This is a genomic window from Curtobacterium sp. MCLR17_055 (assembly GCF_003234305.1).
In the GTDB taxonomy this organism is placed as follows: domain Bacteria; phylum Actinomycetota; class Actinomycetes; order Actinomycetales; family Microbacteriaceae; genus Curtobacterium; species Curtobacterium flaccumfaciens.
In genome coordinates this window covers 1-54,728 of record NZ_QKSX01000016.1, presented here as the reverse complement: position 1 = coordinate 54,728, position 54,728 = coordinate 1, and the positions used below count along the sequence as shown (strand labels likewise).

At 72.2% G+C, this 54,728-nt stretch carries 57 protein-coding genes and 1 riboswitch (1 of these 58 running past the window's edge); of the genes, 28 read left to right on the top strand and 29 right to left on the bottom strand.

Features of this window, described 5'->3' with window-relative positions:
* Positions 1–454 carry the 5' portion of an HNH endonuclease family protein gene (locus DEJ09_RS14070; RefSeq protein WP_258373911.1) on the bottom strand. Its footprint begins 338 nt before the window's first position, so the window shows 454 of its 792 coding nt (coding positions 1–454); its start codon is at positions 452–454; its stop codon lies beyond the left edge, outside the window.
* Between the two features lie 289 nt (positions 455–743).
* Positions 744–4,172: a DEAD/DEAH box helicase gene (locus DEJ09_RS14065; protein ID WP_146245732.1), complete on the bottom strand. Its 3,429-nt coding sequence runs from the start codon at positions 4,170–4,172 to the stop codon at positions 744–746.
* A 436-nt stretch (positions 4,173–4,608) separates the two neighbouring features.
* On the opposite strand from DEJ09_RS14065, the gene DEJ09_RS14055 reads away from it, so the two are divergent.
* Positions 4,609–5,610, top strand: a complete 1,002-nt coding sequence (locus DEJ09_RS14055) for an AraC family transcriptional regulator (RefSeq protein ID WP_111088985.1) — start codon at positions 4,609–4,611, stop codon at positions 5,608–5,610.
* Between the two features lie 44 nt (positions 5,611–5,654).
* On the opposite strand, the gene DEJ09_RS14050 is transcribed toward DEJ09_RS14055, so the two are convergent.
* Entirely contained in the window at positions 5,655–7,067 is a 1,413-nt protein-coding gene (locus DEJ09_RS14050; protein WP_111088984.1) for an amino acid permease, read from the bottom strand.
* A 76-nt stretch (positions 7,068–7,143) separates the two neighbouring features.
* On the opposite strand from DEJ09_RS14050, the gene DEJ09_RS14045 reads away from it, so the two are divergent.
* Complete coding sequence (locus tag DEJ09_RS14045; protein WP_071247210.1) at positions 7,144–7,644, top strand: DUF427 domain-containing protein; 501 nt, start codon at positions 7,144–7,146, stop codon at positions 7,642–7,644.
* 93 nt (positions 7,645–7,737) lie between these two features.
* On the opposite strand, the gene DEJ09_RS14040 is transcribed toward DEJ09_RS14045, so the two are convergent.
* Positions 7,738–8,070 (bottom strand): hypothetical protein, encoded by a 333-nt coding sequence (locus DEJ09_RS14040; protein WP_146245731.1) that lies wholly within the window; start codon positions 8,068–8,070, stop codon positions 7,738–7,740.
* A gap of 90 nt (positions 8,071–8,160) precedes the next feature.
* Between DEJ09_RS14040 and DEJ09_RS14035 the strand changes: the two genes are divergently transcribed.
* From DEJ09_RS14035 to DEJ09_RS14025, 3 genes are all read left to right on the top strand, one after another.
* Positions 8,161–8,541 (top strand): hypothetical protein, encoded by a 381-nt coding sequence (locus DEJ09_RS14035; RefSeq protein ID WP_071404200.1) that lies wholly within the window; start codon positions 8,161–8,163, stop codon positions 8,539–8,541.
* Positions 8,541–9,023 (top strand): DUF6264 family protein, encoded by a 483-nt coding sequence (locus DEJ09_RS14030; RefSeq protein ID WP_220034945.1) that lies wholly within the window; start codon positions 8,541–8,543, stop codon positions 9,021–9,023. The genes DEJ09_RS14035 and DEJ09_RS14030 overlap by 1 nt, the downstream gene beginning before the upstream one ends.
* 96 nt (positions 9,024–9,119) lie before the next feature.
* On the top strand, positions 9,120–9,554 hold the full coding sequence (locus DEJ09_RS14025; RefSeq protein ID WP_111088983.1) for a hypothetical protein: 435 nt from the start codon (positions 9,120–9,122) through the stop codon (positions 9,552–9,554).
* 4 nt (positions 9,555–9,558) lie between these two features.
* Here the strand turns inward: DEJ09_RS14025 and DEJ09_RS14020 are convergent, their stop codons facing one another.
* The gene (locus DEJ09_RS14020) at positions 9,559–10,179 is read right to left on the bottom strand and encodes a hypothetical protein (protein ID WP_111088982.1); all 621 of its coding nucleotides are present in this window, start codon (positions 10,177–10,179) and stop codon (positions 9,559–9,561) included.
* Positions 10,180–10,437: 258 nt separating this feature from the next.
* Entirely contained in the window at positions 10,438–11,883 is a 1,446-nt protein-coding gene (locus DEJ09_RS14015; protein ID WP_111088981.1) for an APC family permease, read from the bottom strand.
* Between the two features lie 97 nt (positions 11,884–11,980).
* On the opposite strand from DEJ09_RS14015, the gene DEJ09_RS14010 reads away from it, so the two are divergent.
* Positions 11,981–12,409 carry a DUF6892 domain-containing protein gene (locus DEJ09_RS14010; RefSeq protein ID WP_111023826.1) on the top strand — a complete coding sequence of 143 codons (429 nt, stop codon included), beginning with the start codon at positions 11,981–11,983 and terminating at the stop codon, positions 12,407–12,409.
* Positions 12,410–12,457: 48 nt separating this feature from the next.
* On the opposite strand, the gene DEJ09_RS14005 is transcribed toward DEJ09_RS14010, so the two are convergent.
* Positions 12,458–13,069, bottom strand: a complete 612-nt coding sequence (locus DEJ09_RS14005; RefSeq protein WP_111088980.1) for a uracil-DNA glycosylase — start codon at positions 13,067–13,069, stop codon at positions 12,458–12,460.
* Entirely contained in the window at positions 13,066–14,268 is a 1,203-nt protein-coding gene (locus DEJ09_RS14000) for a glycosyltransferase (RefSeq protein ID WP_111088979.1), read from the bottom strand. Before DEJ09_RS14000 ends, DEJ09_RS14005 begins: the two co-directional genes overlap by 4 nt.
* Positions 14,269–14,378: 110 nt before the next feature.
* Here DEJ09_RS14000 and DEJ09_RS18220 point away from each other — a divergent pair, with 110 nt between their 5' ends.
* Together DEJ09_RS18220 and DEJ09_RS13995 are read left to right on the top strand one after the other, a co-directional pair.
* Complete coding sequence (locus tag DEJ09_RS18220) at positions 14,379–14,570, top strand: antitoxin VbhA family protein (RefSeq protein ID WP_146245006.1); 192 nt, start codon at positions 14,379–14,381, stop codon at positions 14,568–14,570.
* Positions 14,567–15,166, top strand: coding sequence for a Fic family protein (locus DEJ09_RS13995; RefSeq protein WP_181433370.1), 600 nt, complete (start codon positions 14,567–14,569; stop codon positions 15,164–15,166). The genes DEJ09_RS18220 and DEJ09_RS13995 overlap by 4 nt, the downstream gene beginning before the upstream one ends.
* Positions 15,167–15,180: 14 nt before the next feature.
* Here DEJ09_RS13995 and DEJ09_RS13990 read toward each other — a convergent pair whose 3' ends face one another.
* On the bottom strand, positions 15,181–16,005 hold the full coding sequence (locus DEJ09_RS13990; RefSeq protein WP_181433375.1) for a DUF429 domain-containing protein: 825 nt from the start codon (positions 16,003–16,005) through the stop codon (positions 15,181–15,183).
* A gap of 124 nt (positions 16,006–16,129) precedes the next feature.
* On the opposite strand from DEJ09_RS13990, the gene DEJ09_RS18215 reads away from it, so the two are divergent.
* Together DEJ09_RS18215 and ligD are read left to right on the top strand one after the other, a co-directional pair.
* Positions 16,130–16,804, top strand: a complete 675-nt coding sequence (locus tag DEJ09_RS18215) for a G5 domain-containing protein (protein WP_258373910.1) — start codon at positions 16,130–16,132, stop codon at positions 16,802–16,804.
* A 137-nt stretch (positions 16,805–16,941) separates the two neighbouring features.
* Positions 16,942–17,964 carry a non-homologous end-joining DNA ligase gene (gene ligD / locus DEJ09_RS13980; protein WP_111088977.1) on the top strand — a complete coding sequence of 341 codons (1,023 nt, stop codon included), beginning with the start codon at positions 16,942–16,944 and terminating at the stop codon, positions 17,962–17,964.
* Positions 17,965–17,981: 17 nt separating this feature from the next.
* Here ligD and DEJ09_RS18210 read toward each other — a convergent pair whose 3' ends face one another.
* From DEJ09_RS18210 to DEJ09_RS13975, 3 genes are all read right to left on the bottom strand, one after another.
* Entirely contained in the window at positions 17,982–18,125 is a 144-nt protein-coding gene (locus DEJ09_RS18210; RefSeq protein WP_155896788.1) for a hypothetical protein, read from the bottom strand.
* Positions 18,122–18,283 carry a hypothetical protein gene (locus DEJ09_RS18205; protein WP_163343780.1) on the bottom strand — a complete coding sequence of 54 codons (162 nt, stop codon included), beginning with the start codon at positions 18,281–18,283 and terminating at the stop codon, positions 18,122–18,124. Before DEJ09_RS18205 ends, DEJ09_RS18210 begins: the two co-directional genes overlap by 4 nt.
* A gap of 143 nt (positions 18,284–18,426) precedes the next feature.
* Entirely contained in the window at positions 18,427–19,470 is a 1,044-nt protein-coding gene (locus DEJ09_RS13975) for an ATP-dependent DNA ligase (RefSeq protein WP_111088976.1), read from the bottom strand.
* A gap of 157 nt (positions 19,471–19,627) precedes the next feature.
* Here DEJ09_RS13975 and DEJ09_RS13970 point away from each other — a divergent pair, with 157 nt between their 5' ends.
* Positions 19,628–20,671 (top strand): MBL fold metallo-hydrolase, encoded by a 1,044-nt coding sequence (locus DEJ09_RS13970; protein WP_181433369.1) that lies wholly within the window; start codon positions 19,628–19,630, stop codon positions 20,669–20,671.
* Between the two features lie 21 nt (positions 20,672–20,692).
* Here the strand turns inward: DEJ09_RS13970 and DEJ09_RS13965 are convergent, their stop codons facing one another.
* The 4 genes from DEJ09_RS13965 to DEJ09_RS13950 all read right to left on the bottom strand — a co-directional run bounded on the left by DEJ09_RS13965 (position 20,693) and on the right by DEJ09_RS13950 (position 26,262).
* Positions 20,693–21,325: an FMN-dependent NADH-azoreductase gene (locus DEJ09_RS13965; protein WP_111088974.1), complete on the bottom strand. Its 633-nt coding sequence runs from the start codon at positions 21,323–21,325 to the stop codon at positions 20,693–20,695.
* Positions 21,326–21,466: 141 nt separating this feature from the next.
* Positions 21,467–23,077, bottom strand: coding sequence for a putative Ig domain-containing protein (locus DEJ09_RS13960; protein ID WP_111088973.1), 1,611 nt, complete (start codon positions 23,075–23,077; stop codon positions 21,467–21,469).
* Positions 23,078–23,330: 253 nt separating this feature from the next.
* Positions 23,331–25,181, bottom strand: a complete 1,851-nt coding sequence (locus DEJ09_RS13955) for a hypothetical protein (protein ID WP_111088972.1) — start codon at positions 25,179–25,181, stop codon at positions 23,331–23,333.
* A gap of 178 nt (positions 25,182–25,359) precedes the next feature.
* A complete protein-coding gene (locus tag DEJ09_RS13950; RefSeq protein ID WP_111047392.1) occupies positions 25,360–26,262 on the bottom strand; it encodes a LysR substrate-binding domain-containing protein in 903 nt (300 codons plus the stop codon).
* Between the two features lie 105 nt (positions 26,263–26,367).
* Between DEJ09_RS13950 and DEJ09_RS13945 the strand changes: the two genes are divergently transcribed.
* Complete coding sequence (locus DEJ09_RS13945) at positions 26,368–29,844, top strand: bifunctional proline dehydrogenase/L-glutamate gamma-semialdehyde dehydrogenase (protein ID WP_111088971.1); 3,477 nt, start codon at positions 26,368–26,370, stop codon at positions 29,842–29,844.
* A gap of 150 nt (positions 29,845–29,994) precedes the next feature.
* Complete coding sequence (locus tag DEJ09_RS13940; RefSeq protein WP_071405380.1) at positions 29,995–30,435, top strand: VOC family protein; 441 nt, start codon at positions 29,995–29,997, stop codon at positions 30,433–30,435.
* Positions 30,436–30,440: 5 nt separating this feature from the next.
* Here DEJ09_RS13940 and DEJ09_RS13935 read toward each other — a convergent pair whose 3' ends face one another.
* Both DEJ09_RS13935 and DEJ09_RS13930 read right to left on the bottom strand, forming a co-directional pair.
* Positions 30,441–30,884, bottom strand: coding sequence for a thioesterase family protein (locus DEJ09_RS13935; RefSeq protein WP_111030304.1), 444 nt, complete (start codon positions 30,882–30,884; stop codon positions 30,441–30,443).
* Positions 30,881–31,489: a QsdR family transcriptional regulator gene (locus tag DEJ09_RS13930; protein ID WP_071247243.1), complete on the bottom strand. Its 609-nt coding sequence runs from the start codon at positions 31,487–31,489 to the stop codon at positions 30,881–30,883. Before DEJ09_RS13930 ends, DEJ09_RS13935 begins: the two co-directional genes overlap by 4 nt.
* Positions 31,490–31,548: 59 nt before the next feature.
* On the opposite strand from DEJ09_RS13930, the gene DEJ09_RS13925 reads away from it, so the two are divergent.
* On the top strand, positions 31,549–32,730 hold the full coding sequence (locus tag DEJ09_RS13925) for an acyl-CoA dehydrogenase family protein (protein ID WP_111055003.1): 1,182 nt from the start codon (positions 31,549–31,551) through the stop codon (positions 32,728–32,730).
* Between the two features lie 39 nt (positions 32,731–32,769).
* Here DEJ09_RS13925 and DEJ09_RS13920 read toward each other — a convergent pair whose 3' ends face one another.
* Entirely contained in the window at positions 32,770–34,848 is a 2,079-nt protein-coding gene (locus tag DEJ09_RS13920) for an alpha/beta fold hydrolase (RefSeq protein WP_111088970.1), read from the bottom strand.
* The gene (locus DEJ09_RS13915; RefSeq protein WP_111088969.1) at positions 34,845–35,741 is read right to left on the bottom strand and encodes a patatin-like phospholipase family protein; all 897 of its coding nucleotides are present in this window, start codon (positions 35,739–35,741) and stop codon (positions 34,845–34,847) included. The genes DEJ09_RS13920 and DEJ09_RS13915 overlap by 4 nt, the downstream gene beginning before the upstream one ends.
* Before the next feature lie 113 nt (positions 35,742–35,854).
* On the opposite strand from DEJ09_RS13915, the gene DEJ09_RS13910 reads away from it, so the two are divergent.
* Positions 35,855–36,664, top strand: a complete 810-nt coding sequence (locus DEJ09_RS13910; protein ID WP_071247251.1) for a GAF domain-containing protein — start codon at positions 35,855–35,857, stop codon at positions 36,662–36,664.
* Between the two features lie 41 nt (positions 36,665–36,705).
* Positions 36,706–36,891: a hypothetical protein gene (locus DEJ09_RS13905; RefSeq protein WP_027465208.1), complete on the top strand. Its 186-nt coding sequence runs from the start codon at positions 36,706–36,708 to the stop codon at positions 36,889–36,891.
* A 133-nt stretch (positions 36,892–37,024) separates the two neighbouring features.
* Here the strand turns inward: DEJ09_RS13905 and DEJ09_RS13895 are convergent, their stop codons facing one another.
* Both DEJ09_RS13895 and DEJ09_RS13890 read right to left on the bottom strand, forming a co-directional pair.
* Positions 37,025–38,056, bottom strand: coding sequence for an NADPH:quinone reductase (locus tag DEJ09_RS13895; RefSeq protein WP_111088968.1), 1,032 nt, complete (start codon positions 38,054–38,056; stop codon positions 37,025–37,027).
* 50 nt (positions 38,057–38,106) lie between these two features.
* A complete protein-coding gene (locus tag DEJ09_RS13890) occupies positions 38,107–38,469 on the bottom strand; it encodes a helix-turn-helix domain-containing protein (RefSeq protein WP_071247254.1) in 363 nt (120 codons plus the stop codon).
* A 108-nt stretch (positions 38,470–38,577) separates the two neighbouring features.
* On the opposite strand from DEJ09_RS13890, the gene DEJ09_RS13885 reads away from it, so the two are divergent.
* Positions 38,578–39,225 (top strand): NAD(P)-dependent oxidoreductase, encoded by a 648-nt coding sequence (locus tag DEJ09_RS13885; protein ID WP_111030365.1) that lies wholly within the window; start codon positions 38,578–38,580, stop codon positions 39,223–39,225.
* A 177-nt stretch (positions 39,226–39,402) separates the two neighbouring features.
* Here the strand turns inward: DEJ09_RS13885 and DEJ09_RS13880 are convergent, their stop codons facing one another.
* Positions 39,403–40,725 (bottom strand): MFS transporter, encoded by a 1,323-nt coding sequence (locus DEJ09_RS13880; RefSeq protein ID WP_111088967.1) that lies wholly within the window; start codon positions 40,723–40,725, stop codon positions 39,403–39,405.
* A gap of 136 nt (positions 40,726–40,861) precedes the next feature.
* Here DEJ09_RS13880 and DEJ09_RS13875 point away from each other — a divergent pair, with 136 nt between their 5' ends.
* Positions 40,862–41,719 carry a LysR substrate-binding domain-containing protein gene (locus DEJ09_RS13875; RefSeq protein WP_111088966.1) on the top strand — a complete coding sequence of 286 codons (858 nt, stop codon included), beginning with the start codon at positions 40,862–40,864 and terminating at the stop codon, positions 41,717–41,719.
* Between the two features lie 169 nt (positions 41,720–41,888).
* Here DEJ09_RS13875 and DEJ09_RS13870 read toward each other — a convergent pair whose 3' ends face one another.
* Both DEJ09_RS13870 and DEJ09_RS13865 read right to left on the bottom strand, forming a co-directional pair.
* Positions 41,889–43,127, bottom strand: coding sequence for a hypothetical protein (locus DEJ09_RS13870; protein ID WP_146245730.1), 1,239 nt, complete (start codon positions 43,125–43,127; stop codon positions 41,889–41,891).
* Positions 43,128–43,362: 235 nt separating this feature from the next.
* Complete coding sequence (locus DEJ09_RS13865) at positions 43,363–43,998, bottom strand: NADPH-dependent F420 reductase (protein WP_111088964.1); 636 nt, start codon at positions 43,996–43,998, stop codon at positions 43,363–43,365.
* Between the two features lie 75 nt (positions 43,999–44,073).
* Here DEJ09_RS13865 and DEJ09_RS13860 point away from each other — a divergent pair, with 75 nt between their 5' ends.
* From DEJ09_RS13860 to DEJ09_RS13845, 4 genes are all read left to right on the top strand, one after another.
* Complete coding sequence (locus DEJ09_RS13860) at positions 44,074–44,370, top strand: GNAT family N-acetyltransferase (protein ID WP_111047405.1); 297 nt, start codon at positions 44,074–44,076, stop codon at positions 44,368–44,370.
* A gap of 21 nt (positions 44,371–44,391) precedes the next feature.
* Positions 44,392–44,745, top strand: coding sequence for a VOC family protein (locus DEJ09_RS13855; protein ID WP_258373909.1), 354 nt, complete (start codon positions 44,392–44,394; stop codon positions 44,743–44,745).
* Between the two features lie 190 nt (positions 44,746–44,935).
* Positions 44,936–45,406 carry a MarR family winged helix-turn-helix transcriptional regulator gene (locus DEJ09_RS13850; protein ID WP_051596672.1) on the top strand — a complete coding sequence of 157 codons (471 nt, stop codon included), beginning with the start codon at positions 44,936–44,938 and terminating at the stop codon, positions 45,404–45,406.
* Complete coding sequence (locus DEJ09_RS13845) at positions 45,403–45,912, top strand: metallophosphoesterase (protein ID WP_111088963.1); 510 nt, start codon at positions 45,403–45,405, stop codon at positions 45,910–45,912. The genes DEJ09_RS13850 and DEJ09_RS13845 overlap by 4 nt, the downstream gene beginning before the upstream one ends.
* 103 nt (positions 45,913–46,015) lie before the next feature.
* On the opposite strand, the gene thiD is transcribed toward DEJ09_RS13845, so the two are convergent.
* The 3 genes from thiD to thiM all read right to left on the bottom strand — a co-directional run bounded on the left by thiD (position 46,016) and on the right by thiM (position 49,217).
* Positions 46,016–47,611: a bifunctional hydroxymethylpyrimidine kinase/phosphomethylpyrimidine kinase gene (thiD, locus tag DEJ09_RS13840; RefSeq protein ID WP_111088962.1), complete on the bottom strand. Its 1,596-nt coding sequence runs from the start codon at positions 47,609–47,611 to the stop codon at positions 46,016–46,018.
* Positions 47,608–48,357, bottom strand: coding sequence for a thiamine phosphate synthase (thiE, locus tag DEJ09_RS13835; RefSeq protein WP_258373908.1), 750 nt, complete (start codon positions 48,355–48,357; stop codon positions 47,608–47,610). Before thiE ends, thiD begins: the two co-directional genes overlap by 4 nt.
* A complete protein-coding gene (gene thiM, locus DEJ09_RS13830) occupies positions 48,354–49,217 on the bottom strand; it encodes a hydroxyethylthiazole kinase (protein WP_181433368.1) in 864 nt (287 codons plus the stop codon). Before thiM ends, thiE begins: the two co-directional genes overlap by 4 nt.
* Positions 49,206–49,301, bottom strand: a riboswitch (TPP riboswitch). (Overlaps the previous gene by 12 nt.)
* Positions 49,302–49,381: 80 nt before the next feature.
* Here thiM and DEJ09_RS13825 point away from each other — a divergent pair.
* The 5 genes from DEJ09_RS13825 (at position 49,382) to DEJ09_RS13805 (ending at position 53,764) form a co-directional block, all read left to right on the top strand.
* Positions 49,382–50,320 (top strand): NUDIX domain-containing protein, encoded by a 939-nt coding sequence (locus DEJ09_RS13825; protein ID WP_111088961.1) that lies wholly within the window; start codon positions 49,382–49,384, stop codon positions 50,318–50,320.
* Between the two features lie 102 nt (positions 50,321–50,422).
* Positions 50,423–51,169, top strand: a complete 747-nt coding sequence (locus DEJ09_RS13820) for a phosphotransferase enzyme family protein (protein ID WP_111095034.1) — start codon at positions 50,423–50,425, stop codon at positions 51,167–51,169.
* On the top strand, positions 51,166–52,242 hold the full coding sequence (locus DEJ09_RS13815; protein WP_111088959.1) for a winged helix DNA-binding domain-containing protein: 1,077 nt from the start codon (positions 51,166–51,168) through the stop codon (positions 52,240–52,242). The genes DEJ09_RS13820 and DEJ09_RS13815 overlap by 4 nt, the downstream gene beginning before the upstream one ends.
* A 113-nt stretch (positions 52,243–52,355) precedes the next feature.
* Positions 52,356–53,294: a DnaJ domain-containing protein gene (locus DEJ09_RS13810; protein WP_111088958.1), complete on the top strand. Its 939-nt coding sequence runs from the start codon at positions 52,356–52,358 to the stop codon at positions 53,292–53,294.
* Positions 53,295–53,380: 86 nt separating this feature from the next.
* Positions 53,381–53,764 (top strand): hypothetical protein, encoded by a 384-nt coding sequence (locus DEJ09_RS13805; RefSeq protein WP_181433367.1) that lies wholly within the window; start codon positions 53,381–53,383, stop codon positions 53,762–53,764.
* Here the strand turns inward: DEJ09_RS13805 and DEJ09_RS13800 are convergent.
* Positions 53,758–54,120: an RNA-binding S4 domain-containing protein gene (locus DEJ09_RS13800; protein ID WP_071405402.1), complete on the bottom strand. Its 363-nt coding sequence runs from the start codon at positions 54,118–54,120 to the stop codon at positions 53,758–53,760. The genes DEJ09_RS13805 and DEJ09_RS13800 overlap by 7 nt on opposite strands.
* Before the next feature lie 33 nt (positions 54,121–54,153).
* Here DEJ09_RS13800 and DEJ09_RS13795 point away from each other — a divergent pair, with 33 nt between their 5' ends.
* On the top strand, positions 54,154–54,411 hold the full coding sequence (locus tag DEJ09_RS13795) for a hypothetical protein (RefSeq protein ID WP_258373907.1): 258 nt from the start codon (positions 54,154–54,156) through the stop codon (positions 54,409–54,411).
* Positions 54,412–54,728 lie beyond the last annotated feature (317 nt).

Here is a 54,728-nt window from a genome sequence, read left to right as displayed (position 1 = left end):
ACGGCGAGACGAGGGTGCCGGTGAGCACCTTGCAGCGGCCCTCGCGGGTGATGTCGGCGAGGTCGCGGGCGAGGACGTCGTTCCGGGTGTCGCACCCGTTGTGGTCGACGTCGAGCCAGGCGCTGCCGAAGTCGCCGGTGCGGTCGTAGCCGGTGCCGGCTGCCTTGCCCTTGACGGGCAGGTCGGCGAGCTGGGTGCGTGCGCGGACCGCGTCGGCGTCGGTTCCGCGGCTGACGGTCGGACTGGAGGCGGGGCTCGCCCCCGACGACGCCTGCTGCGGTCCGATGGTGGTCGTCTCCCCGGCAGTGGGGCCGCCCGCAGCGGTCGTGCCCGCCGCGTCGGCGTCCGGTCCGAGGACACCGGTGGCGTCGAGGGCGTAGCCACCGACGGCGAGGGCCAGGACGACGAGGACGGAGGTCAGGGTGATGCGGCTGCGGCGTCGGCGGGACGTCATGCGGTGGGACTCCAGGTGGTGCGGGGCGGAACGTGGTGCGGGTCCCGCGGTGCGGTGGGACGGGTCTGGCGAGACAGGGACGATCATCTCGTGCGTGACCGACATACCGGGACGGCGCGCGCGGCACGGTGCGGGGTTGGTCGGTGCGTGCGGTCGGGGTTGTTCGGTGCGGGGTTGTGGCGTGGCACGGGGCGGGCAATCTCGCACGGGTTGGCGGATTTCGCACGGTGCGGATCTGGCGCGGCAGCGCAGCGGCGGGCGAACAGCGGGGGAGCCGGCGGGCGGCGGGTCAGGTCAGCAGGGAGCGGATGTCGTCGGCGGTGAGGTCGTCGGCGAACAGGGCGTCGTCGTCGATCATCGTGGCGAACAGCTCGGCCTTGCGGGCGGCGAGGGCGAGGACCTTCTCCTCGATGGTGTCCTCGGCGATGAACCGTTGGACGCTGACCGACCGGGTCTGCCCGATGCGGTGCGTGCGGTCGACGGCCTGGGACTCGGCGGCCGGGTTCCACCACGGGTCGAGGACGAACACGGTGTCCGCCTCGGTCAGGGTGAGCCCGAACCCGCCGGCCTTCAACGAGATGAGGAACGCCGGAGCGGTGCCCTGCCGGAAGCGCTCGATGACCTCCGGGCGCTTGCGGGTGGAGCCGTCGAGGTACTCGTAGCCGATGCCCCGGGCGTCGAGGGCGTCGGACACCATCCGCAGGAACGAGGTGAACTGGCTGAACACCAGGGCGCGACGGCCCTCTGCTGCGAGCTGTTCGAGTTCGTCGAGCAGCAGGTCGAGCTTGGCCGAGGGGATCGGGGTCGATCCCGACGTGACGTCCGAGTCCGACGACGACCCGGACGACCCGGACGACACCAGCGCCGGCGACAGCGCGAGCATCCGCAGCAGCGTCAGCGACCGGAACACGATCATCCGGTTCTTCGACAGGTCGTCGATCAGGTCGAGGACCTTCAGGCGCTCCCGGTTGAGCGTGCGCTCGTACAGCTCCCGGTGCGCGGGGTCGAGCGTGACCCGGACGACCTGTTCCTGCTTCGGGGGCAGGTCGGCCGCGACGGCTTCCTTCGTGCGGCGGAGCATGAGCGGCCGGATCCGTCGGCGCAGCCGCCCGGTGAGCTCTTGCCGGGCCTCGCCGCGGAGCTCGGGCGAGGCGAGGGGCTTCACGTAGTCGTCGCCGAACCGGGTCCAGGTGGACAGCAGCCCGGGCGCGACGATGTGGAACAGTGCCCACAGGTCGGTCAGGCCGTTCTCGAGCGGGGTGCCGGTGATCGCGAACTTCACCGGTGCCTGCAGCTCCGAGGCCACACGGTGGGTCTGGGACTGCGGGTTCTTCACGAACTGGGCCTCGTCGAGCACCAGCGCCGACCACGGCAGGTCGGTCCAGGCGCGGGCGTCGAGCCGGAGCAGCGCGTACGAGGTGACGACGACGTCCGACGCAGCGGCGGTCCGGGCGACGAGCCCCGGGTCCTTCAGCGACGTCGAGGTCACCGTCGCGACCCGCAGCGACGGCACGAACTTGGCTGCCTCGGCGGCCCAGTTGCCGACGACCGAGGTCGGTGCGACGACCAGGAACGGGGGCGCGTCGGGCTCCGCGGCACGGCGGGCGGCGACCATCGCGAGCACCTGCAGCGTCTTGCCGAGGCCCATGTCGTCGGCGAGCACCCCGCCGATGCCGTGCGTCACCAGGAACGACAGCCACGCGTACCCGGCGTGCTGGTAGGGCCGCAGGTCGGCGTGCACGGTGTCCGGCACGGGGACGTCACCCGGGGGAGTCGCCCCGAGCAGCCCCGAGGTGATCGCCTGCCATCGCTCGTCGTGCGAGGTCTCGTCGGCCAGCAGGTCGAACTCGGTCCACAGCCCGGCGTGGAGGGGCGTGACGGCGATCGGCTGGTCGGGCTCCCACTCGTCCAGGTCGCGGGCCTCGTCGATGAGCTCCTTGAGCCGGTCGAACGCGGGGTCGGCCAGCGACAGGTACGAGTTGTCGACGAGCTTGAGCCGGCGCTGCCGACCCGCCAGCGCGGTGAGCAGCGGCGTGAAGGGGATCTGCTTGCCGTTGACGCTGACGATGATGCCGAGGTCGAACCAGTCGTGCTTGTCCGACGGCATCGTCGTGACCCGGATGTGCGGCCGCCCGCTCAGACGCTCGTAGTCGAGCCGCTCACCCTGCACGACCGTGCGGACGCCGAGCGACGGCAGCTCGGGCAGGAACTCGTTCGCGAACACCGCGACGTCGGCCCCGTCGATGGTGCCGTCCTGGAACCAGTCCAGTCCGCCACCGGGTCCGGCAGGGCGGACGGGAGGCCCGGCCTGCGTCGCGCCGTCGGCCGGCGTCGTCGCCGTGGTCGGCTCCACCGCCGCGGCCGGGTCCGCGACGGGAGCGCCGTCGGTGCCCGTCGGATCGTCGGCGGCACGGAGCCCGGACAGGTCGGGGAGCGGGCCGTGCAGGGACACCGGGTCCTTCCGGCCGTCGACGTGCCAACGCCAGTGCAGGTGCACGCGGTCGTCGGTGCGCGGGGCGCGGGCCGGCTCGAAGGTCGCGGTGAGCACGAGCTCCGGCGGGGTGCGCTCCGGCAGCTCCACCGAGCCGTCGGAGCTGACCAGGCCGAGGGCACCGCGCAGCCGGGGCGACCAGTCGGCCAGGAACTCGTCGACCTCGGCGGTCGGCACGGTGATCCGGGTGCCCTCGACGAGCATGCGGCGCTGGTCCTCGGGCACCGGAGCCGGAGTCGGTGCGACGGCCACCGTGAACCCGGGGCTCTCGCGGAACACGTAGACGCCGTGGTCGCCGATCATCCGCGCTGCACCGGGCACCACGGGCCGGCCGTCGAGCACCGCACTCGAACCGATCACCACGGCGTCGTCGTGCCGGCCGACGTCGAGCAGCACCTGCGCCTGCGTGCCGAGGACCGCACCGCCCTCGCGCTTGCCGGTGACGAACGCGATGTCGAGCGCCGCCGCCTGCTGCAGGAGCGGCCAGAGCAGGGGGCTCCGGAAGTCGTCGAGGTGCAGCCAGTCGCTCTCACCCGGCAGGCCCGCGAGCTGCCCGGCACGGTGCAGGGCGGCGAGCTGCAGGAACCAGGCGTGCTGCTCGGCACCGACGCCGAGCCGGTTCTGCGAGTAGGGGAGCGTGCCCCAGGTCAGCTGCCCGCGCACCCAGTTGCCGGCGTCGCTGCGGGTCACCGGCCGGACGCCGAGCCGCACGCTGCGGGACGGCGCGGGCAGGGCGCGGCCGGCGGCACGGGCGCGCGAGGCGAGCTTGGCGGGGACCGCGTCACGCAACTCGAACTGCAGTCCCATCCGGGTGCCCTGCGGGGTGGGCGCCCGCTCGTCGTCACCGGCGAGGCGGGCGAGGTCGTGCCTCCAGTCCGAGGGCGGCGGAGCCGGCGCTTCCGGCCGGGGGCCGGCGTTCGCGGCGAGGGCGCGGGCGTTGATGGTGAGGAGCGCGGCCGCGACGTGCTTGCAGTCGCCGCCGAGCGGGCAGCTGCAGGTGCTGCGGACCGGGCGGACGAAGTCGCCGCGCGCCGGGGTGGTGTCGACGCGGAGTTCGTACGGGTCGTCGGCGGTGCCGGACACGACTGCGGTGACCGTGCCGTCGTCGTCGTGCCAGGTGGCGTCGTCGACCAGGCCGGCGCGGACGACGTCGCGTGCGCGGCCGAAGGTCTGCGGCCCGACGAAGCGGATGACGTCGACGGCGTCGATCATCGGGGCAGCAGGCACGGGACCATCGTGCCAGTCACCACCGACGATCCGGGCCGCCACCCTGTGCGACGAACATCTGACAGGACTACCGTCCGACTCGGAGCGCGACGACTGCGGTCCACGGAACTGATTGGAAACGCATGCCGGACCGACTGCGGTGGGTACGCGATTCAGCCGACCACTGGAACGGGTGGATCGACGCTGAGGTCGTGTGCGACATCACCCGGACCGACACGTACACCGTCGATTCCCCGGACCACTCGTTGACCGGCGGGCACTCGTCCTTCGAGAGCGCGGCGGCTCAGGTGCACGGCTGGGTGCGTTGGACCGGCCGTTAGGCCGCAGAGCGCAACCCGGTTGTACGTCCACCCGCTGCTCCCTAGCGTGAGAGGGCAGGCCGGGGACCACCCGGAGGTGACCACACCGCTCTGCTCCAGGAGAGAGAGGTGTTCCCATGACCGACACGACCGAGTCGCAGGCGCCCGCTCCGGGTTCCGATCCTGCTGCACGCCCCTCTCAGCCACGTTCGCTCGTCGCCGTGGCCGGTCAGGACACCGACGAGGCCATCAGCTCGCTCGCCGGCATGTACGCGGGCAAGGCCTGGTACTCCCGAGCCCTCGACCAGGACTACTGGTTCAAGTACGTCGGTGTCGGTGACGAACGGCTGAGCGTCCGCCGTTCCCAGATGCACGGCTACCTGCGCGGTGACGTCGCCACCGAGGGCGAGGTCGTCGTCCAGTGGCTCGAACGCGGCGAGGCCCGCGTCGACGTCGGCCGCGACGAGGTGCGCATGCAGCCCGGCGTCCCGACGTTGTTCCCCGTCGAGCGCCGGTTCGAGATGGAGTACCAGGACTGGGACCAGCGCCTCGTGCACCTGCGCCGTGACCTGGTGCTCGACGTCGCCGCCGAGGACCACCTGGTCGACGGCACCATGGCGTTCGACACCACGACGACGCCTGACTCCGCAGCTCTGGGCCAGTGGCGGACCGCCGTGTCCGGCGCGCTCCGCGCGCTGCGCGAGGAGGGCGACGAGTCCCTCGCCTGGCACGAGGCGCAGCGTGACGTCGCCCGGGCCCTGTTCCGCATGTACCCGCTGCAGGCCGAGCGGTTCCCCGCGGGCTACGGCACCCGCAGTGACGGACGACTCCGGGCCGCGGTCGAGTTCATCCAGGCGCACGCCCACGAACCGCTCACCGTCGCCGACATCGCGCAGGCGGCCGGGCTGAGCATCCGCGGGATCCAGGAGTCGTTCCAGCGGGCGTTCGAGCGCTCGCCGATGACGTACCTGCGCGAGGTACGGCTCGGGCGCGTGCACGAGGAACTGCGGATCCTCGACCCGCAGGCGACCTCGGTGGCGGACGTCGCCCGGCGGTGGGGCTTCGCGCACATGGGGCGGTTCGCCTCGGTGTACGCGAACCGGTTCGGGGAGTACCCGCGGGAGACGTTGCGGCGCTGAGGGGGCGCGGGCGTGGGCGCTGCCGACGTCGGCTGCTACCGCGCTCAGCGCTTCGTCGGCTCGGCCAGCTTGCTGTGCTTCCGCGAGTACCCGAAGTAGACGCCGAGCCCGATCGCGAACCAGATCGCGAACCGCACCCACGTCTCCCACTGCAGGAACGTGACGAGCCACAGCGACGCGATGACGCCGATGATGGGGATGACCGGCATGAACGGCAGCCGGAACTGGCGGTCCAGGTCGGGCTGCCGGTAACGCAGCACCACCACGGCCGAGCACACCACGACGAACGCGAGCAGGATGCCGATGTTCGTCAGCTCGGCGACGACACCGATCGGCAGCACCCCGGCCAGGATCGCCGACGCGATGCCGAGGATCCAGGTCACCCGGGTCGGCACGTGCCGCTTCGGGTCGGTCTTCGCGAACCACTTCGGCATCAGGCCGTCGCGGCTCATCGAGAACCAGACGCGCGAGGCACCGAGCATGAACGTCACCAGCACCGTGACGATGCCGACGATGGCACCGATCGCGATGACGTTGGCGACACCGCCGAGCCCGACGGACGCGAACGCCGACGAGAAGCCCGACGCCGGGTCGATGTCGGTGTACTTCTGCATCCCGGTCAGCACGAGGGTCGCCAGGACGTACAGCACCATCGAGATGCCGAGGGACAGCAGGATCGCCTTCGGCATGTGCTTGCGGGCGTCTGTGGACTCCTCGGCCGCGGTGGACATGGCGTCGTAGCCGAACACGGCGAAGAACACGGTGGCGGCGCCGGTCATCACGCCGCCGAAGCCGAACGGGAAGTACGGGGAGTAGTTCGCGCTGTTGATGTGGAACACGCCGAGCACGACGATGAGCACGACGAGCGCCACCTTGATGCCGACAGCGACGAACTCGAACCGGGCGGCGCTCCGGATGCCGCGCGTGAGGACGAACGCGGTGAGCAGGCACAACGCGATCGCGAAGACGTCGATCACGTGGCCGTCACCGGTGCCCGGGGCGCCGAGCATCCACGCGGGCAGGTCGATGCCGAACTGACCGACCAGGAACCCCACGTAGCCGGAGATGCCGATCGCGACCACCGCCACGATCGCCGTGTACTCGAGCAGCAGGTCCCAGCCGATGAACCACCCGACGATCTCGCCCAGCACCGCGTAGCCGTACGTGTACGCGCTGCCCGCCTTCGGGATGAGTCCGGCGAACTCGGCGTACGACAACGCGGCGGCGGCGCTCGCGACCCCGGCGACCAGGAAGCTGATCAGCACCGCGGGTCCGGCGACGCCGTTCGCGACGGTGCCGGCGAGGGTGAAGATGCCGGCGCCGATGATGCCGCCGATGCCGATCGCGGTGAGCTGCCACAGACCGAGGTGCCGTTTCAGGCCGTCCTCGCCCCCGGCCTCGTCATCGATCGTGTCGATGGGCTTCCGTCGGAACAGGGTGCGTGTCGTCGTCGTCACCCGCCCATGGTGCACCCGGAGGCGATTCCGCGCACGCACGCGGCTGCACCGCAGGCACCGGGCGTACACCTGGAGCATGCGCCACCCGAAGAGGACCGAGCCCGGCCCCGGCCAGGAGTCCGTCTGGGACTACCCCCGCCCACCCGCCGTCGAGCGGGTCACCGCACGCGTCGTCGTCCGTCTCGGCGGCACGGTCGTCGCCGACACGACCGATGCCGTCCGCGTGCTCGAGACCTCGCACCCGCCGGTCTACTACCTGCCGATGGCCGACTTGGCCGAGGGCGCGTTGGTCAAGGCGCCGGGTTCGAGCATGTGCGAGTTCAAGGGCCTGGCGCGCTACTTCGACGTCGTCGGTGGTGACGGGACGGTCGCGAGCCGCGCCGCCTGGAACTACCCGACGCCCGTGCCCGGCTACGAGTCGCTGCGGGAGCGCGTCGCGATCTACCCGTCGGCGATGGACTCGTGCGAGGTCGGCGGCGAACGGGTCCAGGCGCAGGACGGCGACTTCTACGGCGGCTGGATCACGGCGGACATCGTCGGACCGTTCAAGGGCGCGCCCGGCACGCTCGGCTGGTGACCCGGCTTCGTCAGGCGGGGCGGCCCTGACCCGGACCGACCCGTTCCGCGCGCGACGGGGCGGACCCGACCCGGGCCTCCCGGCCGGACCGCGTCAGCGGTTGGCGTACGGCGACCAGAACGGCGGCGGGAACGCACCCCCGGTCACGATCACGAGCACCTGCCAGACGAGCATGACGAGCCCAGCCGTTCCGATCACGATGCCGATCCACGACCACACCTGCACGGCCCGGCGACGACCGGCGATCCGGATCGCCCGCCAGCCACTGAGCACGCACACCAGCCCGAACACCGCACCGAGCAACACGTGCTGCACGGTCGACTGTGCGGGCACGATGATGCCGAGGTAGAACGCGACCGGTCCGAGCACCACCGCGAAGGTCGCCGGGGCTGCCGGCGGTTCGTGGTCTCGAGCGACTGCTCCCATGGACCGCATGTTAGCGAGTGAACCTCGCTTCGAACACGTCCGAGTCGCGCAGCGCGGGCACCCGGTCGCGGGAACGGGCACCATGGAGGCATGCGTTCCTTCTTCCGCGTCCTGCTCGGCCTGGCCCTCGTCGTCGCGGGCACGAGTCACCTCACCTTCGCGCGCAAGGAGTTCACGGCGCAGGTCCCCGAGTTCGTCCCGCTGGACGACGACACGACGGTGCTCGCATCGGGGGTCGCGGAGATCACGCTCGGCTCGGCCCTGGTGCTCGCTCCGAAGCCGGCCCGCCGCTTCGTCGGCTCGGTCGCGGCCCTGTTCTTCACGGTGATCTTCCCCGGCAACCTGTCGCAGTGGGTCAACCGTCGCGACGCCTTCGGTCTGGACAGCGACGAGAAGCGCTTCGTCCGCCTGTTCGGTCAGCCCGTCCTCATCGCGCTCGCCCTCTGGTCGACGCGCGGCCGGCGCTCCTGATGGGCGCGCCCGCGCGGCAGTCCGGCCCGGCCCCCGGGGCGGGTCCTGGGGCGGATCCTGGGGCGGGTCCTGCGTCGGGACCGGATCCGCTCGGGTCCGGTCCGGCGCGCTTCGGTCGGGAGGCCCGGCACCCCCTTGCAGGACGCGCTCGCGTCGCGGACGTGGTCGCCTCCACCGCGCTGCTCGTCGTGCTCACGGTCGGTGCGTTGGCAGCGGGGTGGGGGATCAGGCTCATGTCGCTGGCGTTCGTGTCGTGCGCGGCGCCGGGCAACACCTGCAACGAGACGCTGGGGGACTCGGTCGTCGTCGTCGGACCGATCATCGTGGCGGCTGTGCTGGTCGCGACCATCGCCGTTTGCGTCCTGCGGCTCGTGCGGCGTCGGCTGACCTGGCCGGTGGTGCTCGTCGGCATGGCGGCCATCGTCGCGGTGTTCTTCGCCTCGCTGCTGCTCGTCGACAGCTCGGTCACGCACGGCATCTGAGGGACTCTTCCCTCACAGGCCGGGTTCGTGGAGCGGCTCTCCACAGAGCCCGGACCGCGCCTCGGGCGGTGGCTTCCGGTTCGCCACGCTGGAGTCATGCCTGACACCGAGATGCTCGACCGCCTGATCCGTGAACCCGTCCGCACCGACGACGACGTCGTCCGACTCGTCGAAGCCGTCGTCGAACGGCCGCTGCGCCGGCAGTGCTGGGTGCTGTTCCTCGACGACCGCGGGATGTCGATCCCGTTCCTGTTGCCGATCGCCGACCTGCCGTACTCCCCGGACGAACACGTCGAAGACTTCGCGGCCCTGATCGCCGACATCGTGGCGCAGCTCGGGGCCGTCGACGTCGTGCTCGTGTGGGAACGCCCCGACGCCGACCGGCTCTACCCGGTGGACTGGGAGTGGGTCGACGCCTGCGCCTGTGCCCTCGACGAGCAGTCGGTCCGGCTCCGCGCCCAGGTCGTCGTGCACTCCGGGGGAGCCGCGATCGTCGAGTTCGACGAGGAGACGCAGGCGGTGGCCTCGTGAGCGATCAGCCCTGGGGAGCGGCGTCCGGCACGTCCTGGCCGGTGAGCTCCTCGACGATCGCCTTCGCCTGCGGCCACGACTTCGCGTAGTGGTCCGGGTCGGAGTTGATCTGCACCGCGTGCGCCATCTGCGTCGGGGTCATCGTCTTCCAGCCGGGGACCTTCACGAGCTTCGTGTAGAACATCGTCGCGGCCGTGTACGGGTCCATCCGCTGCTCGTACGTGCCCCAGGCGCCGTTGTCGCGCTGCTGGAACAGGCCGCGGCTGTCCGGGCCCGCGGCGTCGCCGTGGTCCAGGTTCACCAGGCTCGACTCGCCGATCGCGGTCATCACCCCGACGGCCTGCGTGTGGGGGCCGATGCCGAGCGCCTGGGCGGCTTCGATCACGTGTGCGGCGTTCACCAGGCGGTCCTGGCAGAAGCCGCCGACGGGTCCGGCCGGCACGACCATCCCGCCGATCGTCTTCGAGGCGACGGCCGGGCACGCGGGCGTCGGGGTGGCGGCGCTCGACTTCGCGATGCCGGCGAGCGAGTTGACCGCGATCACCACGAGGACGACCACGCCGATGCCGACCGCCACGATCCCGGCGCCGAACACCGAGGCGAGGGTGATGCCGACACGGCGCATGACGGGACCTCTCGAGGGGCTGGGCGGGTGCTGGGCGGGCGGAGCGGGAAGAGCAGCACGAGCGTACGGGCGCCTCCTGGGAAGCCTGCGGCGGCCCGCCGTGATCGCCCGTTCGGGGGTTCGGCGTTCGGCGTTCGGAGTTCTGGGGTTCGCCGCGGGTTGCTAGCCGCGGGGAGGGTGCCTCCCCGGCAACGAGTGACGGTTCTGGTTCACGAAGCGGGGGCTTCGCGAACCAGAACCGTCAGGACGCGTGCGCGCTCAGCTGTCGTGCGGCGGCCGCTGCACCTTCGTCGGCTCCGTCACGAGTCCGGTCGGGGCCTTCTCGGCCTGCTTCCGTCCGTGGGTGAACCAGGTCAGGATCCAGAGCAGCACGCCCAGGGCCAGCAGCGCGCCGGCGATCTGGTACTGCTGCGGGTCACGACCGGACGAGAACGGCAGGACGAGCCACAGGCACGTGATGATGCCGATGACCGGGATGATGACGCCCGCGCGGAAGTGCTTGTGGTCGACCTTGTCGCGGCGCAGCACGAGCACCGTCACGTTCACGACGGCGAACACCGTCAGCAGCAACAGCGAAGTGGTGCCACCGAGGACGACGACGATGGGGGAGTCGGGGTCGAGCGAGACCCACCCGATCAGCAGCAGCGAGATGAGCGTGGTGAAGACGATCGCGGTCGACGGGGTGCGACGGGCGGGGGAGATGCGGGACAGGAAGCCCGGCAGCACGCCCTGCTTGCTCATGCCGTAGAGCAGGCGCGACGCCATCATCATGTTGATCAGGGCCGTGTTGGCGACGGCGAACATCGAGATGAAGGGCAGCAGGTCGGCGATCGGGAAGTCCGGCGCGGCGGTCTGCACGACGGTGACGAGCGGGGTCTCGTTGCCGGCCAACTCACCGATCGGCACCACGGCCACGGCGCAGATCGACACGAGGACGTAGATCACGGCGGTGATGCCGAGGCCGGTGAGCATGATCTTCGGGAAGATGCGCGAGGGGTCCTTGGTCTCCTCGGCCATGTTGACCGAGTCCTCGAACCCGACCATCGCGAAGAACGCCAGCGACGTCGCGGTGCTGATCGACAGCAGCAGGGACTTGTCCTCCGGCGTCTCGAACATCACGACCCGCGAGAAGTCCGCGTTGCCGCCCGCGATCGCCCAGAACCCGATCAGGATCACCATGACGAGACCGGACAGCTCGACCAGCGTCAGCACGACGTTCGTCTTGACGCTCTCGCTCACCCCGCGGAAGTTGATGAACATCACCGCGAGCATGAAGCCCATCGCGATGAGCATCACCACGCCGTTCGGCAGCTCGATGCCGAACCCGGCACCGAGGTTCGCCGCGAACGCCCGCGATGCCGTCGACGCCGACGTGATCCCGGAACACATCACGATGAACGTCACGATGAAGGTGACGAAGTGGATGCCGAACGCCTTGTGCACGTAGAGCGCGGCACCGGCGGTCTGGGGGTACTTCGTCACGAGTTCGAGGTACGAGAAGGCCGTCAGCAGCGCGACCGCGAACGCGATGAGGAAGGGGAGCCACGCTGCCCCGCCGACCTCGGCCGCGACCTGGCCGGTGAGCGCGTAGACACCCGTGCCGAGGATGTCGCCGACGATGAAGAGCAGCAGGAGCTTGGGACCGATGACCCGGCGGAGCTCGTGCTGCTCCTGCTGTGGGCGGTCCGTCTTGGTGGTGGCCATGCGTCACCCTTGCGCGCGGGATGCCTTTCTGTCCAGTCCCACAGGAAGGTTTCTCGCGATCGCAACACGGTCGCTCGGCGACGGATACGCTCCGGCCATGGACCAGCAGTCGAACACCACCGAGGAGCCCATCGAGTTCGCGGACTTCAACGCGAAGCTCCTGGTGCTCGACGTCCTCTGCTACGACCTCGACGTCCTCGACCCCTACGACCCGGACGCCGAGGACGAGACCGACGAGGACCTCGACGTCGACGGGCAGGACGACCGGGCGCGTGAGTACTACGACGACCTCGACCTGCTGCCGTCGCACCTGTCGCTCGTCACCGAGATCACCGTGGACTCCGACCTCGAGGTCCTGCAGGACGTCCACCCCGGCTGGGACGGCTCGGACGACCGCTTCGACCCGCAGAACTGGGACGACCTGCTCGACCTGCCGGAGCTCCGCACCGTGTACGCCGCCGCACCACTGCCCGCCCACGTCGCCGAGCGGCTCGCGACCAAGGGCATCGAGGTCCGCTCCGCCTGAGCGGACGCGACCGGGACGCGACCTGGACGCACCGGGGCGGACGGACGGCTAGCGGTCCAGCGCCCGCAGCTGCTCGGTGAACTGCGTCGCGCCGCCCTGCGCCGGGTGCCGCACGGCGGTCGCCTCGATGCCGGCCAGGGCGAGCGCTCCCTGCGCCTTCCGACCGACGGCGACCACCCGGACACGGTCCACGCCGCCGAGGGCCTCCAGCAGCGCAAGCGCGACGGGCGCGCCCGAGCGGACCTCGGCGGGCCGTGGCGTCCGGTTCGTCAGCCGGTCCGGTGCCACGAAGGGGTGGTGCGGGAAGATCGCCCACGCGACGGGGAGGGCACCGCGCCAGCCCTCCAGCGCAGCGTGCACGACGCGCGACGAGGCCTCCCACGGTGCCGTGGGCTCCGGTGGCACGACGTACTCGGGTCCGAGCTCGCGCATGCTCGTGAACGGCACACCCGTGTTCGTCATGCCGCGCCACCCCGGTGCCTCGGCCACGAGCAACGTGTCAGCCCCCGGCCCGGACTGCTCCAGGTACCGCGTCAGGTTCGCTCGCCGGAGTCGTCCCTCGGGCGATCCGACGTCGTAGAGCGCCTCGGCGTCAGACTCGACGGGCACGGCGTCGAGCGCCGCCCAGAACGCGGCGAACCGGCCACCCGTCCCGCTCACGAGCGCCCGAGCACCCGGCGGTAGACGTCCTCGAGCCCCGCGGCCGACCGCTCCCAGCTGAGACGCTCCGCGTGCTCCCGGCCCGCAGCGGCGAGCCCGGCAGCGTACGGCGCATCCGTCAGGATCCGCTCGATCTCGGCCGCCCACTCCTGCGGGTCACGGGACTCGAGCACGACGCCCGTCTCCCCGTCGACCACGGCCTCACGCAGGCCCCCGGCAGCCGCGGCCACGACGGGCACCCCGGAAGCGGAACCCTCGAGCGCGACGAGCCCGTACGTCTCGGAGTGGGACGGCACGAGCACGGCTGCCGCGCCACGGAACAGGAACGCCAGGTCGGCACGCGACTGCGGCCCGATGAAGGTGACGTGGTCGGCGATGCCCCGCGCGTCGGCGAGCCGACGCAGTTCGTCCACGTAGTCGCCCGCCTCACTCGAGACGTCGCCCGCGATGACCAGGGTGGGGCGGGCCTCCAGGCTGATGTCCGCGATCGCCTCGATCGCCAGGTCCAGGCCCTTGAGCGGTTGCACGCGCGCCGCTGCGACCACGTAGGGGGTGGCGGCGCGCCGCGCGCCGACGGCGGCGGGGCGGAAGACGGACCCGTCGACCCCCGGCGGCACGATCCAGATGCGGGCGTCGTCGCCGCCGAGCCGGGTGCGCACGGTCGAGGCCTCTGCCTCGGACACCACGACGACGGCGTCCGACTCGCGGGCCAGCAGCTCCTCGCCGGCGATGCGGCCGGCGGACTCGGGACGTTCGCCCTCGGACAGCGGCGTGGCCGGGTCGGCGGCGATGGAGTGGAACGACTGCACGTGGGGGATGCCGCGCTCGCGGGCGACGGGCAGCGCGGCCGCGCCGGAGAACCAGTGGTGCGAGTGCAGGACGTCGAACGGCCCGAGCTGCTCCAGCTCGTGGCGGAACGGTTCGATGAACGCGTCGTGCTCGCCCTTCGGCACCGGCTCGGCCGGCCCCGCGGACAGGAACCGCAGGCACACGCCCGGCACGAGCGACACCGAGTCCGGCTGCGTCGGGGCGGACCGGCGCGTGATGATGTCCACGTGGTGGCCCAGGTCGGCCAGTGCCTCGGCCTGGTGCCGGACGACGACGTTCATGCCGCCGACCTCGCCCGAACCGGGTTCGTCTCCGGGGGAGGTGTGCAGCGACACCAGCCCGATGTGCAGGGGTTCGGTCGTCGCGCTCACCGCTCAACCCTAGCCGCGCGGCCTTCGCTGCGACGGGCGCGCGGGCGTCACCACGACGGGCCGTCCTGGCGGGTCTGGAACACGTGCGCGCCCCGGCGTAGCATTGGTGCATGCCCAAGCGAATGGTTCGGACTGTCTCCGGCTCGGAGCGCGTCAAGCGGACGCGCGCCGTCGCCGCGGTGATCCACTCCGGGCGACTCGAAGGCTTCAAGGACAACCCCGAGTGGATCCGGTACATGGACCGCTTCGCGAAGGGCGAGATCAGTCGCGAGGAGCTCCGGGCTTTCGCGCACCGTCGGTGAGTCCTCGACCCGACGGCGGGTACTACGACGACCAGTACGTCCTCCGCAACAAGTTCGGGGCTACGAGCCGTGATCAACTCGCGGAACTCGAGGTACCCGAGGTGCAGGACCGAGAGTTGGACCTCCTGCTCGGTGAGGTTCCCGGACTCGCGGGGCTCCTGCCATCGGAACGGGTGCGCCGTATCCACGCCCATCTCTTCCAGGACGTCTACGTCTGGGCAGGTGAGTACCGGCTCGACGGCATCGCGAAGAACCCTGACGAACCGTTCCTGGCGCCTGAACTGATTCCCGTACGGATGGCCCGACTGGACGATGAGCTCGCTTCGCCCCGGATACCGGAGCGTCCTCTGGACTTCTTGACCGAACAGTTCGCGACGCTCAACTACATCCATCCCTTCATGGAGGGCAACGGGCGAACCCAGCGGGAGTTCTGGCGCGAGTACGCGGCCGAGCGCGGTGTCGTGCTCGACTGGCGGAGGGTCACGACGAATGAGAACCATCACGCCGCCCGCCGGTCGATGCTCGGTGACTTGCAACCCCTTCGCGAACTCCTCACGAAGGTGATCTGCACGGCGGCAGCAGCGGGCGAGATCTGATCCTCCTCGCGCCGTCAGCGCTGCGACGGGCGCGCGGGCGCCACCACGACGGGCCGGCGGCCCGCCTCGTCCGGCGTGTCGGACGGGAGGGCCGGATCACCTCCCAGGATCTGCACGCGGTCGTCGCCGTGTCGCTCCCAGAACGCAGCCGTCCACGCACACAGCGCCCCGTCGAGCAGGTCCTCGCGGTGCTTGTGCGTTGGACCGTGCAGCACCGACGGGTCGGCGAGCCGCCGCGTCAGCGGATGGGAGTCGAGCAGCAGCGGAGGGTCGAGCGGGGTCTCGCGCAGCCGCCGGACCAGCTCGTCGAAGGCCTCGGCGCGACGGGCACGTGCCTCGGCCGCAGGGATCCGGAGGTCGAGCCGCTTGTACCGGGGCCGTTCCACGTCGTAGCCGAGCTCCTCGACCCCGACCAGGGTCGTGTACGGGTAGCACTCGAACATCGCAGGACCGGTGCGTCCCCGCATCGAGTCCGTGTCGGAGACGTACTCGACGCCCAGCGCGGTCAGCCGGTCGAGCAGCGATGAGCCGGCGCTCGCTGCCGATGCCTGGTTCGTCGGGTTCGCCGCGACCTTCCACCGGCCGTAGCGCTGCCCGACCTGCCGCTCGGATTCGCGGATGCCCGTCGGGTTCGTCACGACGAGCGAGGCGTCCACGGCGATCAGGGACCGGGGCCCGAGGTGCTCGGCGATCCAGTCCGTGACGGCGTCCACGCCGCGGGCCCACCCGGCGTCGGTGATCGTGCCGTCGTGGTCCATCGCCACCAGCCCGGTCTCGTTCGCGGCCTTCCGCTCGGAGCCGAGCCCCCACGCAAGGTCGATGCCGAGGTACGCGTTCACCCGCCCATCCTGCCCGGCGGGCGGTTCATCCTCACAGCGCGGCTGCCCCGGAGTGGGGGTGCAGCGGTCGACGGAGAACGAGGCACCCTGGATCGTCGTACCGAACACGAGGGGATGTCGCAGGATGCGCTGGTCAGCACTACCGACGAAGGCGAAGGCTTCGGTCGTCGTCGCGATCGCAGCGGTGATCTGGGTCGGAGGCGTGGGCACCGCCGGTGCTGTGGTCGGTGCCGCCGTGACCAGTGCCAGCCAGGACACGGCTGCTCCGCGAGCCGTCGCCGACGTCGTCACGACCCCCACACCCAGCGCGACGCCGACCCCGACCCCGACGCCGACCCCGGTCGTCGAGGTGTCGGAGGTCTCGAAGGACTTCCCGATCCACTTCCGGAAGACCACCATCGACGATCCGACCCTGGCGAAGGGGCAGACGCGGCTGCAGACGGCGGGTGTCGACGGCGTGCTCACCCGCACGTACCGAGTGACCACCACCGACGGCGTCGAGACGGACCGAGTCCAGGTGTCCAGGACCGTGTCGACGGCACCGGTGCCCGAGGTGACCGCGGTCGGGTCGTACGTCGAGCCTGCTCCGGCCCCCGCGGCTCCCGCGCCTGCGCCAGCTGCTCCTGCTCCCGCGCCCGTCGAGCAGGCGCCCGCGCCGTCGCAAGACTTCATCACGCCCGGGGCGTTCTGCGCCGATGCGCAGGCCGGAGTGGTCGCCCAGGCCGCGAACGGCAACTCGTACACCTGCGGCGGCAAGGGCCCTGACGCGAACGGCCACCTGCACTGGAACGTGATGTGAAGTCTGGCCGCAAGACACCGGTGTCCGCGCGCTGAACACCGGCGTGCGCGTGTTCGACCAGGAACACCGGTGTCTTGCGGGAGCAAGAGCGGTCCCGGCTGCGGGCGGGTGGCCGGCACGCGTGTACGGTCCGCTGCATGGCGAGCGAAGCGACGACGGTGCGGGTGCCCGGCCCTGACGGTGACCGTGAGGTCCGGATCAGCAGCCCCTCGCGGGTGCTCTGGCCCGAGGCGGGCATCACGAAGCTCGACCTCGCGGAGTACCTCGTCACGGTGGGCGACGCCTTCGTCCGGGCGAACGGCGACCGGCCGATCTCGCTGCAGCGGTTCCCCGGCGGCGTCGACGGCGAGCAGTTCTTCTCGAAGAACCCGCCCAAGGGTGCGCCCGACTACGTCCGCTCGGTGACGGTGACCTACCCGAGTGCCCGGTCACACCCGCAGCTCGTGATCGACGAGCCGGCCGTGGCGGTGTGGGCCGCACAGATGAACACGGTGGTGTTCCACCCGTGGGCCTCTCGTGCCGAGGACAGCGACCACCCGGACCAGCTCCGCATCGACCTCGACCCGCAGCCCGGCACCGACTTCGGCGACACGGTGCCGGTGGCCGAGGAACTCCGGAAGGTCCTCGACGAGGTCGGCCTGACCACCTGGATCAAGACGAGCGGCAACCGTGGCCTGCACGTGTTCGCACCGATCCGCCCCGAGCACGAGTTCCTCGAGGTGCGGCATGCAGTGATCGCTGCGGCGCGCGAGCTCGAACGCCGGATGCCCGACCGGGTCACGACGGCGTGGTGGAAGGAGGAGCGAGGACAGCGGATCTTCGTCGACTTCAACCAGGCGAACCGCGACCGCACGATGGCCGGTGCCTACAGCCCCCGAGCTCTGGCGCACGCATCGGTGTCGACGCCGATCGCGTGGGAGGAACTGCGCACCGCGGACCCGACGACCTTCACGATCCGCACGGTGCCGGAACGGCTGCGGACCACCGGCGACCCGTGGGAGTCGATGGGGGAGCAGCCGGGCAGCATCGCGCCGCTGCTCGAGTGGTGGGAGCGGGACCTGGCGAACGGCGAGGGTGAGCTGCCGTTCCCGCCCGACTTCCCGAAGATGCCGGGGGAGCCGCCGCGCGTGCAGCCCTCACGGGCGAAGAAGCCCAGCTGAGGCCCAGCGGCCGAACCTCAGGCTGCGGAGGAGACGTCCCGCTGACGGTCCGGGTCCTCGACGCGCGTGGTGTGCGTCGGCAGCCCGATGCTGGCGGTGTGCAGGCGGGTCAGCCGCGACCAGGTGCCGCGGTGCACGTCGGTGATGCCGTCGACGATCACGAGCCGAGTCCGACCGTGACGAGGGCGAGCGCCGTGGCGGTCACGCCGGCGATGGCGCTGATGACCGCGCTGAGCTGCAGGACGCGCTGGCGCCGTGCCTCTCGGACTTCTGTGAAGGGGCTCCGCCGAGGGTGGCGGACAAGCGTGCTGGTGCTCATGTCGATCCGCTCCGATCCGGGCGTCCGAACTGGACGCCTCGTGCTGCTGAGATCATCCTGGCACGGGTTCGCTAGTTCGGCTAACTACTTTTCCCCGAACGTGACAGAACAGCGACAAACGGACACCGCAGTGCGTTCCGTCGTCAGGACAGCACGTCGTTCAGGTCGTACGCACTCGGCACCTCGAGCTGCTCGAACCCGCACGACGTCGCGTCACGGTCGGGCCGCCACCGCTCGAACTGCACGGTGTGCCGGAACCGGTCGCCCTCCATCTGGTCGTACCGGACCTCGAGCACCAGCTCCGGCGCCAGCCGGACGAACGACGTGTCGCGACCCGACGAGAACCGCGACCGTTCCCCGTCACCGGTGACGGGCCTCCCGTCCGCATCGCGGAGCACGACGGGCTCGAGCTCGTCGATCAACGCGGCCCGGCGCTTGTCAGAGAAGGCGGAGACGCCGCCGACCTGGCGGAGCTCGCCGTCCGCGTCGTACAGCCCGACGAGCAGCGACCCGACGCCGGAGCCGCTCTTGTGCACGCGGTAGCCGATGGCGACGACGTCGGCGGTGCGGTGGTGCTTGATCTTGAGCATCGAGCGCTTGTTCGGTTCGTACGGCCGCGCTCGGGGCTTCGCGACGACGCCGTCGAGCCCGGCGCCCTCGAACGTGGTGAGCCACTCGCGCGCCTGCTCGACCTCGAGGGTGGTGCGGGTGACGAAGAGCGGGTCGGTCATCGCCTCGCCGAGATGCTCCAGGCGCTCGCGGCGCTCGTCGAAGGGGCGGTCCACCAGCTCCTCGCCGTCCACCGCCAGCAGGTCGAAGGCCACGAACTGCGCCGGCGTCTCGACGCTGAGCTTGGCGATCCGCGAGGCTGCCGGATGGATGCGCTGCGACAGCGCCTCCCAGTCGAGGCGCTCGGCACCGGGTTCCCCAGAGCGCAGGATCACCTCGCCGTCCAGGACGACCGGGTGGTCGCGGCCGCCGAACTGGGCGCGGAACGCCTCGACGAGCTCGGGGAAGTACCGGGTGAGCGGCTTGGCGCCGCGGCTCCCGATCTCGACGTCGTCACCGTCGATGGTCACGATGCCCCGGAAGCCGTCCCACTTCGGTTCGTACCGCAGCCCGCCCTTCGTGCTGTCCGGATCGGGGACGGTGGCGACGGCCTTGGCGAGCATCGGTGCGATCTCCATGGGTCCTGTCTACTCGCGGGCGTCGGCGGGGCTGCGCACTTCGTGAGCAGGAATGGTCGGGTCCGGCTCGACGACCCGACATCTTCTGCTCACGATGCGCGGCCGGGAGGCCCGGATCACCCCGGGCAGGTCGGCGCGCGTCGGTAGGGTGGCCGGCGTGACGACCGTGCCCCCGCCGGCAGCGCCGGCCCCGGAACCGATCAGCCCCGTGCAGGCCGCTGCGCTCCGTGATGGCGTCCTGCCACCCGTCGAGCAGGTCCGGCCGGGTATCTGGACCCTCGCGGTGCCGTTCCGGTTCGGGGTGCCCGACGCGACCCTGGTCTACGTCGTCGAGGGGTCGGACGGCTCGCTCGCGGTGATCGACCCCGGGTGGTCGGCCGACGGCGGGCTCGACGAGCTACGGCACGGGCTCGCCGCGATAGGACGGACCCTGGACGACGTGTCGCTCGTGGCCGTGACGCACCTGCACGCCGACCACCTGGGTGCCGCGGCGGCCATCCGGCGGGCGACGGGAGCACGCGTGGCGATGCACAGCCTCGAGGTCCGGGCGCTCGAACGGGAACGCGCCGACGCCGAGCGGAACGACGCCGACATCGCGACGTGGGGGCTGCCGGAACACCTGCGGGCCGGGGTCGTCGAGGCCTGGGGCAGCGGACGCCGGATCGGGATGGGCCGGATCGAGGCGCCGTACGCCGACGTGCTGCTCGAGGACGGCGACCTGCTGCCGATCCCCGGTCGGACGATCCGCGCGCTGTGGACCCCGGGGCACACGAGCGGGCACGTGTGCTTCCTCGACGAGGCCGACGGCCTGCTGTTCTCCGGCGACCACGTGCTGCCGCGGATCAACTCCGGCATCGGACTCGGCGGCCGGACCAGGACGAACCCGCTCGGCGACTACCTGGCATCCCTCGCGCGGCTCGACCCGTACGCCGACCTCGAGGTCTGCCCGGGGCACGAGTACCGGTTCCGCGACGTCGTCACCCGCGCGCAGACCCTGGCCCGGCACCGGGAGGAACGCTCGCGCCACGTCGCCGCGGCCCTCGACGCGCTGGACCGTCCGACGCTGTTCGAGGTCGCCGCCCGGGTGCCCTTCAGCGGCGGGATCGAGTCGATGACCGGGTTCCTGCTCGCGAGCGCCCTGACGCAGACGGCCTTCCACGCGGACCTGCTCGGGCGGGCCGACGAGGTGCGACCCGCCTGACGAACGCCGCGGCCGCGCGGGTCAGCCGAGCGTCGTCGCCAGGCGCTCGATCGTCGTCTTCGCGTCGGCGAACTCCGCGGCGGCGTGCTCTGCCAGCGGTGCGAGGTCCGGCAGCCGATCTGCCAGGGTCGCGCTGACGGTGATCGGGTACAGCTTCATGCCGAGCGCGGTGCCGAGCACGATGTGCAGGACGGGGGAGCCGTGGTCCCAGCCCTCGGTCGGAGTGCCGGCGTCGTAGGTCGCGCCGCGGCTCACCACGGTGACGACGGGGCGTCCGGCCAGGGGCTGCACGCCGCCGGTCAGGATGCCGGGCACGTGGATGCGGTCGATCCAGGCCTTCAGGGTCGACGGCACCGTGTAGTTGTACAGCGGCGCACCCACCACGACGACGTCGGCGGCCAGGAGCTCGTCGATGACCTCCTGACGAAGGGCCTCGGCCTCGGGCGCGACGGTCTCCTCGGCGGTGCGGTCGGCGGCCGCCCAGTGCAGCGCCGAGCTCTCCAGGTGGGGGAGCTGGTCGACGTGCAGGTCCCGCCGGACGACCGTGTACTCCGGGCCGCGGGCGCGCCAGGCGTCGGCGAAGGCCGCGGTCAGTGCGCGCGAGCGGGAGTGGGACAGGTCGGCCGAGGAGTCGATGTGCAGCAGCGTGGGCATGTCGCCAACGCTACCGGCGCGGACCCGGCCGGGCGCGGATGCGAAACGGCCCCGCCTGCTCCGGTGGAGGAGCAGGCGGGGCCGTCACGGGCCTCCCGTCCACCGCGCGGGCACGCGACGGACGGGAGACGTCTCAGGGTGTCAGCGCTGGGCGCGACGACGACGCGCGAAGCGGGCGCCGATGAGGCCGGCACCGGCGACGAGCAGGCCCAGGGCCCACGGCAGCGCGTCGGTGGTGTCCGAACCGGTGTAGGCGAGCTGGCCGCCGGTGTTGACCGGGGCGACCGGGGCCGCTGCCGGCGCGACCGGGGTCGGGTCGGCGATACCGGCGACCGCGGTCGGCTGGACGTCCACGGCGAACGAGGTGGCGAAATCGCCGGCGGCGACCGTGAGGTTGTGGATCGAGGCGTGCGGGAACGTGACGCCGATGAAGCCGAACTCACCGATCTCGGGGTCTGCGGCGATGACGTCGGTCGAGACGTCCGACGTCACGGTGGGCGTGATCGACTCGTCGTCCTCGCCCAGGACCTCGTTGCCGAACCGATCGACGACCGTGCCGGTCACGATGAGCGTCCCACCCTGCTTGATCGTGGGGCGACCGCCGTCGACCTCGGTGCCGACCTGGCCACCGTCGCCGTCACCCTGCGTGATGACGGTGTAGACCTTGCCGTCCGGGTCGATGATCCACGTGGTGCGCTTCTTGGTGTCGTTCTCGTCGAAGTCGAAGGCTCCGGCGCGGTCGGTCGTGTAGACGAACAGGCCGAGCGGCGCACCGGCCTCGACGTTGAGCGAAACGTACTGCGTGGTCGTCTCGGTGCCACTGGTCGCCGTGACGGCGAAGGTCCAGTCCCACGCCTCGGTGGTGACGCCACTGAGCTCACCGGTCGAGGCGTCGAAGGTCAGACCGTAGGGGAGCTGGTCCGCGGGGGACATCTCGTCCTCCGGGAACTCCTCGGCGTACTCGGCGTCGTCCTCGTCGAACCAGGCGAGGCTGTACTTCGGCTCCGGGAAGCCCTGCGCACGGAAGGTGTGCGAGAAGGCGTCACCGGCGGCGGTGCTCAGCTCGAGCGGGCTGTCCTGCGTGGCACCGGCCTTGGTGGGCTGGCCGTCCTCACCGAGGAACGCCGGGGTCTGCGTCACGGCGGCGGTGGCCTCGGACTCGACCGTGGAGGTCTCGGTCGCGCCGGGCAGCGTGCCCGTCACGGCGACCGTGATGGTCTTGCGGACGTCGGTCGGGTCGACGACGTAGCTCGCGGCCTTCGACAGGACGTTGCCGTCCTGGTCGGTCCACGAGTACTTGTACCCCGCCTCGTCGTCGAAGCCGGTGACGACGGCGACGAGTCGGGTGCCGACCTTGGCCGTGCCCTCGATGGTGACGGTGGCGTCGGCGGCCTTGGCCGTGACGTCCGGCTTCGGGGTCTCGGTCGGCTTCGGAGCCTCGGTGGCGGCTGGCGCGGTGGTCTCCGGCGCGGCGGGCTCGGTGGCCTCGGGGGTGGGCGCCGGGGCTTCCTCGGCCGGAGCCGGGGTCTCGGGCGCGGTCTCGACGGGCGGGTCCGTCGGCGTGGGCGTCTCGCTGCCCTCGGCCGGGGTCGGGGCCGGCGTCTCGGCGGCCACGATCGGCTGCGTCGTGTCGAGCGTCTCGGCGTTGGCGGCCGTCGCGGTCATGATGCCGAGGCCGGTGGTCAGGCCGACCAGGGCGACGGTGGTGCCGACGGCGCAGGCGCGACGGACAGTGGAGGTGCTGCGGTGCACGGGATCCCCCAGGGATTCGGTCTGGGCTCTTCGCCCAGATCATGTGAATTTGCCGAGAATGTCGGCGTTCTCGGATCGTAGCGGGATGACGTTGCCGGGCTGTGACGATTCACCGGAATGTGACCCGGGTTGGGGGTGCGTGCGGGAAACCGCCGGACCCCCGCACGCGCGGCGTGCCCTGTGGGCGCGGAAGGACGGACGGGAGGCGCGGTGCGGGCCCGCACCGCGCCTCCCGTCCGTCCGGGGCCGCGTCTCAGGCGCGACGGCGACGCAGGCGGTGGACCAGCAGACCGCCGCCGGCGGCGAGCAGGCCCAGCGCCCACGCAAGCGGCCCGGAGGCGTCAGCGCCCGTGTAGGCGAGGTGCCCACCGCCGCCGGCCGTCGGGGTCGTGTCGCCGACGGTCGCGACCGACGGCCGCACGTCCACGTCGAACGTGGTCGAGACGCCACCGAGGGCGACCGTGATGGTGTGCGGCGAGGCATGCGGGAACCCGACGCGGGGCTCCCACTCGCCGTACGGCAGCGTCACTTCGTCGCTGGCCACGCTGCTCGTCACGACGGGCTGCGCGCCGTCGGACTCCTTCGTGCTGTTCCCGAACGCGTCGAGCGCCGTCACCCGGACGACCATCGTCGCCCCCTGGGCCACCGGGACGGCGTCGACCGGGATCGACTTCGGGCTCTCCGCGAAGATCTCGCGCAGGCCCTCGGCGTCGCGGAGCCACCCCTTCGGCGACCCGATCGTGCCGACGAGCAGGCTGAGTTCCTCCGTCGCGGCGGGACGGATGGACAGGTGGACGTACTGGGTGGCAGCGCGGGACCCGTTCATGGCCATGACCTGGAAGTCGTACTCGCCGGCCACCGTCGGGGCACCGCTCAGGACCCCGCTCGTGTCACCGACGGCGAGGCCGAGCGGTGCGATCGGGTGTTCGTTGCCCGGGACGGGGAACGCCGTCGGGCCGGTCAGCAGGACGTAGTGCAGCTCCGTCGACGATCCCGTCGCGGTGAAGGTGCGCTCGATCTGCTCGCCCGCGGTGGTCTCGATGCGGATGGGGGACTCGGGCGTCGAGGGTTCGGTGAACGTGATGGTGTCCGGGGCGGCGGGCTCGTCGGTGTCCTCGGCGCCGACGACGACCTCGAACGACGTGGAGACGCCCCCTTCGGAGACCGTCACGGTCCGGGTGCCGGTGCCGCCGAAGGTCACGGTGTTCGAGGAGTCCCCGTCGTTCCACACCGCCGAGTCGGAGTCGTCCGTGCTCGTGACGATCGAACGGGGGTAGTCCGGACCCGGCGTGGTCCGGTTGCCGTACGCGTCGACCGCGAGCCCGGCGAGCGTGAGCGGCGTGTCCTCGGCGACGGGGATGCTCGGCACGATGCGGACGCGGCCCTGACCGGCGGCCTGTTCCCAGATCGTGCCGTCGGTCTCGACCTGCCACAGCCCGTTGTAGTCGGGGGTGGCGACGCCGAACGTCACGCCCACAGGGTCACCGGGTGCGACCGTCAGCTCGACGTACTGCGTGATCTCGGTCGAGCCGCTCAGGGCGACGACCTGGAACCGGAAGGTCCCGGCCTCCTTCGGATCGCCGCTCAGGACGCCGGTGTCGACGTTGACCCAGTAGTCGGAGGACGGGGCGTCCTGGATGGCGTAGCCGACGGTGCCGTCGCCGCCGGTGGTCTCGAAGGTGCGTGTGAAGGGCGTGCCGCTGGTGGCGGTGAGCTCGATCGGGTCCTCGGCGGTCGACGGTTCCGTGAAGGCGAGATCGCTGCCGTCGTCGGCCGCGCGTGCCGCGGGTGCCGCAGGCGCCGCAGGTGCGGCGGGTGCCGTGGGCTCTGGTGCCGCCGTTTCCGGGACCGCAGTCGGCGTCGGGTCGGTGGACGGGCCTCCCGGCTGCTCGGCGGTGTCGACCGTCGTGACGGGCGCGGCGGGCGTGATGGGCGCGGCGGGCTCGGCCGGCGTACCGGGTGTCGCCGTGCTCGTGGCGGTCGTGGGCTCGGCCGCGACGGCGGTCGCGGCGCCGATGCCGAACGCCGACGACGCGGTGACGATGGCGACGGCTGCGCCGATGGCAGCGACCCGTCGCGTGGTGGAGGTGCAGGGCTGGTTCATGGGATCCCCCTCGGATGCCGGACGGGGCACCGGGAGGTGCCCTCATCCAGGAGATGTCTGCGTCGACAAGATCCTGACGGATGCACAGGTCTCGATCCGGTCACGGTGCCGTCTCGCGTGCGCGCTGGCTGGCGTGCGCGTCGGCTGGCGTGCGCCGGATGGCGTATGCGCTGGCGGATCAGTCGCCGACGGCCGCCGCCGCGCGCTCGAGCGCGTCACGGAGTGCGCGGACCGCCGGGGACGACGACCCCGCGGACCGCACCACGGTGAAGATCGTGCGTCGCGGCCCCTCCGGCAGCTCGAGCAGCCGACAGGTCGTCGTCCGACCGGTCCACATCAGGTCCGGCATCAGGCTCACCGCGTTGCCCGACTCGACCAGGCGGATCTGCGTCTGCAGATCGGCGGTCTCGTACCGGACGTCGGGCTCGAAGCCCCAGCGCCGACAGACCTGCTCCGCGAAGTGCCGCGACGCGGTGCCGCGGGGTTCCATCACCCAGGGCATGGTGCGGGCGTCCTCGAGCGACGACACCGGGCGCAGGGCCGTGTCGAGCGGGGGCAGGGCGAGCCGGACGGCGTCGGTCGTCAGGTCGGAGCGGTCGAGTCCGGGCAGGTGCGGAGCGGCGTGCGCCGGGTACTGCTCGGCGATGACCATGTCGAAGTCACGGGCCCACGTCTCGTTCAGTGCGGTCTCCGGTTCCCGCTGGACCATCTCGACCCGGACGTCGGGGTGTTCCGTGGCCATCTCGTGCAGGGCGCTCGGCATCAGGGCGAGGGCCGCGGACTGGAACACGGCGACCCGGACGCGGCCCTGCACGGACGACAGGGTGTCCTCGACCTGGGACTGCGCGTGCTCGAGGACGTCGAGTACCTGGCCCGCCGCGGCCACCAGCACCTCGGCCTGCGGGGTGAGCTGGAGCCGTCGCCCGGCCTTGCGGAGGAGCTGCACGCCGGCCTCCCGCTCCAAGGCGCTCAGCTGCTGCGAGACCGCCGACGGAGTGAAGTTCACGGCCTCGGCGACGGCCGCGATCGTGCCGCGGATGGACAGCTCACGGAGGAGCACGAGACGGCGGACGTCGAGCATGGTCCGACGCTAGCCGGATCAGGACCGGAACGGTAGCGGAACTGAACGGTATCCATCAGGAACGCTCACTTCCGCTACCGCATCCCCGACCTCCACACTGAACCCATGACGACGCTGCACGAGGACTCCGCCATCGACCACGACGCCCTGGCGGACCAGTCCGTCGCGCTCGTCCGACAGTGGCTCGCCGAGGCCGAGTCCTACCCGGTCGACGGCTCCGCGAAGCAGCTCGCCGGCGTGCTCGCCGACCCCGCCGGACTCGACTTCGCCGTCGGGTTCGTCGACGGGGTCGTGCGACCGGAGGACCTCGCCGTCGCCGCCCGCAAGCTCCGCCAGATCGCCCCGGACGCCCCCGGGTTCCTGCCCGCCGCGCTCCGCGGACTCGTCCGGCTCGGCGGCGGCATGGCCCCGATGCTGCCGAACGTCGTGGTCCCCATCGCCCGACGCGTCCTCCGCAACATGGTCGGCCACCTGATCGTCGACGCCACCGACTCCAAGCTCGGCCCGGCCATCGCCGGCATCAAGCGCGACGGCGTCCGCCTCAACGTCAACCTGCTCGGCGAGGCCGTCCTGGGCGAGCGCGAAGCCGCCCGCCGACTCGAGGGCACGCACAAGCTCCTGGCCCGCGACGACGTCGACTACGTCTCCATCAAGGTGTCCTCGACCGTGCACCCGCACTCGCCGTGGGCGTTCGGCCACGCGGTGGACGACATCGTCGAGCAGCTCCGACCGCTCTTCCAGCGTGCCGCAGCCGCCACCCCGGCCAAGTTCATCAACCTCGACATGGAGGAGTACAAGGACCTCGACCTCACCATCGCGGTGTTCACGAAGCTCCTCGACGAGCCCGAGTTCCTCGGCCTCGAAGCCGGCATCGTGCTGCAGGCGTACCTGCCCGACGCGCTCGCCGCGATGCAGGAGCTGCAGGACTGGTCCGCCGCCCGCCGTGCCCGCGGCGGTGCCGGCATCAAGGTCCGTCTGGTGAAGGGCGCGAACCTGCCGATGGAGCAGGTCGAGGCCTCGGTCCACGGCTGGCCGCTCGCCACCTGGCACACCAAGCAGGACTCGGACACCAACTACAAGCGCGTGCTCGACTGGGCGCTCACCCCGTCGCGCGTCGAGAACGTCCGCGTCGGTGTCGCCGGGCACAACCTGTTCGACGTCGCGCACGCCTGGCTGCTCGCCGGTGAGCGCGGCGTGCGGGACGGCATCGAGTTCGAGATGCTGCTCGGCATGGCGCAGGGGCAGGCCTCGGCCGTGAAGAACACCGTCGGTTCGCTCCTGCTCTACACGCCGGTCGTCCACCCGGGCGAGTTCGACGTCGCGATCGCCTACCTGATCCGCCGTCTCGAAGAGGGTGCGTCGCAGGACAACTTCATGTCCGCGGTCTTCTCGCTGGTGTCCTCGCCGCCACTGTTCGCCCGCGAAGAGGAGCGCTTCCGCGCGTCCCTGGTGCCGCTCGCGACGCCCGAGGGTCTCGAAGCGCCGGCCTCCCACCGTGTCGCCGACCGGTACGCCGCCGTCGGCCGCCCCGGCCCCGGCCACTTCGAGAACACCCCGGACAGCGACCCGTCGGTCGGCGCCGTCCGCGCCTGGGGCGACGCCATCACCGCACGGGTCGCCTCGTCGACGCTCGGCGTCCGCGCCGTCCAGGAGGCCCGGGTCGACTCCGCCACGGCGCTCGACACCGCGCTCGGTCGTGCCAAGGCCGCCGGTGCGGTCTGGGGGACCTGGTCCGGTGGTGCACGTGGCGCCGTGCTGCACGCCGTCGGCGACGCACTCGAGGCGAACCGCGCCGCCCTCATCGAGGTCATGGCGTCGGAGACCGGCAAGACCATCGACCAGGCCGACCCCGAGGTGTCCGAGGCGATCGACTTCGCGCACTTCTACGGCACCCTGGCGTCCTCGCTCGACGACGTCGACGGTGCGAGCTTCACGCCCGCAGCGCTCACCCTGGTCGCGCCGCCGTGGAACTTCCCCGTCGCGATCCCCGCCGGATCGACCCTCGCCGCGCTGGCGGCCGGGTCCGCCGTCGTGCTGAAGCCCGCGCCGCCCGCCGAGCGCTCCGGCGCCGTGCTCGCCTCGATCATCGAGACCGCGCTCGACGCCCACGGGGCACCGGCCGACGTGCTCGCGTTCCTGCAGGTGTCGGAGAACGACCTCGGGCAGCAGCTCATCGCGTCGCCGATGGTCGACCAGGTCATCCTCACCGGTGCGTACGAGACGGCCGAGCTGTTCCGCTCGTTCCGCCCCGACCTGCCGCTGCTCGCCGAGACCTCGGGCAAGAACGCCGTGATCGTCACGCCGTCGTCCGACCTCGACCTCGCCGTGAAGGACGTCGTCGCGTCGGCGTTCGGGCACGCCGGCCAGAAGTGCTCGGCCGCGTCCCTCGTCGTCATGGTGGGCTCGGTCGCGAAGTCGAAGCGCTTCCGGAACCAGCTGCTCGACGCGGTGGCCTCGCTCACGGTGGGGTACCCGACCGACGCCGCGACGCAGATGGGTCCCGTCATCGAGCCGGCCTCGGGCAAGCTGCTCGACGGCCTGACGAAGCTCGGCGCGGGGGAGTCCTGGGCCGTCGAGCCGAAGCAGCTCGACGAGACCGGCAAGCTCTGGAGCCCGGGTGTCCGACAGGGCGTCCGCCGCGGCTCGGAGTTCCACCGCACCGAGTACTTCGGCCCGATCCTCGGCATGATGACCGCGGACTCGCTCGACGAGGCGATCGACATCGTGAACGAGGTCGACTACGGCCTGACCTCGGGCCTGCACTCGCTCGACCCGGCCGAGATCGGCACGTGGCTGTCGCGGATCCAGGCGGGCAACCTCTACGTCAACCGCGGCATCACGGGCGCCATCGTCCGGCGTCAGCCGTTCGGCGGGTGGAAGAAGTCGGCCGTGGGCGCCGGCACGAAGGCCGGTGGGTTGAACTACCTGCTCGGGCTCGGGTCGTGGACGCCGGCGGCCGTTGCATCCGGTGTCGCCGTGTCGGGTCCGGTCTCGGCGTTCGCCCGGGCTGCCGAGGTGTCCTCGCCGATGCTCGACCGTGCGCTGGCGTCCGATGAGCAGGCGTGGTCGACGCTGTTCGGCACCGCGACCGACGTCTCCGCGCTCTCCGCCGAGCGGAACATCGCCCGGTACCTGCCGTTCCCGTCGGTGCAGGTGCGGCTGGCCGCGGTCGCCGACTCGGACACGGACGCTGATGCCTCGGTGATCGAGCTCGTCCGCGTCGTCGCCGCTGCGCTCCGTGCCGGCACGACGATCGAGGTCTCCACGGCCGCGACGCTGCCGTCGTCCGTCGCCGCGGCGATCCGTTCGCTGCCGATCGTCCGTTCGCTGTCGCAGACGGTGTCCGACGCGGCCTTCGCGAGCTCGGTCGCCTCGGGTCCCTCGACCCGGGTGCGGCTCATCGGCGGCGACACCTCGGCGCTGTACTCGGCCGTCGGTGGTCGCCCGGACGTCGCGGTGTACGGCGGCCCGGTGACCGAGGCCGGGCGGCTCGAGATCCTGCCGTTCGTCCGCGAGCAGGCGGTGTCCATCACGGCGCACCGCTTCGGCACGCCGAACCACCTGACCGACGACCTGATCTGACCCCGGACTGCGGCGCTTCGGTTGTGCGGCGAGCGGAACGTCGTCCACGGGGCTGTCCGGTCGCCGCACGGCCTCGGGTGCTTCGGAGGGACCGAGCGTTGCCTCGGGTGCGCGTCGCAACCACGGCGCGCAACCCTGAGGAGCTCCACCATGACCGAGCCGTTCGCACGCCCGACCGCCCTGGCCCACGTCCGTGTCACCGTGACCGACATCCACCGGAGCAAGGCCTTCTACCAGCTGCTGCTCGGCACGGATCCGGCGATCGACTTCAGCGACCAGGTCGACGAGCCGGGTGTCCGCGAGGATCGCGAGCGTTTCTACGGCGGATCGGTGTTCCGGCTCGGTGACCAGGTGTTCGGACTCCGTCCGGTCGCTCCCGCAGGGCAGACGTTCGATCCGGACACCGTCGGCCTCGACCACGTGAGCTTCGTCGTGGGTTCGGTCGACGAGCTGCACGAAGCGGCCGCCCGACTCGATGCCGCGGGTGTCGAGCACGGCGAGGTCACCGACCTCGGCGACGCCGGCATGGTGATCCTGTCCGTGCAGGACCCCGACGACATCAACCTCGAGCTGGCTGCACTGAAGGGCTGAGGTCGTCAGTCGGCGACGGCGGCCTGCTGCGCGACCATCGAGCCGGTCACGAGCTCGCGGAGCTCGGCGGGCAGCGGGATCGGTCGGCGGGCGCCCTCGCGGTCGATGATGACGTGCACGAACTCACCGGTGGCGAGCAGGGCGCCGTCGGACTGCCGGAACAGGCCGAACTCCCACGACAGGCTCGTGGTGCCGAGGTGCTTCGAGCGCATCCCGACCTCGATGACGTCCGGCCAGACGGCCGACTCGACGAACCGGCAGCTCGACGACACCAGCACGGCGATCCACTCCGACGAGAACGGGTCGAGCCCGGCGGCCTCGCGGAACCAGTACGTCGACGCGTTGTCCATCGCCGAGTAGTAGATCGTGTTGTTGACGTGCCCGAACATGTCGTTGTCGTTCCACCGGGTGGGGTAGGAGCGGCGGAACGGGTACTCGTCGATGGTCATCGGTCTCCGATCGGTGGTGCGGGTGTGGCGTGCACCGCGTCGGGCCGCAGGACGTACTCGAACGCCGCACGGGCCCGGTCGGGATCAGGAGTCTCACCGGAGATGAACTCGGCGTAGGTGAACGACTCGGAGATCCGGACGAGCAGCCGTGCGAGCTCCTCAGCCGACAACGGTGCCGGATCGAACGTACCGGACGACTCCTGCTGCTCGATGAGAGCGGTCACCCGGGCGACGAAGCGGCTCTGTACGTCACTGTCCGAGGTGGTGAGCAGACGCATCGCCCGAGCGGGTTCGCGCGTCAGGAACGCCCGGAAGTACGGGGCGTCGATCAGGTCGGCGGTGAACCGGTCGAGCACGACGACGAGCCGGGCTGCTCCGGTCGCCCCGATCTCGTCGGCGGCGTGGGTGGCTCCGTCGAGGGTCGGGACTGCGAGGGACCACAGGATCTCGGACAGCAACCGGTCACGGTTGCCGACCCAGCGGAACAGCGACGTGCGGTCGACGCCGAGTGCGGCAGCCAACGCCCCCATGTCGATCCGTGAGCCGGCGATGAAGGTGTGACGGGCCTCCCGGAAGGCGCGCAGCGCAGAGTCTGATGTGTACACGCGATCCTCTCTTGCAACGTTTTCGAGAATGATGCATCGTGGTTCCCATGTCAACGACGATGCCCGCGACGCCCCTGCTCGAATCGGACTTCTACGGCTTCCAGCAACAGCTCACCGAGCAGGAGCGCGCGTCGCTCGGGCAGCTCCGGCAGTACCTCGAGCGCGAGGTCGCGCCCATCGCCGACGCGTACTGGGCGCGCGCCGAGTTCCCGATGCAGGTGATCGCGCCGCTGGCCGAGCTCGGCATGTACGGGCCCGGCGTCCCGCTCGTGCGGCAGTTCGAGAACTCGGCCGTGTACCGCGGCTGGGCGGCCCTCGAACTCGGACGCGTGGACGCGAGCGTCGCCACCTTCATCGGCGTGCAGTCCGGCCTGGCGATGAACTCGATCGCGGTCGCCGGCAGCGACGAACAGCAGCGCGAGTGGCTCCCGCGGATGGCCACGGGTGAGATCGTCGGGGCGTTCGGGCTCACCGAGCCGTACTCCGGCAGCGACTCCGCGAAGGGCCTGCGCACCACCGCCCGGCGCGAGGGCGACGAGTGGGTGCTCGACGGCGAGAAGCGCTGGATCGGCAACGCCACCTTCGCCGACGTCGTCGTGATCTGGGCGAAGGACGTCGCCGACGGTCAGGTCAAGGGCTTCCTCGTCACCACCGACACCGCGGGCTTCACCGCGACGAAGATCGAGGACAAGATCGCGCTGCGCGGCGTGCAGAACGCTGACATCGTCATGCAGGACGTCCGGGTGCCCGAGTCGCGCCGGCTGCAGAACGCGACGTCGTTCCGCTCCACCGCCGAGGTGCTCCGACTGACCCGCACCGAGGTCGCCTGGCAGGCCGTCGGCATCGCGGTCGGTGCGTACGAGGCCGCGCTGGCCTACGCCCGCGAGCGGATCCAGTTCGGCAAGCCGATCGCCGCCCACCAGCTCGTGCAGGACCTGCTCGTCAAGTCGCTGTCGAACATCACGGCCTCGATCGCACTGTGCACGCAGGCCTCGGCCATGCAGGACGCCGGGGTCGGTGGCGACGAGCACTCGGCGATGGCCAAGGCGTTCGCCACCGCGAAGATGCGGGAGACCGTCGCCTGGTGCCGCGAAGTACAGGGCGGCAACGGCATCGTGCTCGACAAGGGCGTGGCCCGGTTCTTCGCCGATGCCGAGGCGATCTACTCGTACGAGGGCACGCGCGAGGTCAACACCCTGATCGTCGGCCGGGCGATCACCGGGCAGGCCGCGTTCGTCTAGCGGCCCACCCGGCTCGCCCCGGTTCGCCGGACGGGTGCGCTACCCGAGCAGCGCCGGCCGCTCCCACTCCTGGTCGAGCACGTGCTGCCCGAGGAACGCGAACACCGTCTCGTACCAGACCACCGCGTGCTGCGGAGCGAGCACCCAGTGGTTCTCGTCCGGGAAGTACAGGAACCGGTGCGGCATCGAGCCGTCCGGCGCCGCGTGGTGCTCCGCGAGTTCGGACCAGAGCCGCAGCCCCTCGCCGATCGGCACCCGGTAGTCCTTGTCGCCGTGGATGACGAGCATCGGTGACGTGATGTCACCCACGAACCGGTGCGGGTCGTTCGCCGCGATCCCCTCGGCGTCGAAGATCGACGACCAGTACTGCGACGAGTCCGTCGTGCCGTTGAACTGGTCGAGCGCCCACAGGCTCGCGTGGGTGACGATCGCCCGGAACCGGTCGGTGTGCCCGGCGACCCAGTTCGCCATGTACCCGCCGAACGACCCACCCATCGCGGCGGTCCGGGTCGCGTCGATGTCCGCCCGCGCCTCGACCACGTCGGTGATCGCCATCAGGTCGGTGTACGGCGCCTGGCCCCAGGCGTTCCAGCCGCGGTTCACGAAGTCGAGCCCGTAGCCGGTGGACAGCGCGGGGTCCGGCAGCAGCACGGCGTAGCCCCGGGCTGCGAGCAACATCGGGTTCCAGCGCCAGGACCACTGGTTCCACGAGTTGAGCGGTCCGCCGTGGATCCACAGGACGAGCGGGTGCGGCCCGTCGCCCTCGGGCACGACCAGCCAGCCGCGCACCCGGGCGCCGTCGGCTGCGGTCGTCTCGACCTCTTCCAGGTGGGCGGGCACGTCCGGCAGGGGCGCCGGCGTCGCCAACGGGGTCACCGTGCCGTCCGTCGCGATCCGCACCGGGTGCAGCGGGGCCGCCCAGGAGGCCCGGAGCGCCACGACCACGCCCGTCGCCGCCGCCACGCGCAGGCTCGAGTACGCCCAATCATCGTGCGTCAGCTGCTCGACGGCCCCGCCATCGAGGGGGATGCGGAAGACCGGCGCGCGGCCGTCCTGGTCGGCGACCGTCAGGAGCGCGCGGTCACCGTGCTCGAACACGAGCTCGCTCGGCCAGCGGTCCCAGTCAGTCGCGACGCGGCGGGCGTCGGAGCCGTCGATGCCGGCGACCCAGACCTCCTGCTGGTTCGCGCCGGCCGGGGTGGAGCGGACGGTGCGGACCCAGGCGATCGTCCTGCCGTCGCGGCTGAGCGCTGGCATCTCGTGGTCGACGTCGACGTCGTCGAACAGCACCGTGCGGTGGCCGCTGGACAGGTCGATGGTGACGAGCGTCGAGCGGTCCCCACGGGCCTCCCGGACGCCCACGGAGGCCAGCAGGACCGAACCGTCGGGCGTGAGCGCCCCGTCGACGTGGTCGAGCGAGCGTCCGGGGGCCGGTGTGCGGTCGACGGGCTGGACGGGCTCGGCGCTGGCGCCGACGGCGTCGCTGCCGGTGTCGCTGTCGCTGTCGGCCGTCTCGAGCGTCAGCACGTGCGTCTGGGCCGGCCCGAGGTCGTGGTCCCAGTACCGGACCGGGTAGGTCTCGTGCAGGATCGCGCGGACCTGCTTGTCCTTCCGGCTCTTCCGGAGCTCCGCGTCGGCCTCGAGCACGGTCGCGGGGTCGGAGCCGGCCCCCGGCAGCAGGTCGGCGGTCAGCGCCACGACGTCCGACGAGGCCGCGGTGGCCAGGACCCCACCGACGCCGCCGGCCAGGCGGGTGAGCGGACGTGCCTCGCCACCGTTCGCAGGCAGCACCCAGAGCTGGGCTGTCTCGAGGTCGGTGGCGTCGGCGTCGGGCCGGGCGGAGACGAAGAGCAGGTCGCCGGTGCGGGTGAAGGCGATGCCGCCCTCGCCCTTGGCGGAGCGCGTGAGGCGGACCGGGCGTGCGGCGGGTGTGCCGGCGTCGTCCGCGTCCTCGGCCTCGGCTGCTGGTACCTGCCAGATCGACCGGCGGTACCCGGTGCCGTCGGGGTCGAGGGCACTGACCGTCAGGGCGACGCGGGTGCCGTCGGGGCTGATGTCGATGCCGTCGACGCGGGGGAGCGCGACGTACTGGTCGAGGTCGGAGAACGGGGTGCTCATGCGTGCACGCTCGCCAGGTCCTCGGCCCAGAAGGCGGCGACCTGCTCGGCGACCACGGTGCCCTGGGCGTGGCCGGCTTCGGCCGACGGTGCCTGGGTGGCGAGCGAGAGCGAGTTCGTGCCGAAGGCCTGCTGGGACGCGCTGTCCGCCACCACGACCTCGACCGACGAGCCGCCGGCCCGCAGGGTCTCGACGGCGACGTCGAGCCAGGGCCCGCACGGGGACGGGCCCTCGGGGCCGCAGGCGATGACGAGCACGCGCTCGTACCCGGCGGCAGCGTCGGCGTTGGTGCCCGAGCGGACACCACCGTCGACGTACGGGCGGCCGTCGATGGCGACCGGCGTCCAGACGAAGGGCACCGAGCAGCTGGCCGCGACCGCACGGGGGAGCGGCACGCCGTCGGCCGCCGTCAGCAGGCGGAAGGTGCCGTCGGTGGCGTCGACCGCGGTGACGGCGAGCGGCTTCTCCGGCCACTCGGTGGACGGGAGCGTCTCGCCGAAGGTCGCCGTCCGCTCGTCGTCGCTCTGCCCGCCGACGACCTGCTGAGCGGCCTGACCGAGTCGAGCCCGGGCGTCCTGCTCGCCGGTCGCACCCTGCAGTGCTGCGCCGATGTGCTGCTGCACGGCCTCGACGTCGATGGGCGCCGGCTCTTCGTAGGTGGTCGGCGCCGGGGTGTGCTGCTGGTCGTAGGCCTGCTGGACGGCACCGTTCCGGACGAACGCGCCGACGACGCTGCCGGCGCTGGTGCCGACGACGAGGTCGGCGGCGTCGAGGTCGACGCCGGCTTCCTGCAGGGCGACGAGGACGCCGACTTCCCACGCGATGCCGGCGACACCTCCGCCACCGAGGACGAGGGCTCTGGATCCGGGAACGGGCGTGCTGACGTCGGTCATGGGTCCTGCTTACCAGCTGCGTGCGACGGGCCGGTGGAGGCCGATGGATCCTGTGGAGAACCCGCCTGTGGACAACTTCGTCCGCGTCGGTGGCGTGACCTAGCGTCGTGGTCATGGGGAACCAGCGTTCAGGACGGGTCGGCACGGTCGTGTGGCCGATCGTGGTGGCTGCTGCGCCCACCGCAGCGTTCCAGCTGCCGAACCTGTTCGTCACGCCGGCGGTCCGACTGTCGCTCGTCGCGTTCGGGCTCGTCGTGCTCGTCGGCGCCGTGACCGTGCAGGTGGTCCGGACCCGGCGCAGCGACGCCGCCCGGTCGGTGGCCGAGGACAACGCCACCGCGGCGGAGCTCGAGCAGTCGACGGCGGTCCGGTACGCGTTCGGCCAGATCGCCACCCGACTCGTCCGGTTCACCGAGCTGCCCCGGTCCGATCGCCACGGTGAACTCTCGGTCGTCGCCGACCGCGTCGCCGTGGCCCTGGCGTTCTACCTGCTGCCCAAGGTGCCCGACGTCCGCGCCAACGTGTACCAGCTGTCCACCGATCTGCGTGCGCTCGAGCCGATCGGTCACGGTGGGGCCGGCGACACCGCCGGGGTCTTCCGCGCCGGCACGCCCTACGGCGACCGCAACCTCGAGTGGGTGCTGGTCGGCGGATCACCCCGGATCGTCGGTGACCGCTCGGCCGACGTCGACGTCGACCAGGACCTGCCGGGCTTCGAGCCGCGGTACACCTCGTACGTCTCGGTGGTGATCCGGTCCGACCAGTACTCGTTCGGCATGCTCACCGTCGACTCCCCGGTCCCCGACGCCTTCACCGAACTCGACGCCAAGAACATCGCGATGATGGCGTCGTTCATGGCCGTCGCGTTCTCGTTGACCTACTCGTTCCCCGAGCGCGACCGCAATCCAAGGAAAGGCCCGTGATGCTCACACGCTCTGTCGGACGCTCGACGTACGATGCCCCCATGACGACCGTGAACCCTGCTCCGCCGTCGTTCGGGCGTGCCCGGATCTCCTCGCCGAACTGGAACGACACCACCACCGACGCCGACTACGAAGACCTCGACGTCATCGCCGCCAACATCGAACGCGAGCGCGTTGCAGCCCGGCTCCGGGTCACCGCAGCGATCGCCGCGCGTCTGGGTCGCTGACCCCTCCCGCATCGTCCACGACGAACGGCTCCCACGCATGCGTGGGAGCCGTTCGTTTTAGCCGGAGCCGGAGCCGGAGCCGGAGCCGGAGCCCGAGCCCGCGCCCGAGCCCGAGCCTGCCCCGGTGTCGCAGCTACGGCGCCTCGGTCACGTCGATGAGCACCTTGCCGACCGTGTCCTGCTCGACCGCGTCGTGCGCCTGGGCGGTCTGCCCGAGCGTGAAGCGGGTGAGCGGGAGCCCGGCGTCCTCGCCGACCGGCAGCACACCGTCGTGCAGCGCCTCGGTGACGTCCTCGGCCGCCGCGGACAGCGCCTCGTCGCCGATCGTGTAGAGCAGCAGGAACTGGTAGCGGGCGTTCACGCTCATGTTCGGGCGGATCGGCAGGCTCGCCTCGTCGCCGCCGTTGTTCGCGTAGATCGACACGACACCGTGGTTCGCCAGCACGTCGGCGACCAGCGCGGCGTTCTGCGGGATCGACACCTCGACGACGATGTCGACACCGTCCGGCGCGATCGACCGGATGCGCTCGGCGGCGTCCTCCTCGCGGTAGTTGACGACGTGGTGGGCACCGGCCGCCGTGGCGAGGGTTGCCTTCGCGTCCGAGCTGATCGTCGTGATGACGGTCGCTCCGGCCCAGTGGGCGAGCTGGATCGCGGCGTGCCCCACGGCACCGGCGCCGCCGGCGACGAGCACGGTGAAGCCGTCGAGGGCTCCGGGCCCCAGTCGTGCGGGGCCGTCCTCGTGGGTGGTGAGGGCCCGGTGCGCCGTCATCGCGGGGACGCCGAGCGAGGCGCCGACGTCGAACGAGACGCCGTCGGGCAGCGGGACCACGCGCGACTCGGGCACGACCGTGTACTCCTGTGCCGTGCCGGTCGGCCGTGACGCCGCCGCCATGAACAGCCAGACGCGGTCGCCGACGGCCAGCCCGTCGACTCCGGGGCCGACGGCGTCGACGACACCGGCGCCGTCCTGGTTCGGCGTGATCTCGGGGAACGGCAGTCCGTCGCCGTACGTGCCGCCGGCACGGGCCTTCCAGTCGGTCGGGTTGACGCCGGAGACGACGACGCGGACGCGGACCTCACCGGCACCGGGCTCCGGGATCTCCCGCTCGACGAGTTCGAGGACGCTGCTGGCACCGGGCTTCGTGTAGACGATCGATCGCATGTCCCCAGGCAACCACTCGTCGCCGTCGGGGATTCCGAGTGCGAGGTCGCTCAGCGCGCGTCGTACCCCTCGCGCGCCTCGGCGACGTCGGGCATGTGCGAGGTGGCCCAGTCCTCCAGCGGCACGAGCACCGTGCGCAGCGATCGCCCGAGCTCGGTCAGTTCGTACTCCACGTGCGGCGGGATCTCGGGGAACACCGTCCGCGTCACCATGCCGTCGCGCTCGAGGGCCCGCAGCGTCTGGGTGAGCATCTTCTGCGAGACCCCCTGCACCCGGGCCGCCACCGCCGAGTACCGTGCGGGACCGTCGGCGAGGGCGCCGATCGTCAGCACGCTCCACCGGTCGCCGATGCGGTCGAGCAGCTGCCGACTGGGGCAGTCCGCCGCGTAGGGGCTGTACTCGAGTGCTGACATGGTGTCCTCCGCAACGCACCGCCAGGTGCCTACTTACTCAAAGAGAGTAACTCTTGTACGGTGACTGTCAACGTCACCGACGCCCAGCACGTCCACGAAGGGAACACCATGACCAACATCGTCGTCTTCGGAGGCACCGGTTACGCCGGCTCCGCCATCACCCACGAGGCACTCTCCCGCGGCATCACCGTCACCGCGGTCGCCCGCGACACGAGCAAGCTCGAGCCGGCCGAGGGTCTCACCCTGGCGCAGGGTGACGCGTTCGACGCCGACTTCGTGTCCGAGGTCACCAAGGGTGCCGACGTCGTCATCGTCTCGCTCCACGCCGTGCAGGCCGACGGCAGCGAGCTGAAGGACAAGTTCCAGCACTTCGTCGACGCCGCCGCTGCAGCCGGTGCGCGGCTCGGCATCGTCGGCGGTGCCGGCTCGATGCGCGTGTCCGAGGACGGCCCCCGCCTCTTCGACACCGACGGCTTCCCGGACGCCTTCAAGGGCGAGGCGAAGAGCCACGCGCAGATCCTCGACGCCCTCCGTGCGTCGGACACCGAGGTCGACTGGTTCTACGTGAGCCCCGCCGCGGCCTTCGGCAGCTACAACCCGGGCGAGCGTCGCGGCACCTACCGCGCTTCGGACGAGGTCCTGCTCGCCGACGCCGAGGGCAACTCGGACATCTCCGGCGCCGACTACGCCATCGCGTTCGTCGACGAGATCGTCACCCCGGCGCACCACCAGGCGCGGTTCGGCGTCGCCTACTGAGGCACTGCCCCTCGCAAGACACCGGTGTTCACGCAACGCACCGCGGGATCCCGCGGCGTCGAGCGTGAACACCGGTGTTTTGCGAACCACCCGACGTGACCAAGGGGCGGACGGGAGGCACGGGGCGGGGCTGCCACGGGCCTCCAGGCCGGCGGGTGGTCACCGCCAGGGCCCGCGTCAGTGCGCGACGATCGCCGGCACCGGCAGGTGGTGGCGCATCCGCACCGCCAGGTGCAGGCCGCCCCGGCGGGCGAGCACGAGCGCGATCACGGCGGCGGCCGCAGCCGGCACGCCTCCGGCGACCATCATCCCCACGTGCGCACCGAAGCGGTCGACGATCTGGCCCATCAGCGGCCCGCCGATCGCCTGTCCACCGAGCAGCACGAGGACGTAGAGCGACATCACCCGGCCGCGGATCGCCACGTTCGACGACAGCTGCACGAGCGAGTTCGACGCGGTCTGGAACAGCAGCTGCGACATCCCCACCGCCACGAGCGCGACGGTGAACGGTGCGATCGCCGGGATCGACCCCGAGACGACGAGCAGCACGCCCGTCCAGAACACCCCGCCGACGATGGTGCGGAGCCGGACGACGGCCCTCCGGGTGGAGAGCAGCGCACCGACCAGGGCGCCGATCGCCACGGCGGAGTTGAACACCCCGTAGCCGCCAGCGCCGACGTCGTACACCTGTGACGCGAAGGCGGACAGCAGCACGGGCATCGTCAGCGCGAACACCGAGAAGAACGCGACGAGGATCACCGGCACGATGATCGTCGGCTTGTGCACGGCGTAGCGGAGGCCCTCCACGAGCTGCCCCTTGCCGCGGGGCGCCGGTGGTGTGCGGTGCAGTTCGGAGACCTTCAGGAACCCGAGCGTCACGACGACGGCGACGCAGGCGATCGCGTTCACGCCGAACGACCACCCCGCGCCGACCGCGACGAGCAGGGCCCCGGACAGCGCCGGACCGATCATGCCGCCGAGCTGGAACACCGACGAGTTCACGCTGATGGCGTTCCGCAGGTGCTTGTGCCCGACGATCTCGGTGACGAACACCTGCCGTGCCGGGTTGTCGATCACGGTGACCATGCCGACCAGGAACGCGATCACCCAGATGTGCCACGCCTGGACGACGCCGGCCAGCGTCAGGACGGCGAGCAGCGCGGACAGCACCGCGAAGGCTCCCTGGGTGATCATCATGAGCGCGCGCTTCGAGAACCGGTCGACCAGGACGCCGCCGAGCAGCCCGAACAGCAGCATCGGCGCGAACTGGCAGGCGACCGTGATGCCGACCTGCGCGACCGACCCGGTCAGCTGCAGCACGAGCCAGTCCTGGGCGATGCGTTGCATCCAGCCGGCGGTCATCGCCACCAGGTTGGTCGCCGTGAACAGCCGGAAGTTCGGCACGGACAGGGCGATGAGCGTGTGGCGCCACGGCGGTCGCGTGGCCTGGATCGGGAGCGGTTCGGTGGGCGGGGGGAGGGTCGTCGGTGACGCGCTCACGGTGCGGGGTTCTCCGGACGTCGGTGTGGATCTGGTACCCCAACGAAACTACGTGGCGCCGGGCCATTCGATACCCCTATGGTGGCTATCACTCCATTGCGATGTCGAATGAGGTCGCACCGACGGAAGGCGCGACGTGCTCGATCCTGTCCTGTTGCAGACGTTCCTGGCCGTGGCGGAGACCGGCAGCTTCACGCAGGCCGGCACCCGGCTCGGCATCAGCCAGCCGACGGTGTCCCAGCACGTCCGGCGCCTCGAGACCGCGGTGGCGCGCACCCTGGTCGCCCGGGACACCCGCGGCGTCGCCCTGACCGACAACGGGGACGCTATGGCCGGGTTCGCACGGACGATCCTCGCCGCGCACGCCACCGCCGACGCCTACTTCTCCGGCGCGGCCACCCGCGGGCGGCTGCGGTTCGGGGCGGCGGACGACCTCGCCATCACCCAGCTGCCGCGGATCCTGCGGGACTTCCGACGACTGCACCCGCAGGTGAACCTCGAGCTCACGGTGAACCAGTCGGCACCGCTGCTCCGCCGGGTGCACGCCGGCCAGCTCGACCTGGTGTTCATCAAGCAGACGGCGGGGGAGTCCGCCGAGGGCACCCGGGTCGCCACCGACCAGATGGTGTGGATGGCGCAGGACGGCATCGCCCTGGAACCCGGCGAACCCGTCCCGCTCATCGCGTACCAGGCGCCGAGCATCAGCCGGCAGATGGCGATCGACGCCCTCGAGGCCGCCGGCCGCACCTGGCGGATCACCTGCAACACCCGCGACGTCAACGGGATGCTCGCCGCGGTGCGCGCGGGCATCGGCGTCGCGGTGTTCCCGCACTCGCTGATCCCCGCGGACCTTGTGAAGGTGTCGCAGCGGCTCGGGCTGCCGGACCTGCCTGCGGTGGACTACGTCCTCATCGCAAACCCGACGGTGCAGCGGGAGCCGATCGACGCGCTGACGAACGCGATCGTGTCCCGTGGGGTCGTCCGCGCCGTCTGAGCGCGTGCATCGGCGGCGAGACGCCGGCGTGTTCCGGGATGGTGAGCGCGACGAGACGCCGGCGTGTTGGCTCGACGCCGCGTCGACGTCGAGACGCCGCGACTTTCGGGGGCGTCTCGACGTCGACGCGGCGTCCTGCCGAGACGACGGCGTCTGAGCGCTCGCCGCGCTACGGGGCGAGCGTCGGGGTCGTGCCGGTGCCGGTGACGTCCGGCAGCGTCACGCCCGCGAGCGGCAGCAACGCCGCCGCGACCGCCCACAGCAGCACGACCGTGCCGACACCGCCGAGCACCGCACCGAGCAGCGCGACCGGTCGCTGCCACGTGGCCGTGCGGTCGCGCAGTGTCACGATCGAGAGCACCAACGCGAGCAGTCCGAGCACCACGCCGACGCCGTGCACGGTCGCCGGAGCGGTGAACCACCAGGCAGCCAGACCGATCGTCGCGATCCCGGCGACGGCACCGAGCACCGCACCGGCGGTCGCGCCGAGCGCACGGCGTGGCCCCGGCACGGCGCCTGCGGTCACGGGCTGGTCGAGCAGTTCGGTCGGGAGGCCCGCCTCGCCCCCGCCAGCACCCTGCGGCACCGGGGTGGGTGCGACCAGGGCCGTGGTCGCCCGGGCTTTCGGGGTCGCGACGGCGGTGCCGCCGGGAGCGGCGGTGGTGGGCGCCGCGTGCAGCACGGCGTCGAACGACCCCGCGGCTGCGGGTGTGGGTGCTGCCGACCGTGCGGCGGCCTGCTGGTGGGCGAAGCGTCGGGGTGTCCGGTAGCCGATCGGGCCGACGGGCTCGGGTTCGGTGCCCTCGACGACCACGTGTTCGAGGCCGGGCACCGAGAACCGGGGCTGTCCGGCGACGGGCACCGCGGGTGTGGCGGTCGTCGGTGCCTCCGGCGAGGGGGTGGTGAGCGGTGCGACGAGTGGTGCGGCGTCCGCCGAGGCGGGTGCGGCGGCGACCGGGGAGACCGGCACCACGAGCCCGGAGGCAGGGACGACCGACGACGGCGGCACCGCGGGGGTCTCGAACGGCACGGTGTGCACGTTCGGCGACGTCGGGGCCGGGGGCAGCAGTTCCTGCTGCGGCGGGAAGTCGGGCACGGGGGCGTCGGCCTCGACCAGTGCGGCGATCGACGCGGGCTCGGACGTCGGTGCGTGCGCGGCCGGCGCATGCGCGGCGGGTGCCTGCTCAGCCGCGGCGTTCCCTGCCGGGGCGACCGTGGTCGGTGGGACCGGCGCCGCGTGGGCGGCGCGTGACGAGGCGGGGCTGGGGCGGGCCTCCCGGCCGGAGGCGTTCACGTGACCTGCGGCGGCGACCCGCTCGGGCGCGACCTCGTCGACGGGCGGCGCGGTCACCCAGGCCGGGACGGGCCGACGGGGCCGGTCCGATTCGGGCATGCGATGCGCTGCCACTGCGGCGCTCCTTCCGTCGACTGATCCATGCTCAGTTGTAGCGGCAACCGCTGTGCGGATCGCAGCCCCAGTTCGGGGTCGCCGCCGACCGAGGACGACATCGCCGACATGACGACGATCTTCGACCGGGCCTGAGCGGGCTTTCGCGCCCGGTTGTTTCGCGCCGAGCGACAGGTCACGGGCTGCGGAGCCCGTGAGGTGTCGCTCAGCGCGAAACTGCGTCGGGGGCGCGTCGCTAGCGCGTCGCGGCGGCCAGGGCGTCGCGCAGCTCGGCGGCGGTCATCCGCGGGCCGTAGCCGGGGGTGTCCCGCTGGATGCGCCAGCCCTCGGCGAGCGGCCCGGCGTCGACGACGTCGAAGCCGAACGCGTCGATGAGCTCGGCGACGGTCTGCTTGGCGGAGCCGTCGTCGCCGGCGATGACGAGGGCACGACGATCGGGGGTGCCGGCGGGCGTCGCGTGGCCGGTGAGGTCGTCGGCGCCGATGTGGTTGAACGCCTTCACGACACGGGCGCCGGGCAGGTGGTCCTGCAGCATCTCGGCCGTGGTCGTGGACTGGTCGTCGAGGGCGGCGATGTGGCCGTCGCGCTCCCAGTAGTAGTTGTTGGTGTCGATGACGACCTTGCCGACGAGGGGCTCGACGGGGATCGTCTCGATCGCGGCGAGCGGCACCGTCACGACGACGATCTCGCCCGCTGCGGCTGCCTCGTCGCGGGTCGCTGCGCGTGCGCCGTCGCCGAGTTCCGTGACCAGGTCGGTCAGGGTCTCCGGGCCGCGGGAGTTCGCGATGACGACCTGGTGGCCGTTCCGTGCCGCGAGTCGAGCGAGCTGGGATCCGATGTTGCCGGCGCCGATGATTCCGATGGTTGTCATGGTGTCCCTGCAACGCTGCCCGCCGTCGTGCATTCCCCGGGGGCGCGAACGCCCCGCCGGGAGCATGATGGCGGCATGGACCCCGACTTCCGCGACGAGACCGACCAGGACCGCTACGCGATGTACGTCGGCGGCGAGCTCGTGAGCGTGCTCGACTACCGGGTGAACGGTGACGCGGTGGCGTTCCCGCACACGTACACGGTCCCGAAGCACCGCGGCCACGGCTACGCGGCGCAACTCGTCGAGTACGCCGTCGCCGACGTCGAGTCGTCGACCACGAAACGTATCGTCCCGATGTGCTGGTTCGTCGGCAAGTGGTTCGACGAACACCCCGAGAAAGCCGACCTGCTCAGCCGCAGCGCCGCGGACTGAGCACCGAACGAAGGGGCTCCCGTGCCCACCATCACCCCGTTCCTCTGGTACGACGACCAGGCCGAACAGGCGGCCGAGTACTACGTCGGACTGTTCCCCGACAGCCGCGTCGACAGCGTCAGCCGGATGCCCGACGGCCGTGCCCTGGTCGTGGAGTTCACGTTGCTCGGCGCCCCGTACCGCGCGATGAACGGCGGCCCCGGGCACCCGCACACCGACGCGGTCTCGTTCCAGATCGACGTGGACACGCAGGACGAGCTCGACCGGCTGTGGGACGCCCTGCTCGCCGACGGCGGGAGCCCGACGGCGTGCGGGTGGTTGACCGACCGCTGGGGTCTGGCGTGGCAGGTGACCCGTCGATGCTGGGGGAGCTGATGAGCGGATCGGGTGATCCGGAGGCCAACGCCCGCGTCTTCGAGGCCATGATGCAGATGGTCAAGCTGGACATCCCCGCACTGCAGGCCGCGGCCTCCGGTCACTGACCCCACTCTCCGCGGACCCGCCGGTAGTGTGACCGGACGAGAAGACCGCCGGCCGGCGCCGGCACAGACAGGCTGGAGCCACCATGGACCACCCGAGTTCGAGGGTCCGCAACAGCGACATCAGCCGGGCGTACACCGAGCTCGCCCGCATCACCCGTCGGGCGAGCATCCGGGCCCGCGGTTCGGACCAGGTGTTGAGCGTCGTCGACCAGTCCCTCGTCGACTTCGTCGTCCAGCACCCGGGCTGCATGGCCATCGACATCGCCCGCTACCTGCGCCTGAACCGTTCGACGATCTCGCGGCAGCTGTCCGGGCTCCTCGCGACCGGACTGGTGCGGACGACCGACGGCGGCAGCGGCAACGCGAAGCCGCTCGAGGCGACCGACGCCGGCCGCGCCGCGCTCGAGCGGTCGGTGCAGCTGCACCGGGACGCGCTCGACGAACGGCTCGCCGACTGGTCGGACGACGACATCGCACTGCTCGCCGGGCTGCTGGAGCGCCTCGGCGCCTCGGACGAGGCCGGGCTCCCGATGCCGGCGCCCACCGAGTCGTGACGACGTCGTTCGTCCTGCTGTCCGACACGCACCTGCCGAAGCGCGCGAAGGACCTGCCGCCCGGACTGTGGCACGACGTCGACGCGGCCGACCTCGTGGTGCACGCGGGGGACTGGGTCGACCTGGCCACCCTCGACGCCGTGCAGGCGCGGTCCAGCCGGTTCGAGGGCGTGCGGGGCAACAACGACGGTCCGGAGTTCGACGACCGGCTGCCGCTCGTCGCCCGGTTCGGTGTCGAGGACCTGCGCTTCGCCCTGGTGCACGAGACCGGGGCGTCGACCGGTCGGGAGCGCCGGATGGACGCCGAGTACCCGGACACCGACGTGCTCGTCTTCGGCCACTCGCACATCCCGTGGGACACCGTGGCGCCGTCGGGGATGCGCCTGCTGAACCCCGGTTCGCCGACCGACCGCCGTCGCCAGCCCGACCACACGTGGATGCGCGGCACGGTGAACGGCACCGAGCTCTCCGTCGAACTGGTGCGGCTGCCGCCGGCCGCCCGCTAGTCCCGGTCGCCGGCCTGTGTCGGCGCGCCCCGTTCCCGAAAGCGACAGATCCCTGCGGAACTTCTCCGGACATCTGTCGCTTTCGCGGGGTGTTCGACGGCCGTCAGCGCAGCAGTGTCGCTTCGGCGGCACCGACCGCGCCGCCCGCAGCCGCGGTGGCCCCGACCGCACCGCCCGCCGTGACCGCGCCGCCCGCAGCCGCGGTGGCCCCGGCACCAGCAGCCCCTGCCGTCGGCATCCGGAAGAACGCGAGCTCCCACTCCGCCGAACGCCGGAACGCCCGCGCCATCCGCCCCCGCTCGTCGGGCGTCGCCGCACGGGCTGCCTCCTCGACGAGCCGGGTCGCCTCGGCACTCGACGCCGCGAACCCCGGGTCCCCGTACGCCGTGATCCAGTCCGCGAAGGCGTGCCCGTCCGGAGCGACCCCGAGCTGCGACCCGACCCAGGCGTAGACCCGGAAGCACGGCAGCACCGCGGCGGCGAGCACCGCACGGGAGCCGGAGTCGGCGGCCTCCTGCAGGTGCGCGAGGTACCCGGCGCACGTGGGGTGCACGGGATCGTCGGCGTGCGAGCCGGCCAGCCGACGGTGGTGCAGGTCGCGCGCCTCGTCGGCACACCCCTGCGCAGCCGCGGCCCAGAACGCAGCAGCACCGCCAGCGGCAGCGCCATCGCCAGCACCAGCACCCGAACCGGCACCGGAAGCGCCGACCCCGAGCGCCGCCAGGTGCCGCTCGTACGCCCGCAGGTAGTGGACGTCCTGCGCCAGGTAGCCCGCGAACACCTCCGGTTCGAGCGTCCCGTCCCGGAGCCCCATCAGGAACGCGCAGTCGATCGTCTCCTGCAGCACCGATGCCGCATCCGCCCACCACACGTCCGTGTACGACAGCGCCGGCATGGCTGCCCGCGTTTGCGCCCCGTGGTCGACCGGACCGTTGCCGCTCCCGACCGACAGAGCATCGGCCCCGCGGAGCGCCGCCGTCAGCCACTCCTTCGCCACCCCGACCGCGAGCTCCCAGTCGCCGTGCCGCGCGGTGAGCGTCGCGATCGCACTGGAGAGCGAGCACCCGGTGCCGTGCGTGTTCGTCGTCGTGACCCGGGGACCCGTGAACACCCGTACGGTGCCGTCCGGTGCCACGAGCACGTCGTCCGAGGTCGGCCCCTCGTCGTGCCCACCCTTCGCCAGCACCAGGACGTCCCAGCGCGCCGCCACGGCACGCGCCGCCGCCAGCGACGAAGCCGACGACGACACCCCGGCCAGCTCCGCCAGCACCACGAGCTCGGCCCGGTTCGGCGTCACCAGGTCGGCGAGCGCGAACAGCGCCCCCATGGCCGCCGCCGCGTCCTCGTCGAGCAGCCGGTCCCCGCTCGTCGCCACCATCACCGGGTCGACGACGACCACCGGCGGCCGGTGCTCCCGCAGCCAGTCCGTCACGACCCGCACGACGTCGGCCGTGCCGAGCATCCCGATCTTCACCGCGTCGACCACGACGTCGTCCGACACCGTGTCGAGCTGCTCCCGCAGGAACCCGACGTCCGGCACGTGCACCGATCGCACCCCGTGCGTGTTCTGCGCGACGAGCGCCGTCACGACCCCCATCCCGTACCCGTCGTGCGCGGCGATCGCCTTGAGGTCCGCCTGCATCCCGGCCCCGCCCGTCGGGTCGGTCCCGGCGATGCTCAGCACCCGTGGGACGCTCATGCGTCCGCCCCGTGGTGCGTCACGTCGGCCTGGAGGTGCGGATCGCCATCACCTGACGGCCTCGCCTCCGTCCCGTGGTCGGGTCCAGGGCCCCACGCGGCCACGTACGCCGCCGCCGCGGATCCGGGGTCGGCCGCAGCGCAGATGCCCGACACGATCGCGACCCCCGCGGCACCGGCAGCCCGGAGCGGCGCGACGTCGTCGAGGGTCACGCCGCCGATCGCCACGCACGGCACGTCGGTCGCGGCGGCCAGCCGGGCGAACCCGTCGTGGCCCAGCGCCGGCGGGTGGTCCGCCTTCGTCGCCGTGGGGTGCACGACCCCGACGCCGAGCAGGTCCACGGTGCCGCGGGGGAGTCGCTCGACGGCAGCCAGGTGCGCGAGCGTGTTCGCGGTGAGGCCCACGTGGGCGTCCGCGCCGAGCAGGGCACGGGCGGCGGTCACGGGGACGTCGGACTGGCCGAGGTGCACGCCCGCGACCCGGTGTCCCGCGTGCCGTGCGGCGAGGGCGACGTCGAGCCGGTCGTCGACCACCACCGTCGCACGGTCCCCGACGGCGTGGGCGACCGCCGCGGTGAGTGCCAGCAGGTCACGCGCCGAGGCGTCCTTGTCCCGTACCTGCACGATCCGGACCCCGGCGTGCACGGCGGCACGGACGACCCCGAGCACCCCGATGCCGTGCCGGTCGGCCAGGGCACCGTCGGTCACCAGGTAGACGCCGAACCCCGCAGACTGCAGCCCGCTCATGCCGACACCGCCCGGGCACCGACAGGAGCGGTCTCGACCGTGATCCGGGCCTCGCGGACGACGTCCTCCGAGGTCAGCGACGCCAACCGGTCGAGGAACAGCGGCTGGAAGGTCCCCGGCCCACCGGCATCCCGCGCCGCGAGCTCCGCGGCGATCGTGTGCACGGCGGTGGCGGCGACGGCAGCGGCACCCGCGTCCTCCGGCGCGACCGACGTGAACGCGGCGACGACCGCGCCGAGCGCACATCCACCACCGGTGATGCGTGTCAGCAGGTCGGTCCCGTTCGCCACCCGGACCACACCGATGCCCGGCGCGACCAGCAGGTCGACCGCACCCGACACGGCCACCGCGGCCACGAGCCTCCCGTCCGAAGCAGCGACGGACGCGACCCGGGCGTCCTCCGTGCCCACCGTGCTGTCGACCCCGCGGCCACCGGCCGAGTCGCCGAGCAGGGCGAGCACCTCGGACGCGTTGCCCCGCAGCACCGTCGGGCGCAGCGCGAGCAGGTCGCGTGCCAGGGCGGTCCGCACCGGCAGCGAGCCGACCGCCACCGGGTCGAGGACCCACGGGGTCCCCGCGTCACGGGCGGCGTGCACGGCCTCGAGCGCGGCGACCCGCGGTTCGGCGTGCGGGGTCCCGGTGTTCACCAGCAGGGCATCGGCGACGCGGGCGAACGGCCCCGCCTCGGTCGGCACGTCGACCATCGCGGGCGAGGCCCCGAGCGCGAGCAGCACGTTCGCCGTGACGTTCTGCACGACGGTGTTCGTGATGCACTGCACCAGCGGGGCCCGGGCACGCACGGCCTCGAGCAGTTCGGCGGTTCGGTGGGCCCAGGCAGGGGAGGGCGCAACGGTTTCCATGGACGATCCCTTCGCGAGTACGAGCTCGAGCAGGTTCGACGGGTGTGATCTCAGCCGCTGGATGCGGCACCCCGTGTCTCGAGCGACACCGTACACGACGCCCGGTGACCACTTCGAGGCCCGCTCCGGGCACCGTGTGCCAGGGTTGGACCGTGCCAGACGCAATGCCCCCCGGGCCCCCACCCGGCCCCCGCGACCCCGGCGACGCCTGGGCGGTCGGCCCCGACGGCACCAAGGCGTGGGGACGCTTCGGCGCCGCCGGCCTGCTCGTCGACGACGGCGCCGGCCGCGTGCTCCTGCAGCACCGCGTCGAGTGGAGCCACCACGGCGGCACCTGGGGCATCCCCGGCGGCGCACGGCACCAGGGCGAAGCAGCGGTGACCGCCGCCCTCCGCGAATCCGCCGAAGAAGCCGGCGTGCCCGACGACGCGATCGCCCTGCGCCACACCGCGCTGCTCGACCTGGGCTTCTGGACCTACACGACCGTCGTGGGGCGCGCCTCCCGACCCTTCGAACCCGTCATCGCCGACCGCGAGAGCCTCGCCCTGTCGTGGATCCCGATCGACCAGGTCGACGACCTGCCCCTGCACCCCGGCTTCGGCAGGTCGTGGCCGACGCTCCGCGCCACGATCGCGACCACCCCGCACGTCGTCGTCGACGCGGCCAACGTCGTCGGCAGCGTGCCCGACGGCTGGTGGAAGGACCGAGCCGGCGCCGCATCGCGACTGTTGGCACAGGTGTCGGCGCTCGCCGCGGGCGGGGTCTCCGCATCGTTGCTCGACCTGCCGTTCGCCCGGTGGTGGCCGCGGTGGACCGTGGTGCTCGAGGGGGAGGCCCGGGCCGCTGCGGACGTGGGTGGTGCTGGTGGAGACGGCGGTGCGGACCGCGCTGTCGGCGCTGACCGCGCCGCCGCCACCGGCGCTGTCGACGTCGTCCGTGCTCCGGCTTCCGGCGACGACGCCATCGTCGCGTCCGCGCGGGCCGCGGTGCAGGCCGGCGACGGGCCGGTCGTCGTCGTGACGGCCGACCGCGAGCTCCGCGACCGCGTCGAGGCCCTCGGCGCGGTCGTCCACGGGCCGTCCTGGTTGCGCGACCAGCTGTAGCCGCCTGGACCGCCGTGTTCCGGATGGTGACCGAGCGGCCGTCGGTCGCTGCCGGTACGCTGGCCCTCCGTCAACGGAGACGCAACATGCAGGAGGTTCCCCTTGGAGCGCATCACCAGGGCCGACGACCGAGTCCACCGCCCCGCCGGGCCGTGGACCCCCACGGTGCACCGGCTGCTCGCCCACCTGCACGAGCAGGGGTTCGTCGCAGCCCCCGAACCGATCGCCCTCGGTGACACCCTCGAGACGGTCTCGTTCGTCCCCGGTGTCGCGGGCGAGTACCCCTGGACCGAGGACATCGCCAGCGAGGCCGCCCTCGTCACCAGCGCCCGACTGCTCCGCCAGTTCCACGACGCCGCCGCGAGCTTCCCGCGCAGCGCCACCGACGACCTCTGGTCCCAGGCCGACCGTGCCCCCGTCGAGACGATCGTGCACGGCGACTTCGCCCCGTACAACTGCGTCTACGACGGCATCGCCGCCGTCGGCCTGATCGACTTCGACACCGCGCACCCCGGCCCCCGCGTCTGGGACGTCGCGAGTGCCGTCTACCGGTTCGCACCGTTCACCACCGGCGCTGTCGAGGGATCGACCGCCCCCGACCTCGACGAGCGGCTCGCGCGCGCCGCCGAGTTCTGCCGCGCCTACGCCCTCGACGACCGCTCCCGGGGCGTCCTGGCCGAGACGATGATCGCGTCCCTCGTCGCCCTGGTCACGACGATCGAGCACGAGGCCGCCGCCGGCAACCCGAAGTTCGTCAGCGACCTGCAGCACGGCCACGCCGACCTGTACCGCGCCGACGTCGCCTACCTGGAGCAGCACGCCGACGCCGTCACCGCCGCCGTCGCGTGACCACCAGCCCCGCGCGGCTCCGCACGGCGCGGTTCGCGGCGCAGGGCATCGCGGCACCCGGACTGCGACCCACCGAGGTCGTCGAGCGGATGCTGGCGGTGCAGGGGCAGGACCTCGGCCAGGTGCTCTGGGCCATCGGGGTCCGCGCTCCCGGATCGACGCGGGACGACGTCCGTGAAGCCTTCGACCGCGGGGAACTCGTCCGCTCGTGGCCGATGCGCGGCACCCTGCACGCCCTGCGCCCCGACGACCTGCGCCTGCTGCTCTCGCTCACCGCCGAACGGACGCTCCGCACGATCGCCCGACGCGCCGCCGAGCTCGGCATCGACGACGCCCTGCTCGGCCGGGCCCGGGACGCGACGATCGCGGCCCTGGTCGGTGGTCGCGCGCTGGTCCGAGACGACCTGTTCGCGGCGTACCGCGCTGCGGGCATCGACCCGGCCGGAGGCCGCGGCTACCACCTGGTCCTGCAGCTCGCGCAGGAGGGCCTCGTCGCCTGGGGCCCCACCGCCCGCGTCGGGCAGGGGCTCGTGCTGCTCGACGAGTGGGCACCCGCCACCGCTGACCCGCCGGACCGCGACGAAGCCCTCCGCCGGGTCCTGCTCGGGTACCTGCGCGGCCGTGGCCCCGCGACCGAGGCCGACGCCGCGAGCTGGACGAAGCTGCCGCTCGGTGACCTCCGCCGGGCGCGGGCGGCGGCGGGGAACGCGGTGGAGGACCTCGGCGACGGGCTCCTCGACCTCGCCGACCGGCCGGCAGCCGCGCGCGTCCCCACCGGGCACCTGCTCCCCGGCTTCGACGAGTACCTGCTCGGGTACGCCGACCGGTCCGCGCAGCTCGACCCCGAGCACGCCGACCGGGTCGTCCCCGGGGCCAACGGCATGTTCCTGCCGATGGCCGTCGTCCGCGGTCGCGTCGTCGGCACCTGGAAGCGCACCGAGCGCCGGGCCGGGCACCTCGTGACCGTCACACCCTTCGGTGCCCTCGACGCGTCGTCCGTCCGAGCACTCGAGGCGGCGGCCGCGCGGTTCGCGGCGTTCCTCGGTGCGCCCGTCGCGACCACGGTGGTCTGACGCGACCACCTGCGGACCGTGTGCCGAGGCTGCCCGGCCGCACCGCCCCTCCAGACCGCACCCAGCAACCATGCGGCGGACTCCGACACTGCCTCCGGTAATGTCGCAGGGCCATGACGGACAGCCCGGCCGACGCCACCCCCTACGAAGTCCTCGGCGTCCCCGCGACGGCTGACGACGAAGCGCTCCGCCGCGCCTACCGGCGGGCGGCCCGCGAGACGCACCCCGACCTCGGCGGCGACGCCCAGCGCTTCCGCCAGGTCCAGCTCGCATGGGAGCGCATCGGCACGCCGGCGGCCCGGCGCGCGTACGACGTCGGGTCCCGCGCGTACGGCGCGTACGGCGCGTCCGGGGCGACCGCCGGCAGGGGTGACACCGGTCGCGACGCCTACGCACCCCCGGCAGCGCGTCGCGACACCCGCCCCCGGGCCCGGTCCCACGGACACCCCGGCGGTCGGTCGCGCGAGGTCTTCCTGCAGGCCGAACGCGAGTGGGTCGGGCTCGGCGACCCCATCGAGGACCCGTACGACCCCACGCTCATCCGCTCCGCGCCCCGGCACATCCGGCGCCTGCTCGCCGAGGCCCTGGCCGAAGAAGCGACCGCGCTGATCGTCTCCGACATGGGGATCGGCGTCACGGTGTGGCACGACCTCGACGCCGGAGCCGAGGGCAAGCTCGACCACGCCGTCCTCACCCCGAGCGGGCTCTGGGCCGTCGAGTCCATCGACTGGGGCGCTCCGGTCCGCGTCGAGCACGGCGAGATCGTCGGCGAGACGCTCGCACCGGGGGAGCGACCCGTCAAGGAACTCGTCCGCGCCGCCCGTGCCGTGCAGAAGCAGACCCGGGTGCGGTTCTCCGGGCGGCTGCTCGTCGTGCCTGACGCCGCCGTCACCGAGGACGTGCAGCTCGTCGGCTCCCCGAAGAAGCCCACCGCGCTCGTCGTCCGCCGGAGTGCGCTCGCCCAGGTGCTGAACGGCGGCTGGTCGCCGGCGGGTTCCGTCGACGTGTTCGAGATCCGCGACCGCCTGCAGCAGACCGTCCGCTTCGTCTGACCCTGACGCCTGCGGCCCGACGCCTGACGCCTGACCCTCGACCCGGGCTCCGACCGTCACCGTCCGACGCGTCGTACGATCACGGCATGCGCGAAGAGGTAGTCGTCGTGGTCGGCGGGTGGGAGCACGACTGCTGCGGGCCCGCCTACGAACGGCAGACCACGGCGGCGTTCACCGCGTACGGCAGGACGCCGCGGTTCGCCGAGTCCCGGCACCACGACGACCCGTTCGGCATCACGGAGTTCCGTGGTCGTGTGGCCGATCTGTTCGTCGTCGCGGAGGACGGCACCCGCATCCCCGTCCACCGCATCCCGTCCGGTCGCGCGCTGGGCGGATCCGATCCGGACGACGACGGGCACCTCGAGGCCCCGTGGACCGGAGAACGGATCGAGGTCGAGTCCGACACGTTCGAGATCGTGGTCGATGTCCACGTGCCCGGGTCCGGGTCCGGGTCCGCGGAACGTCAGTAACCGCGGAGCTTCTCGAGGTCGCGGCGCTCCCGCTTGCTCGGCCGTCCGGCACCGCGATCGCGCATCGGGACGAAGCCGGCCTCTTCCTTCGACAGCCGCGGCGGGGTCTTGTCCTCGAAGTGCTTCGCAGCCTCGGGTGCGCTCGTCCGCTTCAGGATGATGCCGGTGACCATGACGATGCGGTCGAAGCCGTTCTGGCGCACCCGCACCTCGTCACCGGGGCCGATCGGCTGGGCCGGCTTCGCGCGCTCCCCGTTCACCCGGACGTGACCGGCCTTGCACGCGGCAGTCGCGGCCGACCGGGTCTTGGTGATCCGGACGGCCCAGATCCAGCTGTCGACCCGGGCCTTCTCCATGCCGACACTCTAGGCGGCCCGTACCCTGGGGCGGTGCATGCGGACGAACAGGCGGCGATCGCCCGGGCCCGTGCCCTCGGGGTGCTGCGCGACGCCGCGATCGGGGACCGCCTCGTGGTCCGGGCGCACCACGGGGACGGCGCGCAGGACGCCCTCGGCGACCTGGTCGCCCGGACGCCGGACGCCGTGACGATCGCGAGCCGCCGCGGCCCGGTCGAGGTCCGGCTCGCCGACGTCGTCGCCGCGAAGCCCGTCCCGCCGCCCCCGCCCGCGCGGCCTGCTCGACGCTGACGCGCTCGGCTCGCACCGTGCGGACTTGTCGTGCTGTCGAGCCGGGGTCGCACGGTGCGGACTTCGTCGGCGGGTGCGCCGTCGGAGGCTCGGTGCGGGGTTGTGGTGCCGCACGGAGCCACCAGCCCCGCACGGTGTGGCGGAGACGGCACCGTGCGGGATTCGCGGAGCCGGGGTCGCACGGTGCGGACTTCGTCGGCGGGTGCGCCGTCGGAGGCTCGGTGCGGGGTTGCGGTGCCGCACGGAGCCACCAACCCCGCTCCGGCTGACGAACCTCGCACCGTGCGAAACCAGCGCGCCGCCCCGCCCCGCCGCAC

What these genes read in the sequence shown, in the direction of transcription:
- DEJ09_RS14055 (WP_111088985.1), top strand. Translation starts at nt 4,609, where the DNA reads ATGACCGACACGACCGAGTCGCAGGCGCCCGCTCCGGGTTCCGATCCT.
- DEJ09_RS14045 (WP_071247210.1), top strand. Translation starts at nt 7,144, where the DNA reads ATGCGCCACCCGAAGAGGACCGAGCCCGGCCCCGGCCAGGAGTCCGTC.
- DEJ09_RS14040 (WP_146245731.1), bottom strand. Translation starts at nt 8,070, where the DNA reads ATGGGAGCAGTCGCTCGAGACCACGAACCGCCGGCAGCCCCGGCGACC.
- DEJ09_RS14035 (WP_071404200.1), top strand. Translation starts at nt 8,161, where the DNA reads ATGCGTTCCTTCTTCCGCGTCCTGCTCGGCCTGGCCCTCGTCGTCGCG.
- DEJ09_RS14030 (WP_220034945.1), top strand. Translation starts at nt 8,541, where the DNA reads ATGGGCGCGCCCGCGCGGCAGTCCGGCCCGGCCCCCGGGGCGGGTCCT.
- DEJ09_RS14025 (WP_111088983.1), top strand. Translation starts at nt 9,120, where the DNA reads ATGCCTGACACCGAGATGCTCGACCGCCTGATCCGTGAACCCGTCCGC.
- DEJ09_RS14020 (WP_111088982.1), bottom strand. Translation starts at nt 10,179, where the DNA reads ATGCGCCGTGTCGGCATCACCCTCGCCTCGGTGTTCGGCGCCGGGATC.
- DEJ09_RS14015 (WP_111088981.1), bottom strand. Translation starts at nt 11,883, where the DNA reads ATGGCCACCACCAAGACGGACCGCCCACAGCAGGAGCAGCACGAGCTC.
- DEJ09_RS14010 (WP_111023826.1), top strand. Translation starts at nt 11,981, where the DNA reads ATGGACCAGCAGTCGAACACCACCGAGGAGCCCATCGAGTTCGCGGAC.
- DEJ09_RS18220 (WP_146245006.1), top strand. Translation starts at nt 14,379, where the DNA reads ATGCCCAAGCGAATGGTTCGGACTGTCTCCGGCTCGGAGCGCGTCAAG.
- DEJ09_RS18215 (WP_258373910.1), top strand. Translation starts at nt 16,130, where the DNA reads ATGCGCTGGTCAGCACTACCGACGAAGGCGAAGGCTTCGGTCGTCGTC.
- ligD (WP_111088977.1), top strand. Translation starts at nt 16,942, where the DNA reads ATGGCGAGCGAAGCGACGACGGTGCGGGTGCCCGGCCCTGACGGTGAC.
- DEJ09_RS18205 (WP_163343780.1), bottom strand. Translation starts at nt 18,283, where the DNA reads ATGAGCACCAGCACGCTTGTCCGCCACCCTCGGCGGAGCCCCTTCACA.
- DEJ09_RS13975 (WP_111088976.1), bottom strand. Translation starts at nt 19,470, where the DNA reads ATGGAGATCGCACCGATGCTCGCCAAGGCCGTCGCCACCGTCCCCGAT.
- DEJ09_RS13965 (WP_111088974.1), bottom strand. Translation starts at nt 21,325, where the DNA reads ATGCCCACGCTGCTGCACATCGACTCCTCGGCCGACCTGTCCCACTCC.
- DEJ09_RS13955 (WP_111088972.1), bottom strand. Translation starts at nt 25,181, where the DNA reads ATGAACCAGCCCTGCACCTCCACCACGCGACGGGTCGCTGCCATCGGC.
- DEJ09_RS13950 (WP_111047392.1), bottom strand. Translation starts at nt 26,262, where the DNA reads ATGCTCGACGTCCGCCGTCTCGTGCTCCTCCGTGAGCTGTCCATCCGC.
- DEJ09_RS13945 (WP_111088971.1), top strand. Translation starts at nt 26,368, where the DNA reads ATGACGACGCTGCACGAGGACTCCGCCATCGACCACGACGCCCTGGCG.
- DEJ09_RS13940 (WP_071405380.1), top strand. Translation starts at nt 29,995, where the DNA reads ATGACCGAGCCGTTCGCACGCCCGACCGCCCTGGCCCACGTCCGTGTC.
- DEJ09_RS13935 (WP_111030304.1), bottom strand. Translation starts at nt 30,884, where the DNA reads ATGACCATCGACGAGTACCCGTTCCGCCGCTCCTACCCCACCCGGTGG.
- DEJ09_RS13925 (WP_111055003.1), top strand. Translation starts at nt 31,549, where the DNA reads ATGCCCGCGACGCCCCTGCTCGAATCGGACTTCTACGGCTTCCAGCAA.
- DEJ09_RS13920 (WP_111088970.1), bottom strand. Translation starts at nt 34,848, where the DNA reads ATGAGCACCCCGTTCTCCGACCTCGACCAGTACGTCGCGCTCCCCCGC.
- DEJ09_RS13915 (WP_111088969.1), bottom strand. Translation starts at nt 35,741, where the DNA reads ATGACCGACGTCAGCACGCCCGTTCCCGGATCCAGAGCCCTCGTCCTC.
- DEJ09_RS13910 (WP_071247251.1), top strand. Translation starts at nt 35,855, where the DNA reads ATGGGGAACCAGCGTTCAGGACGGGTCGGCACGGTCGTGTGGCCGATC.
- DEJ09_RS13905 (WP_027465208.1), top strand. Translation starts at nt 36,706, where the DNA reads ATGACGACCGTGAACCCTGCTCCGCCGTCGTTCGGGCGTGCCCGGATC.
- DEJ09_RS13895 (WP_111088968.1), bottom strand. Translation starts at nt 38,056, where the DNA reads ATGCGATCGATCGTCTACACGAAGCCCGGTGCCAGCAGCGTCCTCGAA.
- DEJ09_RS13890 (WP_071247254.1), bottom strand. Translation starts at nt 38,469, where the DNA reads ATGTCAGCACTCGAGTACAGCCCCTACGCGGCGGACTGCCCCAGTCGG.
- DEJ09_RS13885 (WP_111030365.1), top strand. Translation starts at nt 38,578, where the DNA reads ATGACCAACATCGTCGTCTTCGGAGGCACCGGTTACGCCGGCTCCGCC.
- DEJ09_RS13865 (WP_111088964.1), bottom strand. Translation starts at nt 43,998, where the DNA reads ATGACAACCATCGGAATCATCGGCGCCGGCAACATCGGATCCCAGCTC.
- DEJ09_RS13860 (WP_111047405.1), top strand. Translation starts at nt 44,074, where the DNA reads ATGGACCCCGACTTCCGCGACGAGACCGACCAGGACCGCTACGCGATG.
- DEJ09_RS13850 (WP_051596672.1), top strand. Translation starts at nt 44,936, where the DNA reads ATGGACCACCCGAGTTCGAGGGTCCGCAACAGCGACATCAGCCGGGCG.
- thiD (WP_111088962.1), bottom strand. Translation starts at nt 47,611, where the DNA reads ATGAGCGTCCCACGGGTGCTGAGCATCGCCGGGACCGACCCGACGGGC.
- thiE (WP_258373908.1), bottom strand. Translation starts at nt 48,357, where the DNA reads ATGAGCGGGCTGCAGTCTGCGGGGTTCGGCGTCTACCTGGTGACCGAC.
- thiM (WP_181433368.1), bottom strand. Translation starts at nt 49,217, where the DNA reads ATGGAAACCGTTGCGCCCTCCCCTGCCTGGGCCCACCGAACCGCCGAA.
- DEJ09_RS13825 (WP_111088961.1), top strand. Translation starts at nt 49,382, where the DNA reads ATGCCCCCCGGGCCCCCACCCGGCCCCCGCGACCCCGGCGACGCCTGG.
- DEJ09_RS13810 (WP_111088958.1), top strand. Translation starts at nt 52,356, where the DNA reads ATGACGGACAGCCCGGCCGACGCCACCCCCTACGAAGTCCTCGGCGTC.
- DEJ09_RS13805 (WP_181433367.1), top strand. Translation starts at nt 53,381, where the DNA reads ATGCGCGAAGAGGTAGTCGTCGTGGTCGGCGGGTGGGAGCACGACTGC.
- DEJ09_RS13800 (WP_071405402.1), bottom strand. Translation starts at nt 54,120, where the DNA reads ATGGAGAAGGCCCGGGTCGACAGCTGGATCTGGGCCGTCCGGATCACC.